The 57,671-nt window shown below is 42.1% G+C and carries 55 protein-coding genes (2 of these 55 cut by a window edge); 35 read left to right on the plus strand and 20 right to left on the minus strand.

Features of this window, described 5'->3' with window-relative positions; genetic code table 11:
• Positions 1 to 711, minus strand: the 5' portion of a protein-coding gene (locus NH153_RS20610; RefSeq protein ID WP_063707424.1) for a lytic murein transglycosylase. Its footprint begins 315 nt before the window's first position; the window shows 711 of its 1,026 coding nt (coding positions 1–711); the start codon lies at positions 709 to 711; its stop codon lies off the left edge, out of view.
• Positions 704 to 985 carry a YcgL domain-containing protein gene (locus tag NH153_RS20615; protein ID WP_063707425.1) on the minus strand — a complete coding sequence of 94 codons (282 nt, stop codon included), beginning with the start codon at positions 983 to 985 and terminating at the stop codon, positions 704 to 706. Before NH153_RS20615 ends, NH153_RS20610 begins: the two co-directional genes overlap by 8 nt.
• Before the next feature lie 156 nt (positions 986 to 1,141).
• Here NH153_RS20615 and minC point away from each other — a divergent pair, with 156 nt between their 5' ends.
• Genes minC through minE form a run of 3 tightly spaced genes read left to right on the plus strand, consistent with a single transcriptional unit; the run spans position 1,142 to position 2,926 of the window.
• Positions 1,142 to 1,846 (plus strand): septum site-determining protein MinC, encoded by a 705-nt coding sequence (gene minC / locus NH153_RS20620; protein ID WP_063707426.1) that lies wholly within the window; start codon positions 1,142 to 1,144, stop codon positions 1,844 to 1,846.
• 5 nt (positions 1,847 to 1,851) lie between these two features.
• On the plus strand, positions 1,852 to 2,661 hold the full coding sequence (gene minD, locus NH153_RS20625) for a septum site-determining protein MinD (RefSeq protein WP_063707427.1): 810 nt from the start codon (positions 1,852 to 1,854) through the stop codon (positions 2,659 to 2,661).
• A 1-nt stretch (position 2,662) separates the two neighbouring features.
• Complete coding sequence (gene minE / locus NH153_RS20630) at positions 2,663 to 2,926, plus strand: cell division topological specificity factor MinE (protein WP_054552047.1); 264 nt, start codon at positions 2,663 to 2,665, stop codon at positions 2,924 to 2,926.
• Between the two features lie 38 nt (positions 2,927 to 2,964).
• Here the strand turns inward: minE and NH153_RS20635 are convergent, their stop codons facing one another.
• Both NH153_RS20635 and NH153_RS20640 read right to left on the minus strand, forming a co-directional pair.
• Positions 2,965 to 3,381, minus strand: a complete 417-nt coding sequence (locus NH153_RS20635; RefSeq protein ID WP_063707428.1) for a GNAT family N-acetyltransferase — start codon at positions 3,379 to 3,381, stop codon at positions 2,965 to 2,967.
• 73 nt (positions 3,382 to 3,454) lie between these two features.
• On the minus strand, positions 3,455 to 6,244 hold the full coding sequence (locus tag NH153_RS20640) for a TonB-dependent receptor (RefSeq protein WP_063707430.1): 2,790 nt from the start codon (positions 6,242 to 6,244) through the stop codon (positions 3,455 to 3,457).
• A gap of 390 nt (positions 6,245 to 6,634) precedes the next feature.
• Between NH153_RS20640 and NH153_RS20645 the strand changes: the two genes are divergently transcribed.
• Complete coding sequence (locus NH153_RS20645) at positions 6,635 to 7,363, plus strand: copper homeostasis protein CutC (protein ID WP_063707433.1); 729 nt, start codon at positions 6,635 to 6,637, stop codon at positions 7,361 to 7,363.
• Positions 7,364 to 7,365: 2 nt separating this feature from the next.
• Entirely contained in the window at positions 7,366 to 8,226 is an 861-nt protein-coding gene (locus tag NH153_RS20650) for a glucosamine kinase nucleotide-binding domain-containing protein (protein WP_063707434.1), read from the plus strand.
• Here NH153_RS20650 and NH153_RS20655 read toward each other — a convergent pair.
• A complete protein-coding gene (locus NH153_RS20655; protein ID WP_063707435.1) occupies positions 8,223 to 8,948 on the minus strand; it encodes an AraC family transcriptional regulator in 726 nt (241 codons plus the stop codon). The two genes, NH153_RS20650 and NH153_RS20655, sit on opposite strands and share 4 nt — an antisense overlap.
• Positions 8,949 to 9,111: 163 nt before the next feature.
• On the opposite strand from NH153_RS20655, the gene NH153_RS20660 reads away from it, so the two are divergent.
• From NH153_RS20660 to NH153_RS20690, 7 genes are all read left to right on the plus strand, one after another.
• Positions 9,112 to 10,272 carry a Gfo/Idh/MocA family protein gene (locus NH153_RS20660; protein ID WP_063707436.1) on the plus strand — a complete coding sequence of 387 codons (1,161 nt, stop codon included), beginning with the start codon at positions 9,112 to 9,114 and terminating at the stop codon, positions 10,270 to 10,272.
• 6 nt (positions 10,273 to 10,278) lie between these two features.
• Positions 10,279 to 11,331: a sugar phosphate isomerase/epimerase family protein gene (locus NH153_RS20665; RefSeq protein ID WP_063707437.1), complete on the plus strand. Its 1,053-nt coding sequence runs from the start codon at positions 10,279 to 10,281 to the stop codon at positions 11,329 to 11,331.
• Between the two features lie 34 nt (positions 11,332 to 11,365).
• A complete protein-coding gene (locus NH153_RS20670) occupies positions 11,366 to 12,586 on the plus strand; it encodes an MFS transporter (protein ID WP_063707441.1) in 1,221 nt (406 codons plus the stop codon).
• Between the two features lie 24 nt (positions 12,587 to 12,610).
• Entirely contained in the window at positions 12,611 to 13,303 is a 693-nt protein-coding gene (locus NH153_RS20675; RefSeq protein WP_054552038.1) for a 3-keto-disaccharide hydrolase, read from the plus strand.
• A 1-nt stretch (position 13,304) separates the two neighbouring features.
• Positions 13,305 to 14,984, plus strand: a complete 1,680-nt coding sequence (locus NH153_RS20680) for a GMC family oxidoreductase (RefSeq protein WP_063707442.1) — start codon at positions 13,305 to 13,307, stop codon at positions 14,982 to 14,984.
• A 2-nt stretch (positions 14,985 to 14,986) separates the two neighbouring features.
• Positions 14,987 to 15,742, plus strand: a complete 756-nt coding sequence (locus tag NH153_RS20685) for a gluconate 2-dehydrogenase subunit 3 family protein (RefSeq protein ID WP_063707444.1) — start codon at positions 14,987 to 14,989, stop codon at positions 15,740 to 15,742.
• A 73-nt stretch (positions 15,743 to 15,815) separates the two neighbouring features.
• Positions 15,816 to 16,646 (plus strand): sugar phosphate isomerase/epimerase family protein, encoded by an 831-nt coding sequence (locus NH153_RS20690; RefSeq protein WP_063707446.1) that lies wholly within the window; start codon positions 15,816 to 15,818, stop codon positions 16,644 to 16,646.
• An 84-nt stretch (positions 16,647 to 16,730) separates the two neighbouring features.
• On the opposite strand, the gene NH153_RS20695 is transcribed toward NH153_RS20690, so the two are convergent.
• On the minus strand, positions 16,731 to 16,982 hold the full coding sequence (locus NH153_RS20695; protein ID WP_063707448.1) for a hypothetical protein: 252 nt from the start codon (positions 16,980 to 16,982) through the stop codon (positions 16,731 to 16,733).
• 831 nt (positions 16,983 to 17,813) lie between these two features.
• On the opposite strand from NH153_RS20695, the gene NH153_RS20705 reads away from it, so the two are divergent.
• Positions 17,814 to 18,260, plus strand: coding sequence for a hypothetical protein (locus NH153_RS20705; RefSeq protein WP_063707452.1), 447 nt, complete (start codon positions 17,814 to 17,816; stop codon positions 18,258 to 18,260).
• A 41-nt stretch (positions 18,261 to 18,301) separates the two neighbouring features.
• On the opposite strand, the gene rnd is transcribed toward NH153_RS20705, so the two are convergent.
• The 3 genes from rnd to NH153_RS20720 all read right to left on the minus strand — a co-directional run bounded on the left by rnd (position 18,302) and on the right by NH153_RS20720 (position 22,111).
• Positions 18,302 to 19,432, minus strand: a complete 1,131-nt coding sequence (rnd, locus tag NH153_RS20710; protein ID WP_063707455.1) for a ribonuclease D — start codon at positions 19,430 to 19,432, stop codon at positions 18,302 to 18,304.
• Between the two features lie 48 nt (positions 19,433 to 19,480).
• The gene (gene fadD / locus NH153_RS20715) at positions 19,481 to 21,142 is read right to left on the minus strand and encodes a long-chain-fatty-acid--CoA ligase FadD (protein ID WP_063707457.1); all 1,662 of its coding nucleotides are present in this window, start codon (positions 21,140 to 21,142) and stop codon (positions 19,481 to 19,483) included.
• 117 nt (positions 21,143 to 21,259) lie between these two features.
• Positions 21,260 to 22,111 (minus strand): alpha/beta fold hydrolase, encoded by an 852-nt coding sequence (locus tag NH153_RS20720; protein WP_063707459.1) that lies wholly within the window; start codon positions 22,109 to 22,111, stop codon positions 21,260 to 21,262.
• Positions 22,112 to 22,221: 110 nt separating this feature from the next.
• Between NH153_RS20720 and NH153_RS20725 the strand changes: the two genes are divergently transcribed.
• Entirely contained in the window at positions 22,222 to 23,511 is a 1,290-nt protein-coding gene (locus tag NH153_RS20725) for an alkaline phosphatase (RefSeq protein WP_063707462.1), read from the plus strand.
• 88 nt (positions 23,512 to 23,599) lie between these two features.
• Here NH153_RS20725 and NH153_RS20730 read toward each other — a convergent pair whose 3' ends face one another.
• The 5 genes from NH153_RS20730 to NH153_RS20750 all read right to left on the minus strand — a co-directional run bounded on the left by NH153_RS20730 (position 23,600) and on the right by NH153_RS20750 (position 30,850).
• On the minus strand, positions 23,600 to 23,923 hold the full coding sequence (locus NH153_RS20730; protein ID WP_062565644.1) for a hypothetical protein: 324 nt from the start codon (positions 23,921 to 23,923) through the stop codon (positions 23,600 to 23,602).
• Between the two features lie 76 nt (positions 23,924 to 23,999).
• On the minus strand, positions 24,000 to 24,692 hold the full coding sequence (gene tsaB, locus NH153_RS20735) for a tRNA (adenosine(37)-N6)-threonylcarbamoyltransferase complex dimerization subunit type 1 TsaB (RefSeq protein ID WP_063707465.1): 693 nt from the start codon (positions 24,690 to 24,692) through the stop codon (positions 24,000 to 24,002).
• Between the two features lie 10 nt (positions 24,693 to 24,702).
• Positions 24,703 to 26,619: a DNA repair helicase YoaA gene (locus NH153_RS20740; protein ID WP_063707466.1), complete on the minus strand. Its 1,917-nt coding sequence runs from the start codon at positions 26,617 to 26,619 to the stop codon at positions 24,703 to 24,705.
• Between the two features lie 104 nt (positions 26,620 to 26,723).
• Positions 26,724 to 28,586 (minus strand): M28 family metallopeptidase, encoded by a 1,863-nt coding sequence (locus NH153_RS20745; protein ID WP_082874127.1) that lies wholly within the window; start codon positions 28,584 to 28,586, stop codon positions 26,724 to 26,726.
• Between the two features lie 68 nt (positions 28,587 to 28,654).
• Positions 28,655 to 30,850 carry a M4 family metallopeptidase gene (locus tag NH153_RS20750; RefSeq protein WP_063707467.1) on the minus strand — a complete coding sequence of 732 codons (2,196 nt, stop codon included), beginning with the start codon at positions 30,848 to 30,850 and terminating at the stop codon, positions 28,655 to 28,657.
• 362 nt (positions 30,851 to 31,212) lie between these two features.
• On the opposite strand from NH153_RS20750, the gene NH153_RS20755 reads away from it, so the two are divergent.
• The 5 genes from NH153_RS20755 to NH153_RS20775 all read left to right on the plus strand — a co-directional run bounded on the left by NH153_RS20755 (position 31,213) and on the right by NH153_RS20775 (position 36,886).
• The gene (locus NH153_RS20755; protein WP_063707468.1) at positions 31,213 to 31,638 is read left to right on the plus strand and encodes a MarR family winged helix-turn-helix transcriptional regulator; all 426 of its coding nucleotides are present in this window, start codon (positions 31,213 to 31,215) and stop codon (positions 31,636 to 31,638) included.
• A gap of 13 nt (positions 31,639 to 31,651) precedes the next feature.
• On the plus strand, positions 31,652 to 32,692 hold the full coding sequence (locus NH153_RS20760) for an HlyD family secretion protein (RefSeq protein ID WP_063707469.1): 1,041 nt from the start codon (positions 31,652 to 31,654) through the stop codon (positions 32,690 to 32,692).
• Positions 32,693 to 32,699: 7 nt separating this feature from the next.
• The gene (locus tag NH153_RS20765) at positions 32,700 to 34,232 is read left to right on the plus strand and encodes a DHA2 family efflux MFS transporter permease subunit (protein ID WP_063707471.1); all 1,533 of its coding nucleotides are present in this window, start codon (positions 32,700 to 32,702) and stop codon (positions 34,230 to 34,232) included.
• Positions 34,233 to 34,297: 65 nt separating this feature from the next.
• Positions 34,298 to 35,377: a mechanosensitive ion channel family protein gene (locus NH153_RS20770; protein ID WP_063707472.1), complete on the plus strand. Its 1,080-nt coding sequence runs from the start codon at positions 34,298 to 34,300 to the stop codon at positions 35,375 to 35,377.
• 225 nt (positions 35,378 to 35,602) lie between these two features.
• Positions 35,603 to 36,886, plus strand: coding sequence for a cation:proton antiporter (locus NH153_RS20775; protein WP_063707473.1), 1,284 nt, complete (start codon positions 35,603 to 35,605; stop codon positions 36,884 to 36,886).
• A gap of 27 nt (positions 36,887 to 36,913) precedes the next feature.
• Here the strand turns inward: NH153_RS20775 and NH153_RS20780 are convergent, their stop codons facing one another.
• Positions 36,914 to 37,879 (minus strand): sensor domain-containing diguanylate cyclase, encoded by a 966-nt coding sequence (locus NH153_RS20780; protein ID WP_063707474.1) that lies wholly within the window; start codon positions 37,877 to 37,879, stop codon positions 36,914 to 36,916.
• Positions 37,880 to 37,969: 90 nt separating this feature from the next.
• Entirely contained in the window at positions 37,970 to 38,203 is a 234-nt protein-coding gene (locus NH153_RS20785; protein ID WP_054563880.1) for a hypothetical protein, read from the minus strand.
• A gap of 344 nt (positions 38,204 to 38,547) precedes the next feature.
• Here NH153_RS20785 and hisG point away from each other — a divergent pair, with 344 nt between their 5' ends.
• The 9 genes from hisG to NH153_RS20830 all read left to right on the plus strand — a co-directional run bounded on the left by hisG (position 38,548) and on the right by NH153_RS20830 (position 46,750).
• Complete coding sequence (hisG, locus tag NH153_RS20790) at positions 38,548 to 39,447, plus strand: ATP phosphoribosyltransferase (RefSeq protein WP_054563881.1); 900 nt, start codon at positions 38,548 to 38,550, stop codon at positions 39,445 to 39,447.
• Positions 39,448 to 39,453: 6 nt separating this feature from the next.
• Positions 39,454 to 40,755: a histidinol dehydrogenase gene (hisD, locus tag NH153_RS20795; protein WP_063707475.1), complete on the plus strand. Its 1,302-nt coding sequence runs from the start codon at positions 39,454 to 39,456 to the stop codon at positions 40,753 to 40,755.
• A complete protein-coding gene (hisC, locus tag NH153_RS20800) occupies positions 40,745 to 41,842 on the plus strand; it encodes a histidinol-phosphate transaminase (RefSeq protein WP_063707476.1) in 1,098 nt (365 codons plus the stop codon). Before hisD ends, hisC begins: the two co-directional genes overlap by 11 nt.
• Positions 41,839 to 42,900 carry a bifunctional histidinol-phosphatase/imidazoleglycerol-phosphate dehydratase HisB gene (gene hisB, locus NH153_RS20805; protein ID WP_063707477.1) on the plus strand — a complete coding sequence of 354 codons (1,062 nt, stop codon included), beginning with the start codon at positions 41,839 to 41,841 and terminating at the stop codon, positions 42,898 to 42,900. The genes hisC and hisB overlap by 4 nt, the downstream gene beginning before the upstream one ends.
• Entirely contained in the window at positions 42,897 to 43,487 is a 591-nt protein-coding gene (hisH, locus tag NH153_RS20810; RefSeq protein WP_063707478.1) for an imidazole glycerol phosphate synthase subunit HisH, read from the plus strand. The genes hisB and hisH overlap by 4 nt, the downstream gene beginning before the upstream one ends.
• Before the next feature lie 27 nt (positions 43,488 to 43,514).
• Positions 43,515 to 44,249, plus strand: coding sequence for a 1-(5-phosphoribosyl)-5-[(5-phosphoribosylamino)methylideneamino] imidazole-4-carboxamide isomerase (locus NH153_RS20815; protein ID WP_063707479.1), 735 nt, complete (start codon positions 43,515 to 43,517; stop codon positions 44,247 to 44,249).
• Entirely contained in the window at positions 44,231 to 45,010 is a 780-nt protein-coding gene (gene hisF / locus NH153_RS20820; RefSeq protein ID WP_054552014.1) for an imidazole glycerol phosphate synthase subunit HisF, read from the plus strand. Before NH153_RS20815 ends, hisF begins: the two co-directional genes overlap by 19 nt.
• Complete coding sequence (hisIE, locus tag NH153_RS20825) at positions 45,001 to 45,615, plus strand: bifunctional phosphoribosyl-AMP cyclohydrolase/phosphoribosyl-ATP diphosphatase HisIE (RefSeq protein ID WP_054552013.1); 615 nt, start codon at positions 45,001 to 45,003, stop codon at positions 45,613 to 45,615. Before hisF ends, hisIE begins: the two co-directional genes overlap by 10 nt.
• 172 nt (positions 45,616 to 45,787) lie before the next feature.
• Complete coding sequence (locus NH153_RS20830) at positions 45,788 to 46,750, plus strand: alpha/beta hydrolase (protein WP_063707480.1); 963 nt, start codon at positions 45,788 to 45,790, stop codon at positions 46,748 to 46,750.
• A 107-nt stretch (positions 46,751 to 46,857) separates the two neighbouring features.
• On the opposite strand, the gene NH153_RS20835 is transcribed toward NH153_RS20830, so the two are convergent.
• Entirely contained in the window at positions 46,858 to 47,772 is a 915-nt protein-coding gene (locus tag NH153_RS20835; RefSeq protein ID WP_063707481.1) for an AraC family transcriptional regulator, read from the minus strand.
• Between the two features lie 176 nt (positions 47,773 to 47,948).
• Here NH153_RS20835 and NH153_RS20840 point away from each other — a divergent pair, with 176 nt between their 5' ends.
• From NH153_RS20840 to lacZ, 3 genes are all read left to right on the plus strand, one after another.
• A complete protein-coding gene (locus NH153_RS20840) occupies positions 47,949 to 48,440 on the plus strand; it encodes a (R)-mandelonitrile lyase (RefSeq protein ID WP_156503660.1) in 492 nt (163 codons plus the stop codon).
• A gap of 14 nt (positions 48,441 to 48,454) precedes the next feature.
• Complete coding sequence (locus tag NH153_RS20845) at positions 48,455 to 48,802, plus strand: cyclophilin-like fold protein (RefSeq protein ID WP_062565934.1); 348 nt, start codon at positions 48,455 to 48,457, stop codon at positions 48,800 to 48,802.
• A gap of 259 nt (positions 48,803 to 49,061) precedes the next feature.
• Positions 49,062 to 52,226 (plus strand): beta-galactosidase, LacZ type, encoded by a 3,165-nt coding sequence (lacZ, locus tag NH153_RS20850; protein ID WP_082874128.1) that lies wholly within the window; start codon positions 49,062 to 49,064, stop codon positions 52,224 to 52,226.
• 13 nt (positions 52,227 to 52,239) lie between these two features.
• Here lacZ and NH153_RS20855 read toward each other — a convergent pair whose 3' ends face one another.
• From NH153_RS20855 to NH153_RS20865, 3 genes are all read right to left on the minus strand, one after another.
• The gene (locus NH153_RS20855) at positions 52,240 to 53,628 is read right to left on the minus strand and encodes a serine hydrolase domain-containing protein (protein ID WP_156503661.1); all 1,389 of its coding nucleotides are present in this window, start codon (positions 53,626 to 53,628) and stop codon (positions 52,240 to 52,242) included.
• Positions 53,629 to 53,793: 165 nt separating this feature from the next.
• Complete coding sequence (locus NH153_RS20860; protein WP_063707483.1) at positions 53,794 to 54,975, minus strand: NAD(P)-dependent alcohol dehydrogenase; 1,182 nt, start codon at positions 54,973 to 54,975, stop codon at positions 53,794 to 53,796.
• Positions 54,976 to 54,986: 11 nt separating this feature from the next.
• Complete coding sequence (locus tag NH153_RS20865) at positions 54,987 to 55,409, minus strand: (R)-mandelonitrile lyase (RefSeq protein ID WP_063707484.1); 423 nt, start codon at positions 55,407 to 55,409, stop codon at positions 54,987 to 54,989.
• A 185-nt stretch (positions 55,410 to 55,594) separates the two neighbouring features.
• Here NH153_RS20865 and NH153_RS20870 point away from each other — a divergent pair, with 185 nt between their 5' ends.
• From NH153_RS20870 to NH153_RS20885, 4 genes are all read left to right on the plus strand, one after another.
• The gene (locus NH153_RS20870; protein WP_063707485.1) at positions 55,595 to 56,332 is read left to right on the plus strand and encodes a DUF4097 family beta strand repeat-containing protein; all 738 of its coding nucleotides are present in this window, start codon (positions 55,595 to 55,597) and stop codon (positions 56,330 to 56,332) included.
• Between the two features lie 151 nt (positions 56,333 to 56,483).
• Positions 56,484 to 56,996, plus strand: a complete 513-nt coding sequence (locus NH153_RS20875) for a hypothetical protein (RefSeq protein ID WP_063707486.1) — start codon at positions 56,484 to 56,486, stop codon at positions 56,994 to 56,996.
• A gap of 42 nt (positions 56,997 to 57,038) precedes the next feature.
• The gene (locus tag NH153_RS20880) at positions 57,039 to 57,224 is read left to right on the plus strand and encodes a DUF1289 domain-containing protein (RefSeq protein WP_063707487.1); all 186 of its coding nucleotides are present in this window, start codon (positions 57,039 to 57,041) and stop codon (positions 57,222 to 57,224) included.
• Positions 57,225 to 57,288: 64 nt separating this feature from the next.
• Positions 57,289 to 57,671, plus strand: partial view of a glycosyltransferase family 25 protein gene (locus NH153_RS20885; protein WP_063707488.1) — the beginning only. Its footprint extends 412 nt past the window's final position; 383 of the gene's 795 nt are visible here — the first part of the coding sequence; its start codon is at positions 57,289 to 57,291; its stop codon lies off the right edge, out of view.

The following is a 57,671-nucleotide window of genomic DNA, read 5'->3' on the forward strand; positions in this document are numbered from 1 at the left end:
AACTTGGCGACCCCAGGTTAAATCATCGTTCCAACCTTCTTGCTTAAGGTAATTAGCAATTGAGGCAAAAGCGTCTTCTTCTGTGGTCCAAATGTCTTTACGACCATCGCCGTTGTAATCTACTGCATATGAGTTAAACGACGTTGGCATGAACTGTGTTTGACCCATTGCACCAGCCCATGAGCCTTTGAACTTATCAAGGGTAATGTGGCCCTCTTTTAAGATATCAAGCGCTGCCCAAAGTTGGTTTTTGTACATGGTTTCGCGGCGACCATCAAAAGCAAGTGTGACTAATGATGCAATTACACTATGACCACCTTGGATTTTACCGAAGTTACTTTCAAGGCCCCAAAGTGCCACAATAAAACGCGCTTGAACGCCGTATTCTTTGGCTACTTTTTCAAGTACGTCTTGGTGTTCTTTGTATAATTTACGGGCGCGGTCAATTTTCCATTGCGGCACACGTTTAGGTAAATAGGTTTCGAGGGTTTCTTTTACTTCTGGCTGATTTTTATCTGCTGAAATAACTTTCTTTTTAAATTTAGCCGTTGCGAATGCTTGGTCGATAAGTGCTTGATCATAGCCCTTTTCAATCGCTTCTTTTTTTAATGCAGCAACGTAAACGTCAAAATCAGCTTGTGTCTTTTCTTCTGCCAATACTGAAGTGCTTAATGAAGCACTGAGTAAAATAACGGCAAGTTTTTTAATCACTCTCAACTCCCTTGTCTTTTTTAAATTGGGTTAACAGATTTTCTTCCGGCGGAGGTAATTGCAAGTAAAAGCCTTTATCAATTAACGCTTGCTTAACCGTTTCTAAATCTGCCACGCCTAACTTTTCACGGCTTGCTAGATTGATGATCATCACATACTTAGGTTGACCGAACGTTTCTAGTAAAGGTTCAGGTACGCGAGAGAAATCATCTCTTTTTTCTACAAAAAGGTATGTATCCGCTTTTTTAATACTTTTATACACCGCAGTTAGCATTATGACCCTATAATATCTTGCTTAACGAAGGCGCACACTATAACATGAGTCATATAATAAGTTAGAAAAAATAGATTAGATTTTTACTGTATATGCCTTGTTCAGCCTGTGTTTATACTTAAATAATGCTAATCCAGACAATTCAATTGAGCGTGTATGTCGGAACAAATTTTTGAATTAAAAGGGAACCTTTTTACGTTATCTGTTTTACATTTATTTTCAGCAGATACAGCCCTTTTAAGTAAGCAGTTAGATGAGAAAATCGCCCAAGCACCTAAGTTCTTTGCCGGTGCGCCTATCGTAATCAACTTAAGCGACGTACAAGATGAAGCGCTTGATTTCTCTTTCTTAAAATCAATGTTAAGTGGTCTTTCGTTAAACCCGGTTGGGGTTTGTAATGGCTCTCAAGAGCAAAACGAAATCGCAAAAGCTGCGGGCCTGTCGGTGTTAAATTATTCACAAGACGTTAAGGGTGCGACCGCTAAACAACAAACAAATACATCTATCGTTGAAAAAACCGTTCACCTGCCTGCGCAAGTTATTCATGGCACTGTACGTTCGGGCCAACAAGTGTATGCTAAAGACCGCGATTTAATCGTGATTGGCGCTGTAAGTCATGGTGCCGAAGTGATTAGCGATGGTAATGTGCATATTTATGGCACCTTACGCGGCCGTGCAATTGCAGGGGCAAAAGGTTACAACGAAGCAAATATATTTTGCCAAAAATTAGAAGCAGAACTTGTTTCAATTAATGGTAGTTATTGGATCAGCGACTCTCTTCAGGGTGAACACTGGGGCAGCGCAGTACAAATCCAACAAAAAAATGATTCATTAGAAATTTCAGCTTTGGTTAAAGGATAAATCTCATGGCAAAAGTGATTGTCGTTACTTCTGGTAAAGGTGGTGTTGGTAAAACCACATCGAGTGCTGCGATTGGCACAGGTTTAGCGCTTAAAGGCTTTAAAACCGTTATTATCGACTTTGATATTGGTCTGCGTAATCTTGACCTTATCATGGGTTGTGAACGCCGTGTTGTTTATGATTTCGTAAACGTAATCAATGGTGAATCAAACCTAAATCAAGCACTTATTAAAGATAAGCGCGTCGATAAATTATACATTTTACCTGCCTCACAAACACGTGATAAAGACGCCCTAACCCGTGACGGTGTTGAGCGCGTACTTAACGAGCTGAAAAAAGATTTTGATTACATTGTATGTGATTCACCAGCGGGTATTGAAGCCGGTGCAATGATGGCAATGTACTTCGCTGATGAAGCGATTGTAACAACGAACCCAGAAGTATCATCAGTACGTGACTCTGACCGTATTCTTGGTATTTTACACAGCAAGTCAAAACGTGCTGAAGAAGGCCTAGAAAGCGTAAAAGAACACCTACTATTAACACGTTATAATCCTGAGCGTGTTGAAAAAGGCGAAATGCTTTCAGTAGAAGACGTACAAGAAATCTTAGCGATTAAATTACTGGGCGTTATTCCAGAATCACAAGCTGTACTTAGTGCATCAAACTCTGGTCAACCGGTTATCTTAGATTCTGAATCGGATGCAGGCCAAGCGTATACAGATGCTATCAATCGTTTATTAGGCGAAACTGTTGATTTTCGTTTCTTAGACGTAGAGAAAAAAGGCTTATTCAAACGGATTTTTGGAGGTTAATGTGTCTTTACTTGACTACTTCCGCTCAGAAAAGAAAAGCAGTGCGTCATTAGCAAAAGAGCGATTGCAGATCATTGTCGCGCACGAACGTTCACAGCGTGGTACACCAGATTACTTACCACAGCTAAAACAAGACATCCTTGATGTTATTCGTAAGTACGTGAATGTAAACACTGATGCAGTTCAGGTTCAGTTTGATCAAAACGAAGATGACTTAGCAGTACTTGAGCTAAACGTCACCTTACCTGACGAAGAAAAGAAATAGTCAAAATTGGGCGCTTAGTTTTTTAACAGCGCCCTTTTTTATTTCTGCCACTGCATATGAAACTCATAGTCGTCTTCGCCTAGCGTTTTAAACCCTGTCCGTTGATATAATCCATACGCTGGATTCGCTTTTAGCACCGTTAAATTAATCTCTGCTGTTTGCGCTTTGAGTGCATCTAACACCTTAGTGCCTAACCCCTTGCCCTGCTCTTTAGGTTCAATTTGTAGCTGTAACAAACTGATAGCTTGGTCACTCACGATGAACTTTGCAGCGCCTACACATTGCCCATCATTTAAAACTAAATGACTGTGCTCAAAATGCTCTGCCACTCTTGCTTGATGTTGCTCAAGTGATAAAAATAACCCTTGATTCTCTAAGTGCTCAACCATGGTATTTAATCTTAAGTCGAGTAAATAGGCTTTGTCTTGCTCCGTTGTTTTTACAAATTCAATCATTATTGTCTTAAAAAAGAAAAAGGTACTTTAATAAAAGTACCTTTTTAGGTTGCAACAAACAACATGTCTTGGGTTAGAAATTATAATTTGCGCCTAAGTAAAAACGGCGGCCTGAATATTGGTTATAGGTAAAGCGATTGCTTTGTTTCCAATATCCTTCTTCTATTTCTTCTGTTAAGTTCACCACTGACGCGGTAAACGAAAGATCCTCTGTTAAGTTATACGAGGCATTCACATCTAGCTGACCATAGTCTTTGGTATATAAGTTGTAGCCTTGGTGAATACCGTTGGCACGGTCATCTTTCCAGTTATATGACGCACGAACACTAAAGTCGTCATTCTCAAAGTACACCGACACATTATATTGGTGCTTAGCGGTGCCTGGTATTTCGGCCTCTGTTTTTTGTCCGTCTGTCGAGACTTCGCTGGTGCTGGTATCTGTGTAGGTATAGTTAGTTAAAATACCAAAACCATTATCAAACGAGTGCTGGAAGAACAGCTCTAAACCTTCTGATTTTGCATCACCCCCACCCACTTTGGTGTTCATTTCGACCTCAATTGGGCCGTTACAACAATCATGTTCACGCTCTACAATTTCTACTGTCGAGATTGGTAAGTTAGAAATATCTTTTGAGAATAACGTGGCACCCAGTGCAGAGCCATCGCCGTAATACCATTCAATACCTAAATCAAATTGGTCAGATAACATAGGTTCAAGCCCTGTGTTTACCGAGGTACCATTACCACGGCCTGTCCATGAATCAGGCGAGTTAATGTTCACTGGAGGACCGTATGACTCTGCTTGGCTTAAGTCTGAATAGCTCACTCTTGCCATAGTGCGTGCTGCGGCAAAGCGCACCACTAGATCTTCAGTTGCATCCCATGCAAGGTTAAAGCTTGGTAATACTTCACTGCCATCACTACTGCGCTCATTTGGATCCGTGTCGTCATCGTCTTGACCTATAACATCATCGTAGGTCAAGGTGCTCAGCTCTGTATTTACATAACGCACACCAACATTACCGCGGAAATCTTGCCATTCAAAATCCGCTTGGGTGTAAACAGACCAAATTTTTTCTTCTAGGGCATAGGTACCCGAAAGTGTTGGCACCACTGTCTGACTAAAGTTTTCTTTTAAGTAATCATCCAGCGCTCTGAAATCGAACGCTAAGAAGTTAAATGCGCCTGTATCACCCGCACTGTTATCAACCACATGGTCGCTTACTAAGGTTGGCGCATCTGGGTGAAAATCTGGATTATGGAACCACTCAGTGCCTGGCAAGTAACCGCGGTAACCGCCGTTATCAGCAATGCCGTCATCCCAACGAAAGTCATTACGAATGCCTTTAATTTCGTGGTCGCGGTATTTACCACCCACATAAACACGAGTGAAAAAACTGCCATCAAGGTCAAATTTCACATCTGTTTGAAAGTAATCTTCTGAGTCTTCATTTTCAGATGAGTATGAGTCAAACCAATCGTAATATTGATATGCTTCTTTATCAGAGGCTAAATCAGTCGACACTTCGTAGCTTGGTTTTCCGTTTTCAATAGACCACAACCAGCTGTTTACTGAGCCTAAACGTGCATCAATATTGGCGTAGGTTTCTTTTGAAGTTCCGCCTTCAGCTTCAGTATGACCAAGTTTTACTGTAATGCTGTAAGTGTCGCCATAATAAGTACCTTCAAAATCATAGGTGTTTGATTTTGACTCGCCAAAACGCTCACGCCCTGTTAATTGCGGCGATAACAAACCACGGCGAACAGCCACACCGTCATTTACATCGGCATCACCCCAGTTATTATCATTAAGTAAACCATTATCGCCATTACCGTAGGCAACCACGGTATCGCCATCAAGTACAATGCCGTAATACGGGTTGTGGTTATCGTTCCACTCGGCAAAAGTAATACTTTGCCCTGTTTGGTCGTAGCCTAACTTGGCACCAAAATAGTTAAAGTTTAAATCAAGTCTGTCACTCGGTGCCCACTGCACAGCGACTTGATAACCATCTCGTGTACGGTCTTGGTTTGAGTTATTAACACTCATCGCACGAGGCGCCCATACATTGTTGTAAACTTCGCCAGTGGCTTGGTCTACCAGCGCTGGGCGCTCTGCCCCTTCAACGGTATCTGAGTGAAAACGCCAGTGTGATGCGTTGTTAGTGATGATTGTTACGGTGCGATCTTGACGAGTAAAACCGGCCAGTACACCAAAGTTTTCGTCGTCATTTTTCCAAGAATACAGCACGTTGACTTGTGGCTTAGTGTCTTCAGACACATCATCGTAAGTCACCTCTGCACTTAACGCCCCTGAATTTGCTTCCATCTCAAGCGGTTTTCGGGTGTGTAAAATAACCGTACCACCAATACCACCTTCATCGATGCGTGCTTCAGCACTTTTGTACACTTCTACACTTTTGATCATGCTTGAAGGCAATAACGTGTAATTAAAACTACGGGTAGGAGTACCAGAACCTGATGAAGCAATATAGTTACCGTTTAATTGGGTGAGAGTCCAATCCGGTGACGTACCACGAATACTCACGCGGCTACCTTCGCCACCGTCGCGGTCAATCAAAACGCCCGATACACGTTGCAATGAGTCAGCGACGTTTTTATCAGGAAACTTACCAATATCCTCTGCGGTGATTGCATCAACTGTCGCCGTTGAAAGTCGTTTTATTGCTAAGTTTTCTGCAGTTGAAGAACGAATACCTCGTACTTCAATCACTTCTACATCATCATTAGCTTGCTCTGCTGCATAGCTTGTATTAATTGCAGCCAGTAGCGATATTAAAATTGCATTACGCTTAAAATGCCTTCCTTGCCCTTTTGTTTTTATTACAGTTTGATTGCCCATGCCTATCTCCAGTTGTGTGTTCTGTTTTTGTTTAAGAGCCTTTAGCCCCTGCAAAAACGATTTATTGTTGTCGGTTTTTAAACTGATTTTCGGTAGTTAACAGCTTGTTAAACTCAAACTCAGAATAGGGTGAGCGGTCAAAAAGTGATAATAAAAATTCGGTGAGAGATATGACAAAATCGGCGTTAGGAATATTTTATATTCATTTTTATATTTTCTGAATTATAGTTAAGCTCAGCGATTTTGAGTTTATCGGCTCAGCAAAACAAACTCAAACTAACATTTAAATTATTGATAATAAATAATAATTTTAAATTCCATGTATTTGTTAATCACTCACAAATTGAGTAACTAAAAAATAGGTGTAATAGATATGGTAAAAACACGCCCATGAATAATGGTAAATTTCTTGAAGTATGCCTAAACGAAGGGTGCTTAAAGCAGCTTGCTAACAACATTTCAATGGCTAGTAACTTAGGCGCGAAACGCTTTGAATTGTGCAGTAATTTACACCTAGGTGGCTTAACACCAAGTGTTAATGCGATTGACTGTGCGGTGAAAAACCTGACTAATAGTGCAGAGTTAGTGGTGATGATACGCCCCGAAGCAGGCAACTTTTTTGTTAGCGCTGAATGTCGCAACCTAATGCAAAAACAAATTACACTGGCAGCGAACGCGGGGGCGCATGGCGTGGTATTTGGTGCAATTAAACACGGCGAACTTGATTTAGAAGTGACCCGCTCTTTAGTTGCCACAGCCAAACAGCATGGCCTGATGGTGACCTTTCACCGTGCATTCGATACCCTTACAAACCCGTTAAGCGCACTTGAGAAACTGATTAGCTTAGGCGTTGACCGCATCTTAACAGCAGGCACGCCATGGCAAAGCGGTCAAAGTGCTGTAGATGGCTACAAGCTGCTCAACACATACTTAGCACACAGCGCTAATCAGATAGAAATTGTTATCGGTGGTGGCGTTACTTTAGAAAACGCGCCAACACTTTGGCAATTAATAAAAAACCATTCAGCAAAGGCAGCTGTGCATGTACACTCATGCGTGCACAACGAAAATGGTGCAATTAATGCTGAGGCTATCAATAAGCTTCTTTCAAAGGATTAAGCATGGCAATGTATTTTTTAGGTATTGATGGCGGTGGCAGTAAGTGTAAAGTCCGTTTAGAAAACGAAAACGGCACTCTACTCAGCGAAGCTATAAGTGGCTCGGCAAACGTGGCCACCAGCTACCAACAAAGCCAAGAGTCAATACTCCACGCGACTGAACATGCTTTTCATGAGGCAGGGCTTGCCTTAAGCGAGCTAAAAAACACTTATGTGCATGCAGGGCTTGCCGGAGCTAATATCGACTCAGCTTACCAAGCTATGACCAAGTGGCAGCACCCTTTTGCCAAGTTTACCCTGTCAACAGATATGCTGATTGCCTGTAAAGGCGCTCATCAACACCATGATGGCGCGGTGATTATTCTTGGTACGGGCTTTTGTGCGGGTTACCAGCTGCAGAACCAATTTAGCGAATTAGGGGGTTATGGTTTATTACTGAGCGATGGTGCCAGTGGTGGTTGGTTAGGTTTACAACTTTGCCGAAAAGCATTTGCAGTACTGGATGGTGTTGCGCAAAGTTCAGCGGCTGTAGATGCCCTGCTCACCCAGCTTAATTGCGACTCAAGCCAAGCGTTAAGTCAGCGTTTAATATCAGCGCGCCCTGCAGAGCTTGCCAAATTTGCGCCGCTTGTTTTTAGTCATTCTGACGATGCTTTTTGTCAGCAATTAATCAATGAAGCATGCGCATACATTAGCCGCTATATCGCTTACTTTGAAAAACAAGGTATTGAAAACGTCACCTTGATGGGCGGCATTGCCAGTGCCATCACCCCTTACTTAACTGATGCCAGTAAAGCGCATTTAACCCCCGCCCTTGCCAGTGCAGAGCAAGGGGCTATTTTAATGGCAAGAGCTGCAATTTAATTACCTAATTGCGAGCGCATTTGTGAGGGAATTTCACCAAACAAACGCCGAAATTGTTTGCTGAAGTAACTCGGCTCCGAAAACCCACACTGGTAGGCCACTTGTGAAATGGGCAGTTGCGTTTCAATCAGTAGCTTGCGGGCATTTTCGAGACGCACTTCGTTAATAAATTGATTAGGTGTTTTTGCTAAATGCTTTTTAAAGCGGCGCTCTAAAGCACTTACCGACAAATGCGCAAGCTCTGCTAATTCATCAATGCTGATCTGACGATGATAATGCTCGCGAATAAATTTTACCGGCTCTTCAATTGCCCTTACATGAGAAAGCGCTTTTGAGGTTTTTTGTAGATGTCGGGTTACTCCGTAAGTGCCAATCACATTGCCATCGTGATCTTTTAAAGCATGCTTTGATGTAGAAAACCAACCAAGCTCACCTTGTTGGGTTTGGTTCAGCTCTAAACGGTCAGTTACTATGTAGCCTTCCATCACCCGTTTATCGTCATTGACGTACTGAAACGCAAGGTGCTTTGGTGAAAAATCGAAGTCTGTTTTTAGCAATATTTGCTCCAGTGTTTTATAACCCTGATGCTCAATAAAATGCTGATTACAATGCAAGATTCTACTATCTGTGTCTTTTACCCAAAAGAGGATATCTGGCAGTAAATCAAATGCAGCAATTAGCTGATTTACGCCAGCTTTTTTTATTATTTCTTGAATATCCATCGCTTAATTTTGTCTCAATAAAGAACAGCCCTATATATTTTAAACGCCGATTTTGTTGCATTGTCAACCGAATTTTTATTAGCGCTTATTGGCTAAGCTTTCCTATTATCAATAACATGACATTAACAGTAGCAGACGCTATTTAAATTTAGGAGCGCTTGAGATGAGCAAAGCTAAGATCCGCATGGCAATGGTAGGCGGTGGCGATGGTGCCTTCATTGGCGCTATTCATCGAATTGCAGCGCGATTAGACGGAATGATAGAGCTTGTTGCAGGCGCATTCAGTTCAGACGCAAACAAATGTAAAGCAACTGGCGAACTACTTGGGCTTGATAGCAGCCGTTGCTACGACAGTTACCAAACGCTTTTTGCCGAAGAAGCAAAATTACCTGCTGATAAGCGTATTGATTTTGTGGCTATTGTCACCCCAAACCACTTACATTTTCCGGTCGCGAAAATGGCGCTTGAACATGGTTTTCATGTGCTCTCAGATAAACCTGCAACGCTTACTCTCGCAGAAGCAGAGCAATTACAAAGCATTATTGCAAAACAGCAGGTTTTATATGGCTTAACCCACACTTACACCGGTTACCCTATGGTCAAAGAAGCCAAGCATCGCGTAAAAGCAGGCGAGCTCGGCACCATACGTAAAGTCATTGTTGAGTACACTCAAGGCTGGTTAGCGCACAGCGAAGACGAAGGTTCAAAACAAGCAAGCTGGCGTTTAGACACCAGTAAGTCTGGCATTAGTTGTTGTATGGGCGACATTGGCGTGCATGCAGCTAACTTAGCCGAGTATGTCTCTGATCTCGAAATCACCGAGCTTTGCGCCGATTTAAATCATGTGGTTGAAGGCCGAGCCCTCGATGATGATGGCACTGTGCTTCTTAGATTCAACAATGGCTGTAAAGGCGTTTTACTGGCAAGCCAAATTGCTATTGGCGATGAAAACAACTTACGCCTGCGTATTTATGGCGATAAAGCCAGTCTTGAGTGGTCGCAACTTGAGCCTAATAGCTTATGGCTAAGAGGCCACAATCAAGCCGCAACATTACTTAGAGCAGGCGTGGGTGAATTACACCCTGACACGCAAAATGCCCTACGCGCCCCTGCCGGTCACCCAGAAGGCTACCTTGAAGCATTTGCCAACATTTACCGCAATTTTGCAGCGCAGATCCATGCATTTAATCAAGGCGATAACGCAACAAATTCAGCATTTGATGTACCTGGCATCAATGAGGCTGTGCGTGGTATGGCGTTTATTGAGCATGTTGTTGCTTCATCGAAGCAAGATACTAAATGGCACAAATTACAGATTGGATAAAAAAGAATGAATAAAATCAAAGGGCCAGCAATATTTTTGGCGCAGTTTATTTCAGATCAAGCCCCCTTCAATAGCTTTCGTGGTTTATGTGAGTGGGCAAGCGGTTTAGGTTACAAAGCGATTCAAGTGCCAACCTCAAACCCGACTATTTTTGATTTAGAAAAAGCAGCTCAAAGCCAGCATTACTGCGATGAAGTCACTGGTATTGCCACAGAGTATGGACTTACAATTTCAGAGTTATCAACACATTTGCAAGGCCAGTTAATTGCTGTTCACCCTGCCTACGATGAAATGTTCGATAACTTTGCCGCAGAGCATGTAAAAGGCAACCCTGCAGCGCGAACAAAGTGGGCAACAGAGCAACTGATGATTGCTGCTAAAGCAAGTAAAAACCTTGGCTTAACAACCCATGCGACATTCTCGGGTTCTTTTTTATGGCATACCTTTTACCCGTGGCCACAGCGTCCACAAGGACTTGTCGAACAAGGCTTTAGTGAACTTGCTAAGCGCTGGTTACCCATTTTAGATTGCTTTGACGAGCATGGCGTGGACGTGTGTTATGAATTACATCCGGGTGAAGACCTGCATGATGGTGTGACATTTGAGCGCTTTTTAGCAGCAACCAATAATCACCCACGCGTTAATATTCTTTATGATCCGAGCCATTTTGTATTGCAACAGCTCGACTATTTAGCGTTTATCGATATTTATCATTCGCGCATTAAGGCGTTTCATGTCAAAGATGCCGAATTTATCGCAAATGGCCGCTCAGGTGTTTATGGCGGATTTCAAAACTGGCAAGACCGACCAGGACGTTTTCGTTCTTTAGGTGATGGCCAAGTAGATTTTAAGCAAATCTTCAGCAAGTTAACTCAATATGGTTTTGATGGTTGGGCTGTACTTGAATGGGAATGCTGTTTAAAGCACCCAGAAGATGGGGCAAGAGAAGGCGCTGAGTTTATTAAAGCACACATAATAAACCCAACAGATAAAGCCTTTGACGATTTTGCCAGTGGCGCAACAAACACTGAGCGTAATAATCGAATTTTAGGTTTATAAAACCGACAACAATAGAACACACAGGACACACAATATGGACAACAATAATTATAACCGCATTGTCTTTCGGCTTTGCTGTATAGCACTGATTGTGACCTCTATGACCTTTGCCATTCGTGCTGGTATTTTGGGTCAACTTGGCAGTGAGTTTGGCTTAACCGACACCGAATTAGGTTGGGTTAATGCCATGGCATTTTTAGGTTTTCCGGTCGCGACTATGGTCGGCGGTATTATTTATAATGCCATTGGCGCGAAAAAATTAGTGGCGTTAGCGTTTATCTGTCATTTACTTGGTCTTGTTTTGACAATAACAGCTGATGGTTTTTGGGGCTTACTAGTTTCTACCTTTTTAATTGGTTTTGCCAACGGCGCTGTTGAAGCTGGCTGTAACCCACTAATTGCAGAAATGTACCCTAAAAACACCACCACTATGCTAAACCGTTTTCATGTTTGGTTCCCAGGTGGCATTGTGATTGGCGCACTTGCGTCGAATTTTATGTCGGGAGCAGGTTTAAACTGGCAATGGCAAGTAGCGTTAATTTTAATTCCTACGGTTATCTATGGCGCTATGCTGATCAAAGCACAATTTCCACGCTTTGATACGCGTACTCACTCTACCAGCAGCAATATTCGCCACTTATTTACGCCGTTATACATCTTTTTAGTTGCCTGTATGACGTTTACCGCAACCACTGAATTTGGCACACAACAATGGATTGAGCGTATTTTAGGTTCATCGGGTGCCTCTCCTATGGTGGTCTTAGCCTTGATCACTGGCCTAATGGCGGTTGGTCGTTTCTTTGCAGGCCCCATTGTGCATAAGCTCAACCCTACTGGTGTATTACTTGGATCTGCCATTTGTGCAAGCTTAGGTATTTTTATGATAAGCCAAGCCGAGGGCAGCATGATTTATCTAGCAGCGATGCTTTTTGCACTTGGCGTCACCTACTTTTGGCCGACCATGCTTGGCTGCGTTGCTGAATACATTCCAAAGTCAGGAGCGCTGGGGATGTCGTTAATGGGCGGTGCAGGCATGTTTGCTATGAGCATCTGGAACCCTGTAATTGGTAGCTGGATAGATACGGCACGCTCATCAGCAGAAGCAAGTGGCGCAAGCGCTGAACAAATTGAAATTTTAGCCGGACAGGCTGTATTACAAAACCTACTGATCTTCCCAATTATTTTAATCGTCGCATTCATTGGGTTGCATTTAGTAATTAATAACAACAAACGCACCGAAAAATGTGCGTCTTAAGCAAGTAAATCGTCGAGGAACACTATGTTTAAATCTCTTAAAGCACTGACTTTAATGCTCACCGTTAGTAGCTGTGCACTCGCTAATGCGGCTGACAATCAGCTAACACAACAAGAAAAGCAAGCTGGCTGGCAGTTGTTGTTTGACGGCAAAGATATGTCGCAGTGGCGTAATTTTAAAAGCGAATCTTTAAATCCTGCATGGGTCGTTGAAGATGGCGCTATGACATTAACCAAAGGTGGTGGCGACCTGCTTACTAAAAAGCAGTACCAAAACTTTGAATTACAGATTGATTGGAAAATCTCTACTAAAGGCAATAGCGGTATTTTTGTATTAGCTGATGAAACCGGACAGATGATTTACTCTCATGCACCTGAAATTCAAATTATCGATAACGAAGAACACCCAGATACCGAAATTGACTCGCACTTAGCAGGGTCAATTTACGATTTATTTGCAGCGCCAGTTGCGGCGCACAAACCAGCAAATAGCTGGAACCATGTACGCATTAAAATGCAAGACAACCACTTACAAGTTTGGCAAAACGGTATTAGCACCACCAGCATTGTGATTGGCAGTACAACATGGAACACCCTTGTAAAAGGCAGTAAGTTTGCAACCTGGAAAAACTTTGCAACGGCTGAACAAGGTCATATCGGGCTTCAAGACCATGGTGACAAAGTGTGGTTTAAAAATATAAAAATCAAGGAGCTATAAGATGTCTGATTTTAAACATAAGGTATTAGTTGTTGGCTCTGGTGCTGGCGGTGCAATGGCCGCATACACGTTAACCAAGCTTGGTCACAAGGTGTTATTACTTGAAGCGGGCCGTAATTATGACCCGAAAACAGAAAGCCCGATGTTTCGTCGTAACAACGAAGCCCCACTTATGGGTGCAGGTAACAAAGACAAAAACTTTGGCTTTTACGACGCAACCGTTGATGGCGGCTGGCAAGTACCTGATGAGCCTTATACCAGCGCCAAAGGAAGCGACTTTTATTGGTGGCGCGCACGTATGTTAGGTGGTCGAACTAACCACTGGGGCCGCTATTCATTACGCTTTAGTGAACACGATTTTAAAGGCAAAAGCCGTGATGGTCATGGTGCCGACTGGCCATTTGAATACGCTGACTTAGCACCTTGGTACGATAAAACCGAAGAACTTGTGGGTGTATGTGGCACCAATACTGGCCATGAAGATATGCCTGATTCGTCACCGGGTATTTTACAGCCACCACCAAAGCCGCGTGTTCCTGAGCTTTTAATTGCCGCTTCTGCAAAGAAAATGGGCATTCAAGCAGTGCCTATGCATCGCGCGGTATTAACTCGCCCTAAAGATGATCGCATGGCCTGTTTTTATGCGACACCTTGTGGCTCTGGTTGTTCAATTGGTGCTGCTTTTCAAACTACGACATCATTACTGCCAATGGCAAAAGCCACCGGCAACTTAAAAGTTATTACCGATGCCATGGTTAAATCAGTCAAGGTTGATGAGCAAGGTAAAGTCACCGGCGTCACCTATGTTGATAAACACACTGTAACTGAGCATGCTATCGATGCCGATGTGGTTATCTTAGCCGCCAGCGCCTGTGAATCAGCGCGTATTTTATTAAATTCAAAGAATAAAAAGCACCCTAAAGGCCTTGCTAACTCAAGTGGCCAAGTAGGTCGAAACTTGATGGATTCGACGGGTGCATGGTTAGGTGCGCAAATTCCGGCACTTAAAGGTCGCCCACGTTATAACGAAGATGGACATACCGCTAATCACTTATTTATTCCTTGGTGGGGTCATCAAGCACAAGCTAACAATGAATTAGATTTCCCACGTGGTTATCACTTTGAAATTGGCGGTGGCTTTAGACAACCAGGCTCGGGTGTATCGGGTGATAAACAAGGCTATGGCCCTGCCCTTAAACAGCAAATTCGTGATGCATATGGCTCTTACGTTGGTTTTGCTCTGCGTGGCGAGATGTTACCGAACAAAGATACCTACATGGAAATTGACGAAAACGTTAAAGACAAATGGGGTATTCCGGTATCAAAGTTCCACTTTAAGTGGTCTGACAAAGAATTAAAGCAAATCGAACATGGTTTAAAAACTGCGAAGCAAATTCTAGAAAACATGGGGGCGACCGTTGGCGAACTCCCACCTGCTGAAAAAGCAATTTCAAAAGGTGGCGAAATCATTCACGAAGTGGGCACCACACGAATGGGCAGCTCAAAGAAAGACTCTGTCACCAATCAATGGGGTCAAACATGGGATTGTAATAACCTATTTGTAATGGATGCGGGTGTATTTGCTTCTAACCCTCATAAAAACTGTACGCTCACCATCATGACACTGGCAATGCGTAATTCAACTTGGCTTGCTCAACAAATTGATAACGGGGTACTTTAATTATGCATCATCGTAACGAACACGACTCATATAACTATGTTTCGAACATGAGCCGCCGTGAGTCTTTAAAATGGCTTGGTCTATTAGCTGCGGGCTCGGCGATTGGTTTAACTGCTGGCTGCACAAAAGCACTAGAAGATGACGTCGTAGTCTCTGCAAAAGAGCATTGGCCTGATTTAGATATCAAGCCTGTAACCGCTAAAGGCTATGGTCAAGATCCTAATTTGGTGATGCCACCAGAATCACCTTGGCCACTGACCTTAACCGCAGACGAACTTACGTTGGTAGCACTATTAGCTGATTACATTGTACCGCGCGAAGGCGCTATTCCTTCAGCGAGTGAGCTACAAGTACCGGCCGTTATTAATGAATGGGTAAGCGCGCCTTATGAAGGCCAACAACGCGATAGAATTAAAATTTTAAATTCATTAGCGTGGCTTAACGATGAGGCACAGCTTCGTTTTAAAAAGCAATTTGTTGCACTTAACGAAAAGCAACATCGCGCGATTTTAGACGATATTGCGTTTTTAAACGAGCAAACACCTCTGCAATTTCAGCGCATTGGTAAAGCCTTTTTACGCTTTAAAGAGTTAGTGCTTGCTGCCTTTTTCTGTACGCCAGAGGGCTGTAAAGACATTGGTTACCTTGGTAATGTGCCTATTGCAGGTGATTACCCTGGTCCTTCTGATGAAGCAAAAGCCCATTTAGATCAGGTTTTAGCTGAGCTTGGTTTAAGCGAGTACGCCTATACCGATTAACTTTCCCCCTTGTGTTGTTTAATAACACAATTTAATGCAGGGGGTCACTCCCCTGCTTTTTTAGGATTTAAGTATGTTTAAAACCCGCATTTTATTGCTCATTATTAGCCTTGTATTTAGTGGTCAATTATTCGCAAAACTGCCAGTGAGTGTGCAATTGTGGTCAGTCAAAGACACCTTAAAAAATGACTTTAATGGTACGCTTAAATCACTTGCCGAAATGGGGTTTGACGGCGTGGAGTTTGCCGGAGACTTTGGCCCATATTCAAATAATCCAGCAGCCTTAAAAGCAAAGCTCAGTGAATTAGGCTTAGTTGCCAGTAGTGCCCATATAGGCTTTGATGCACTCAGTGAAAACACTATTGATAGCACCCTGCTGTTTTACAAGACCCTTGGCGTTACTACACTTTATGTACCTTGGGATGAAAGAGCATGGCACCCTGAAGGAGTTAAATCTCTGGTTAAAGAGCTTACTAAAGTCAGTGATTATGCGACCCGCTTTGATATGAAGATCGGTTTTCACAATCATAATAAAGAGTTTAATGCATTTAATAACGCTACATTTTGGGATTATATTGCCAGTAACACACCCAAGACCATGCCATTGCAGTTAGATATTGGCTGGGTTAATTACGCAGCTAAAGATCCAATTTACTTCATTAAACAGTACCCTAACCGCACGCTTGCTACGCACATTAAAGTACGTACGATTGAGGGAAGCAACATGAGCCCAATTATCGGCGAAAACAACATTGATTGGCCTGCCATCATCGATACTTTAGAGTCGCACGGCAACACAAAATGGTTAGTGCTTGAGCAAGAAGAATATCCAAACGGGTTAACCCCACTACAAAGCGTTGCTAAATCAAAACAAAACTTAGATAAGATCTTACTTGGTTTATAAGGTTATTTAGGAATGAGCTCGCTTTAAACACGTGAGCTCATGGCTTGGATTTAATTTAAATAGTCCTTTACTCATAGCTCTTTATTAGGGTTCATCTTGCCAGGAGCTATTGCCTTCAGAACGTTTTGCAAAGCTTTCTGGTTTCCTGATTGGTTTATCTATACTTTTATAGAATATCAAGATTCCCGCTCCACCTATGACAGGGAGTAACCAAACCAGTACTATTTGTGCTACTTTTTGAAAAGTTTCAAAATCATTTCTTTTATAAATTACTAAACTAATCAATATATTGAACAGTACCAGTAACCCCAAACCAGCTAGTACATAGTTTTCCATATCTTAATCCTATTGATGCCAAAAACACACTGTGGAAACGACCGAATGACGGCTTAAATTGTTTGTTATACGCTTTAAAACAAACAGCTAATCGTCCTTTCTTCGGTGTTTAAAGATAAATCGCCCAAATTGAAAACATAAAACTAAAAAAACAATGAGAAAAATAAGTCCATTTGCCCACTCCGGCAAAAACGGCACAATCTTCGGAGCAATGAGTTTAAGAATACCAAAAACAACAACGATGAGAAGAATGAATGCAGCCCCTTTCACAAAAGCGCTCCTAAATTTCCATTCATAATATCCGTTTATATTTTAAGAATACCAATGTCAAAATAATTTGCGGGAATATTCTTCGATGTACCCCCATCTCGCATAGAGGCAAAAGGAGTGGGCTATATTAACAAGCAAGTTTCTACTAGGTCTACAGCGGTTTGTTATGTGGTCCCCTGCTGATCTTTATATAGTTTTAAAAAATTACTTAAGGCATTGCTATTACAAAGTTTTTTAAGAATGTAATGTAAAGTTAAAAACTATAATATATTCGCATCGTGCATTTCCATGTAAATATACGCAAAGAATAATTCGGGCGTTCTCAATGACTCAGTATCCTTAATGCAGATATATACCTTGAGTTATTACACCACCCTCTTTTACATATATTCTTATATCTTTCATCGTTGAATATCTCATTCAATTTCAATAAGCTAAATAAATTACAATGCAAAAAATAATAATAAAACATTAAAAACAGCGTTTACTTTCATTTGTTCGGCAGATTGTATTATCTAAGTAGCGAAGTACTATATTAAAAAAGCCTCTCAAGGACTGAGAATGAACGTATTGAATTTAAGGAAGAGTTCAGAGAAAAGCACACTTGCGATCCTCGTGACTTTAGCTGTTTTAACATTGTCTATTCTAAAAGCGACATCCCAAAAGCATCCGCTCTATGAGCTACTTTTGCTGGCTTTTATGCTTACATCGTTAGTCATTACTTTTTTGGTATTGAGCAGTAAAAATGAGCTGACTATATGTCGTCACGGTATTTTTTATAGCTCAGCGTTTGGTAATGTTCATATTGAGCCAAACAAAACTAAACAAATTAAACAATTTTCTAAATATGGTTTTAATTGTGTAGTAATCATTGGTCATGGCTACTTTATATTCGCGCCATTTTATTATTTAACGTCGAAACAAAAACAACGATTAAAACGATATGATAATAACTTACTGCATTGGTTAGAGGTTACGCGTAAACGCAGTAAGTTTCAGGGCTTTTAATGCAAGTCAAAGCATAAAAAGCCCTTTAAAAAGTTAGTTACTTAGTTTTGCCACTCTTTAAGTACGTCTTTCACATACTCATAGCGCCATGAGTTAAACAGATCTGGCTTTGATGCAGCTTTACGCTCATCAGCATCGAGCTTCCAATTCCAGCTGATAAGCTGGTTAATCTGTTTTTTAGAGGCCAATACATCTTCAGGAATGCCCTGCTCTTTTGCAGCTTTAGTAATTTTTTGTTTAATATCTTTAGCGGCTTTTTTGTAAGCCGGAAAATCAATTAAACGTTTTAATTGTGCAGGTTGTTCGCTGACAGGAACAGCTTTACCACGCTCAATACATTTTAAAATTTCAACGCCCGAACGGTTCACTTCCATTGGCTCAACACCCGGCACTCTGCGTAACGCATTTAAACTTGCAGGCTTACGCTTAGCAATTTCAACCATGTTGTGCTCTTTTACTACAAAGTTAAGAGCGAGGTTTTTGCGCTCTGCCTTTTCACGGCGCCATGCAGCAAGCTCGCGTAATACAGCTAAGTCGTGCGGTCGTAATTGCCAAGCATTTTTAATGTCTTTGTAAAGCTGCTCTGCAGGTGTTTGGTAAGCACGTTTTTGCGCAACTAACTCGCTTTCGCTGATCACGATGTCAAAAAAGCCAGCTTCATCAATTTGTTTTTTAATAATTTCAAAACAAGGCAGTAAATGATACGTATCGGCAGCGGCGTAATCTAGTTGCTTTTCTGTTAGTGGGCGCTGTAGCCAATTAGTCCGTGATTCGCTTTTATCAATTTCGATATCAAGCAACTCTTTAACCATGTGCGCAAAGCCCATGCAGTTACCATGACCTAATATTTGCAGTGCAAATTGAGTATCAAACAGTGGTGTTGGTACAAAGCCAGCGTATTTTTGAAACACTTCAATATCTTCTGACGGTGAATGCAATACTTTTAACACTTCTGGGTTTTTGAGTACTTGCCAAAAATCAAAAAGCGACAACTCAGCCAGAGGGTCAATTAACGCTAAATGCTCACCATCATATACTTGAATAAGTGCAACTTCAGGGTAAAGCGTACGACGACGCATAAACTCGGTATCAATTGCCAGTACCGGTTTACCTGTAATTTTTTCTACAAAATCATTTAATTGATTTTGTGTTTCGATCAGTTGATATTGCACTTATACCCCTTTCTATACCATAAAAAAGCCGGCTAATGCCGGCTTTAATTATTTCTTTTCGTCCTTTAAGGCTCTTCTTAGAATCTTACCAACGTTTGTTTTTGGTAGTTCATCTCTAAACTCAACGAGTTTAGGCACCTTATAGTTCGTTAAATTATCACGACAGTGTTTTATTATATCTTTTTCAGTTAAAGATTGATCTTTTTTCACGACAAAAACTTTAACTTGTTCGCCACTGACCTCATGAGGGATACCAATAGCTGCCACTTCAAGCACGCCTTCGTGCATAGCTACAACTTCTTCGATCTCATTTGGGAACACGTTGAAGCCAGATACAATAATCATGTCTTTCTTACGATCAACAATATAGAAGAAACCTTCATCATCGTAAGTTGCAATATCACCCGTTGCAAACCAACCGTCTTTTAAGCATTCGGCTGTTGCATCTGGGCGGTTGTAATAACCTTGCATAACTTGTGGGCCTTTAACCCAAAGCTCGCCTGGCTCACCTTTTGCTGCCTCTTCACCATTTTCAAGCATAAGCTTAATATCAGTGCTAGGTGCTGGTAAACCAATTGAACCGTTATAACCTTCTAGGTCGTAAGGGCTGACCGTAACAAGTGGTGCACACTCAGTTAAGCCATAACCTTCCATTAATTTGGTTTTCGTTACAGCTTGCCATTTTTCAGCAACTGGGCGTTGTACCGCCATGCCACCGCCAAGTGACATTTTTAATGTTGAGAAATCAAGCTCAGCAAAACCTGGGGTATTTAGTAAACCATTGAATAGCGTATTTACACCCGTTACCGCGGTAAACTTGTGTTGTGCTAACTCTTTTACAAAGCCAGGCATATCACGAGGGTTGGTAATAAGTACGTTTAAACCACCGTATTTCATAAATGTTAGGCAGTTCGCAGTCAGAGCAAAGATGTGGTAAAGCGGCAGTGCCGTAATAACCACTTCTTTTCCGCGCTCTAATACTTTGTCTAAACAACCTGATACTTGTTCAAGGTTACCAACCATGTTGCCATGCGATAGCATTGCACCTTTAGATACACCCGTTGTACCACCTGTGTATTGCAAGAATGCTAAGTCATTTAAATCAACTGCTGGCTTTTTATAGCTTGCTTCGTTACCAGCAAGCGTATCTGCAAATTTGATTGCATTTGGCAATGTGTAGCTAGGCACCATTTTCTTAACGTGCTTAACCACAAAGTTAACGATGTGCTTTTTAAGGCCGCCCACCATGTCACCCACTTGGGTAACCACAATGTGCTTAACGTTGGTTTTTGGTAATGCTTTTTCTAGGGTATCGGCAAAGTTAGCAAGAATGAAAATTGCTGATGACTCTGAGTCATTTAACTGATGCTCTAATTCACGCACGGTGTAAAGTGGGTTTACGTTTACCACTACACAGCCTGCACGAAGAACACCTAAAATAGTCACAGGCGTTTGCAGTAGATTCGGCATCATAACCGCTACTTTGTCGCCTTTTTTCAGACCAAGATCATTTTGAATGTACGACGCAACACGTTTTGTTGCACTGTCTAACTCACTATAGGTCAACACTTTACCCATGTTGGTAAAGGCTGGAAGGTCACTATAGTCAGCAAAACTTTTTTCAAACAAGTCGAGTAGCGAGTGATAATGCTCAGGGTCGATTGTTTCAGGCATACCTTCTGGGTAGCGTTTAAGCCAGATTTTTTCCACTCTTAGCTCCTGTTTATAATTATATTTTTTAATAACCTTAATCTAACTAAGGCCGTTTCTCAATGGAGTAAATACTCTAATGGTGCAGATAATCCCACATTTGGTGCAATTATACAATTAACTTGCTTTATACTGCCCAATAAATGCATGAATGTGCTCTAAGGTTAATGCAGGACTTTGCATATGGCAATGGTGACCTCCAGGTATCTCATGAATTTTTAACTCCTTGTAATATTTACCATATGCCTCTAGGTTATCCCTAACGAAAGGGTAACCCTTATCTCCTAAGAGAAGCTGACATGGTGCGTTAATTTGTTTGATGGTTGCAATACATTGCGCCTCATCAAAGCGAAATCCTGAGTGATTTTTAAGCTTAGGATCGGTTGTTAAATACCACTTACCTGCTTTTTCGTAACTATTTCGTGTCATTAAAAGCTCTGCTTGTGGGTATTCAAGGTCACCACTTGCAAGCCTTGCACTAATAATGTGCGCTATTGAGTCAAATGCGCGAGGGCCTTTACTGTTTACCCGCGCTCTATTTAATATTGCTTTTCGAAGTTGGCTGCTCACTTCATTGCTGTTAGTTGTAGCGCAGCCGATCCCCTCAATAAAGTTTACCGATGCGACCTTTTCAGGGAAGCAACTAGCAAAAACGCCAGCCACCATGGCGCCCATAGAATGACCAACTAAATGCACTTTCGTTACATCAAGCGACTCAATAAACTTATAGACGTCATCAATGTAGTCAATAAAGTAATAATGGGCGTCACTACTTCGCCAATCAGATAAACCATGGCCAGGAAAATCAAGACAATACCAACGCTGATTTAGCTGCGCATTTTGTAACATAGGTATGTAACTATGTGCGTTATCAAGCCAACCATGTAAGGCAATCACAACCTCTTCGCCATGACCAAAGGTTAGGCCATGCATTGCCTGAGTGCCAGTTTGAAAAGAAAAAGGTTGCACAATTGCTCCTATTTATTAAGCGTTTCAACTTAAAGGCGTTTATTTATCGTCTGGCTAGTATACAATAATCCTCGCAGTATAAATAAGGGCACAATAATAAGGTTACATCAATGAAATTAAAATTAAGTCTTTTAGCATTATTATGCTCAGCAGGCTCAGTAATGGCTGAATCAGCACCAAAAAACATCATTTATATGATTGGTGATGGTATGGGCCCAGCGTACACAACTGCATATCGTTACTTTAAAGATGATCCAAATACTAAAGTTGTTGACCCAACTGTTTTCGATACGATTTTACGTGGTATGGCTCATACCTACCCAGACGATCATACCTATGTAACAGACAGCGCTGCTGGTGCAACAGCACTGAGCAGTGGTCATAAAAGTTATAATGGTGCAATTGCTGTTGATACTGATAAAAAACCAGTAAAAACCATGCTTGAAGTTGCCAAAGAGCGCGGTATGACAACAGCACTCGTAGCTACTTCGCAAATTAACCACGCTACACCAGCAAGCTTTGCTTCACATAACGAATCACGCCGTAACTACGACGAGATTGCTAACGACTATATCGATAACAAAATCGCGGGTAAATTACCGGTTGATTTAATGTTAGGTGGCGGCACGAAATATTACGTTCGTGAAGACCGTAACCTAGTGGAAGAGTTTAAAGCAGCAGGTTATCAGTACAGCGATGACTTTGCAGCAATGAGTGACTTAAAACAGGTTCCAGCACTTGGTTTATTCGCTGAAGTAGGTTTACCGTTTGCGCTTGACGAAAATCCAACGCGCCTTACGCAAATGACAACTAAAGCGCTTGATTTACTTGATGGTCAAAACGACAAAGGTTTCTTTGTGATGATCGAAGGCAGCCAAATTGACTGGTGTGGTCATGCAAACGACATCGCATGTGCTATGGGCGAAATGGACGACTTTGCTAAATCGATTGAACAAGCAAAAGCGTATGTTGATAAAAACCCTGATACTCTGCTTGTTATCACTGCCGACCACTCAACAGGTGGCTTAACACTTGGTGCTCATGGTCAATATAAGTGGGAAACTGACGTAATTAAAGGTGTTAAAGCAACAGCTGGCACTATCACAAAAGATCTACTTGAAAGCGATGACTTAAAAGCAGTATGGCAAAAGTATTCTGATATCGAATTCACTGATGCTAACAGCATTAAGCTAAGCGAAGCTAAGAAAATGGGCGAGAAAGCACTGCTACTTGCTGTAAAAGATATCATCAATCATGCCAGCTTCACGGGTTGGACTACTGGCGGCCACACCGCTATTGATGTGCAAGTGTTTGCCTATGGTAAACGTGCAGAAGATTTCTACGGTTCGCAAAACAATACCGCGATTGCCGACAAGCTGATTGATTTTATTAAGCAGTAATTTATATACCTTAGTAATCCAATCCAATCATAAAAAAAGCCTAAACATTTTGTTTAGGCTTTTTTGTGAATTCAGTATTAGCAATTAGCTAAGCATATACATCAACGCCAATAAGGCTTTGCACTTCGGCGCGACGCTCTAAGTTAGCAAATTCCGTATAGGTTGAAATAGCGCGACTGGTTTTTGGGTTGCTTGGTTTGTCATAAATTGTTTGCTGATAGCTTTGCGACTCAGCTTTAAACTCATCAGCAATAGCAACAGCTTGAGGGCTTGATTTAACATACTCTGTTGACGATTTTTGCTCAGCCGTTTGGTCTGATATCGCTTTAGGCTTATCAGTAACGGTATTTTTACGGCTATATTGACCGGGAATGTCACCAGTATAAAAGCCTGAGCCAATAGGTAAAGTCAAACTCGTAATTCCACATCAAACATGACTAAATTATGTGCCATAACTGACGGGCACGCAAGTCCCGTTACTCTCTCTGTTACTCTCGGCCTGGTAGCTTTTTCCAAGTCACTGTATCACGAACATATTTAGGCTGCGCATTCGCTGCAGTCACTGTATCACCGTGAGCATAGGCAGTTGCAATCGAGGCCAGCATGTACTTTGCATCAGGCAATAAAATGTTCTCATTTAGACTTACATTTGCAAGTTCTATAACAAGTGCAGGATAGGTCTGCCAACCCGTACCCACCGCAGTTGCCGCTATTTCAGGTAGCGTAAGCAACTCAGGTTTAATGACTTGCTCTTCATCAACAAGCAGCATTAAACCATTATCATCAGCTTTATAATGAGCGTAATAAATCTCACCCATACGTGCATCAATGGCAGAAAACACATCGCTGGCTTGGTCTTGTTCAAACGCTTGTTGCGCCATCATCTGCAATGTTGATACGCCAACCAAAGGTAAGCGTGCGGCATACGCTAAACCTTGAGCAATCGCAACACTAATACGCACGCCAGTAAAGCTACCCGGTCCTTGACCAAAGCCAATAACATCTAAGTCGGTTAGTTTACATTGCGCCTTTGCCAGTAACTCATCAATTAAAGGCAAAATCTTTTGGCTGTGCTGCTGTGGGCACTCTTCAAAATGATGAAATGTTTGCCCTTGATAATGTAGCACCAGCGATAACGCTTCAGTTGATGCATCTAAGGCAAGAATATTGTGTTTAATCATCTAAGTTACTCTAATTGATCTGTTCTAAAAACGCGTTTGCCATTGCTAAGTCGCGCGTGCGGCGCATGGGTGGCAAACTTTTTAAAAATACTTGGCCGTAATGGCGTGTTACTAGGCGGTTATCACAAATAACCAACACACCTTTATCTTTACTATCGCGAATAAGTCGCCCTACCCCTTGCTTTAATGCAATCACCGCTTGAGGTAATTGAATATGTGCAAATGGGTCTTTGCCTTGTAACTGGCAATCTTGCATTTTTGCTTGCAATAAAGGGTCATCTGGTGCGGCAAACGGCAATTTGTCAATGATAACACAACTTAATGTACTGCCTCTAACATCTACGCCTTCCCAAAATGAGGCTGTGCCGAGTAAAACGGCATTACCGTGACGGGTAAACTTCTCAAGGATAATGCGTTTAGACATTTGCCCTTGCATATAAACCGGATAATCCATTTGTGTAGTTAACCCTTCCGCCACTAAATGCATCATACGATAGCTAGTAAACAGCACAAAGCAGCGACCTTTTGCTGATTTAATCAACTCAAGGGTCAGCTTGATAATTGCGTGGGGCATATTATTCGCATGAGACTCAGGTAAGTAGCGCGGCAAACAAAGTAGTGCTTGTTGTTGATAATCAAACGGACTTTCAACAATCATGCTTTGCGTTGGTTTTAAGCCAAGGCTAGCGTTAAAGTGCGCTAAGTCGTTATCGACCGATAAAGTCGCCGATGTAAACACAAAACCTGCCCCAGTGTCTTTCATCATTTGTGCGAATTTAGCCGATACATTAAGTGGTGTAATGTTTACCGTTAGGTATCGGCGAGTGGTTTCGTACCAATAACTATAGCCCGTTTGTGCGGTATCAAATACCCGCTCTAACTGACCTTTAAAGGCCAGTGTACGCTCAAACGGATGCTCTATTTTTTCGCTACGGTCTAAGCATAACTTTAAAACTTGGTATAAAAAGTCGAGGTCGCTAATGACCCGGTGCAGTGCAGCACAAATCTCTTTATCGGCCAGTTTTTCACGCCAGTCACCACGGCTACCATCAACCCCGAACTGTAAGCGTAAATCTGCCACGCTGGTTTCTAACTTGTTGAGGGTTTTACCTAATTGCAGCATATCTGGGATATCTGCACGGTATATTGCTCGTAAGTCATTAATTAAATCCACCAGCTTTTTAGTGCTAACACTTTCACCAAAATAGTCACTGGCAATTTCACTAAGCTGATGCGCCTCATCAAAAATATAGGCATCTGCCGTAGGCATTAATTCAGCAAAACCCGTGTCTTTTACAGCCATATCGGCAAAGAATAAATGATGGTTGATCACCACCACATCGGCTTCCATGGCATTTAAGCGGGCTTTACGAATATAGCAATCTTGAAAATCGGGGCACTCTTTACCCAAACAGTTATCAGCGGTTGAGCTAACATAAGGCAGTACCTTGGCATCTTCTTCTATGCCAATACAATCTGCCAAATCGCCGGAACGGGTTTCACTTGCAAACTTTGCTACCATCGCGAGTTGATGCATTACATCAGGATCATCAGTTGGCACATGCGCAACATGCTGACTTAAACGATACGTACACAAATAATTTGCGCGGCCTTTTAAAAGGGCGACTTTTTTAGTGGCGCTCAGTGCTTTGACTAAATTGGGTAAATCACGGTGAAACAACTGCTCTTGTAGTGCTTTTGAACCCGTAGAGATGATGGTTTTGCCTTTTGATTTTAACGCAGGCGCTAAGTAAGCATAGGTTTTACCCGTGCCTGTGCCCGCCTCAACCACTAATTGGTGACGTTTTTTTAAGGCATCGTCAACTGCAACAGCCATATCAATTTGTGGCTGCCGAGGAGTATATCCATCAAGAGAAAGTGCAAGGGGGCCAGTGGCACTGAAAAGTTGTTTGATAAACTTCGCCAATAGATTAAAAGTGATGGGCAGATTTTACGTAACTGACTTGCCAAGGGCAAGACTAAATGAGGAAGCAAGGCTTCCTCATGGTTAAAAGTATGATTGCATTTAAATCATTGTCCTTGAATCGTTAATGTCACGCCTGATGCAGCTCGGTAACCCTGTAAATCTATGTACCAAGTTCCACTTTGTGGGTTATCAAATTGACAACTTTCTTCGTTACCATTTTTGTAAGGCCGACATAGATAATTTGAACTTGTTGACGCTGAGCCATAGTTAACATACAAATCTGAATCGCCACTACCGCCAGTAATCGTCACCGTTAAATTACTAAGGCCTGCCGGTATTTGTTGAGTAAAGCGCTGCCAACTACCGGTAGCGACACTCACGTTTGTCTCAGTTCGATCAACGTTGTCGCCGCCACCTGAGGTGCTATAACTTCCCGTGAGTGACACATTCGAAATCTCATTCCACGCTTCAACCATTACATGATACGTGCCAGTTTGAACTGACGACATCACACAGCTTTCATTACTTGTAGAGGTTGTGCTTTTACAATCAAAGTCCTGTAAGGTCGGCTTACTGCCAAATTTAACGTATAAATCGGCATCACCAGAGCCCCCCTCAGTTACAAACTCAAGGTTACTGCTCATTGCAGGTACTTCAAGCGTAAAGAATAGCTGCTCTTTTGCTGCGCCCGCCAAACCCGTTTTAGCTACGCCATTTTCAAGCTGATTAGTCGGCTCAGTTACCACATCACCAGCGTTCTTTGCCATTTCAGCAACATAGCTCACAGCTAGTTTTGCAAACTTACTCGCGTGAGCCGCATCAAATTGGGCATCATTTGATGTGTGGATCAAAGGGTTAATGTCACTCATTGTTGATTCAAATGGCATTGAGGCGGCAAACCCTTGTTGATACCAAGAGGCATGATCTGAGCAGCCATAACCACATTGATCAAAGCCATAGCTCACTGTGGGCTGATAAGCATCAAGCAACTGCGATAAATACTGATTTTGCGATGAGTTTGTGTAATCCGTCATCATCACAATATCTGTGCTGCTGCCGTTATTACCAGTCATATCAAACTGCACCATGCCTACAACATTCTTACCCAGTGTTTTATAACTTTGAGCAATATCTTTTGAGCCTCTAAGGCCTACTTCTTCAGCGGCAAAACCCATAATTTGTATGGTCCGCTGAGGTTGGTAGTTATTTTCCACTATTGCTTTTAGGGTTTGTGTGAGCACTGCAATACCCGAGGCATTATCATCTGCACCAGGAGCTCGACCATTGCTTGGATTAGACTGATTGATTGAGTCTAAATGACCACCAATAATGACGATTTCATCTGCTTTTTCTGCACCAGGAATGGTCACAATAACTGATGATTGAGAAAAGCTATGGTTAAAATACTCAACAGTTATATCACTGCGGCTACTGGCTATTTGTTGCCAATGGCCCTTTAACCAATCTGCTGCATCAACACCACTTTGCACTGCATAATATCGGTTATGAAAGTTCATCATGCTATTAACCGTATCACTCAGTTCACTACTATCAATCGATGATAGTAGCGCATTAACTGTCGCGGCATTATCAATACTGTAATTAACAAGGCTCGCATTCATTGTACCTTGCGAAACCGCATTTAATTGCTGAGTATAAAGCTCGGCATCTGCTAATGATTCATGGGCGACAAAACCACCGCAGCGATGATAGTTATCGTGCATAAACTCACTTAAACCAGCAATATCCTGCTTGTTAACGCGCATAAAATTAACTTGATTCAAAGCCGATTTTTGCATCGCAAAATTACTGCTTTGTTTACGTTTACTCACTGTATCTTGTTGAAAATGTTGTGCAGCAAGGGCATCAATGGTGACCCAAATTGTTTCGTCTTGCGCTGCATAACTTACTTGGCTCAGTGATAGCGTGGCAAAACCCACGAGGCACTGCGTTAGACGGGTTGTCATAATCAATCCTTTTATGATCTGTATTTTAATAAAATAAAAAAGGGAGCCGAAGCTCCCTAAAAGGGTGGCTAGTTAGCCGAAATGGTGAGAGTTACACCACTTGCAGCGCGATAGCCGCGAAGGTCGATATACCAAGTACCCGCTTGTGGGTTTGTAAATGTACAGGTTTCGCTATTGCCGTTTTTATAAGGACGGCAGTCATAGCTAGATGTTGTCGATTGCGAACCAAAGTTCACATACAAGTCAGCATCACCAGAGCCTCCAGAAATAGTCACATCCAGTGACGAGTAACCCGCATCGAGGTCTTGCGTGAAACGAGTCCAGCTATTTGTACCAACACTTAAGTTAGACTCAGTGCGGTTAATTGGTGTTACACCACCACCGCTGCCCGAATCAAAGCTACCTGTAAGTGATACACCTGAAATTTGATTCCACGCTTCTACCATTACATAGTAAGTACCCGCTTGCACATTACTAATAGCGCAGCTTTCTGTGCTAGTAGATGAAGTGCTTTTACAATCAAAGTTGCTCAGTGTTGGTTTTGCGCCATACATAACGTAAAGGTCTGCATCACCACTTCCACCAGTTGTATTGAATTGTAAATTCGTTGCACCTGCTGGCACTTCAAGAGTAAAGAACATTTGATCTTTCGCTGCACCACTGATCCCTGTGCGCGCAACGCCATTAGTTAGTTCTTCATCACCGCTTGGAGGTGGCTCAGTCGTGCCACAGCTACTACCCGCACTTAAGCTTGAAGTCACACCCACCGCCGCAAGTGCCGCTTGAACATCGGCTGGGTCATAGCTTAAATCACACGCCGCATCCATCACGCCATTACCTGCTAAATCCCAGTTTGTGCTGGCTGTCCAGTAAAGTTGGTTAGCACGCGCCATCACAACAAATGCCTTTTGAGTATCCCAACCTGGTGTGGTCGCAAGGTTATAAAATGCCTTGTTGAATACACCTGAGCTGTAGTGCACATCCATACCAGAGTAGTAATTGTTTTGATGGTCAATCGAGCTGCCATCTTGGGTTGGGTTATTCATGTAACGTAGTGCACCGTTACCTTTAAAGATTTCCTGACCCACTAACCAATCGTTTGAGCCTTTCATATAAAACTCAGCCGCTTCACCTGCCATATCAGAGAACGCTTCGTTCAAACCACCAGATTTACCTGAATAAACGAGGCCTGAGTTTTGTTCGGTAAAACCATGGCTTACTTCATGCGCCGAGACATCAAGACTAACCAGTGGGTAGAAGGTATTTTGACCATCACCAAAGGTCATAGCACTACCATCCCAAAACGCATTTTCGTAATTACTGCCGTAATGAACGCGCATTTGCAATTGGAAAGTTAATGGCGCAGTGCCAACCCAATCGTTATACATATTAAAAATTACGTTACCGAAATAATGCGCATCATTTAAAGGCGAGTACGCACCGTTAATTTCTTTAAAGGTATTTTCTGGGCATGTAAACGAATATGCTGTCGAACCACTTGTACCACCATTTAGGTTAATGGTTTTTACATTGGCGTTGTTCATCGTACAAGTGCTGCCCGACTGAGCAACATCTAGGCTGTCAAAATCAGTACCATAAATGTATTTACCCGTTTTTAAGTTACCACCTGGGCCTGTTGCACTGGCATGTTGTAAGTTATCGAAGCTAAATAAAACTTCACCACTATTGGCATCAATAATTTGATACGGACGAGATGGGTTGTCGCCATACGTCACATAAGACACTTCATACACGAGGTGTGCAACACTGTCCTCATCTAGCCAAATAGCTAAACGTGATTGTTCATTATGCTTTTTTAACCCAACTGATTTAATTGCAGCCGGTGAGTTAGCAAGGCCTTTTGCCATTGCTTTTTTCTTGTTTAGTGCCGGAGACACTGAGTCGATGTCGGCGGCAATGTCATACACCGCTGCACCATGTGCGCGCTTTAATTGGCCATTACCATCAAATGTAAGGCTAACCGTATCGCCGATAACAGGTAGACCTTGATACATCTGCTGATAACGGCGCGTGGTGTTGCCGTTACTGGTTTTGATTTCTTTTAATACAACTAAATCATTCCCTGCACCTAAACCAACTAACTGATTTGGATTTGCACTCAATACTGATGATGCATTGGTTTGCAAAGCTTGGTTAATCCCTGTTTGTTCGTTTAGGTATTTCTTGTTCGCAGCTACTGCACTTGTTGCTTGAGTCAAAGCAAAAGCAGCAAGAGTTGCTAATGTGATTTTAGATAAATTCACGTTTACGCTCCGTTAGATTGTTATGTATTTAATATTTTCCTAGTAACCGGACTGCACTGTTCCCGATTAGTGACCAGCCTAGATTGAATGGAGCGAAATTGAAAATGAAACAAAAAATTTACATTTAAAGTATTCAAAAAACCATAAACATACAAAAAAAACAATAAGTTAAACTTTGAATTGTGATTATTTTGTTAATTAAACAACCCCTAAATGTAAAAATATGATTACAGATCGTTAACAAATTAGACACATTCGTACCTGTTTTATTTTTAGCTACAACAAAATAGATCATCATTAAGTATTGAAAAAAGCAAAGCCAAGCATATAATAAGCAAACGTTACTATATGGTTTGTTTACTATGTCTAATTACAACTGTAGCTTTTTACTCGCGGATGTTACGCGATTAATGCGCCGAAACTTTATCCAGCAATTAGAAGGCTCATCAATAACCCTCGCACAAGCAAAAGCACTCAAGTACGTCGCCCGACAACAAGGTGTTAGACAGGTTGAATTAGCCGACAAACTCGAAGTACAACCTATGACTCTGGCAAGGCTAATAGACCAACTTGAGCAACAACAATTAGTTGAGCGTCGTCCTGATCCGAGTGACCGTCGTGCCTACCTTATTTATTTAACCGAGCACGCTGATGATCATCTAAAAGAAATTGAGCTAGCGGGTAATAAGGTCATCGAACATGCTCTTGGTGATTTGAGCCAACAGCAAGCTGACGAGTTTAAACACGCCCTACAAATTATCCGTAACACTTTGCTAAACAAAGAATAATGCAGGAGTAACTATGCAAGCGTCGAGCAAAAGCAATGGCTTAAAACGTGCCTTTCTGTTAGTTGGAATACCGGCAGTAATGGCTGTTATTGGTGGCTATCTATATTTAGCTGGAGGTCAAACCGTCGAAACTGATAATGCCTATGTAAAGGCTGATATAGTGCGTGTAAGCCCAGAAGTTTCGGGCGTGGTTGATCAAATTTTTGTCAAAGAAAACCAAGTTGTCGAACAAGGCCAACTGTTATTTAGTTTAGATCAAACGCCTTATAAAATGGCTGTTGCACAAGCAGAAGCAAAAGTTGCGCAAGTAAAAACAACCCTAGCTGAGCTTAAAGCGAGTTACCATCAAAAAGAAGCGATTATAGCGTTAGCTAACAGCCACTTAAATTTCACCGAAAAAGAGCAAAAGCGTCAACAAGACCTACTGACAAAACATTATGTTTCAGCCTCTGAATACGATGAAGCAGATCAAAACCGTGATCTAGCCCGCTTAGGTGTCGTAGCACAACAAGCGGATCTTGAGCGTATCGCTCAATCATTAGGTGGCTCAGTCGATGCCCCCGTTGAACAACACCCGGATTACAAAGCCGCGATTGCTCAACTCGATCAAGCTAAGTTAAACCTTGAGCGAACAAACATTTATGCACCATTGACGGGGATTGTTAGCGAGCCGCCTAAGCATGGCCAATACCTTGCGACCGGTAATGCTGCGATGACACAAGTGTCTCGTCAGCATCTTTGGCTAGAGGCTAACTTAACCGAGAAAGAGCTTACTTATGTTCGCCAAGGGCAAGCTGTTGATATTGAGATTGATACCTACCCAGATCTGCATTGGCATGGGGTTGTTGATAGCTTAAGTCCAGCCACCAGCGCAGAGTTTTCAATTTTACCGGCGCAAAATGGTACTGGTAACTGGGTAAAAGTGGCGCAACGTGTTCCTGTTCGCATTAGTATTGAGCAATCGGCTGATTTACCTGAGTTAAGAGCAGGTTTAAGCGCAATTCCACATATTGAAACAGGTCATAAACGCAGCCTTTTCGGTATTACGCTGTAGGCCTACCATGACGCAATCAACCACAGCAGATAGCAACGAGAACGCTGATGGCCACAAAGGACTGATTGCCATCTCAGTAATGCTTGCAACGATTATGCAAGCACTCGATACCACTATTGCCAACGTCGCCTTGCCCCATATGCAAGGTGCCATGGGGGCAAGCCAAGACCAAATTTCTTGGGTTTTAACGTCTTATATTGTTGCAGCCGCAATATGCATGCCTTTAACCGGTATTTTAACAGCTAAATTTGGCCGAAAACGCGTGTTTAGTTGGTCGGTTATTGGTTTTACCGTGGCCTCGATGCTTTGCGGTGCGGCGCAAAATCTTGACCAAATAATTTTATTTCGATTATTACAGGGTGTCTTTGGCGCCAGTTTAGTCCCGCTTTCTCAATCAGTGTTACTCGACACCTACCCTGTAGAAAAACATGGTTCAGCCATGGCAATGTGGGGTGTCGGTGTGATGCTTGGGCCAATTTTAGGCCCTTCATTAGGTGGCTGGTTGACTGAGTACTATAACTGGCGCTGGGTGTTTTATATCAATTTACCATTTGGTATTTTGGCGTGGTTAGGTATCTCAAGTTTTGTTAAAGAAACTGCGATTGATAATTCAAGGCGCTTTGATTACCTGGGCTTTGCCTTTTTAGCTATCGCGATTGGTGCTTTACAAATGATGCTAGACAGAGGTCAATCAGAAGATTGGTTTGCGAGTTCAGAAATCGTCGTTGAAGCCATTTTAGCAATAGGTGCATTTTATTTGTTTGTTGCACATATTTTTACTAAATCACACCCGTTTATAGACCCGGCCATTTTTCAAGACCGTAATTTTACCATTGGTATTATCTTCATTTTTATCATCGGTATTATACTGCTTGCGACTATGGCGTTACTCCCCCCGTTTATGCAATCGCTCATGGGATACCCAGTAATCGATGTTGGGCTATTGCTTGCTCCACGCGGTATGGGCACCATGGTTGCGATGATCATCGTAGGTAAGCTTTCGGGTAAAGTCGACATTCGTTACAAACTTTTACTCGGGCTTGGCTTAACCGTGTTTTCGCTATGGCAAATGACGTTATTTACCCGTGATAGTAGTTCATTCGATATTATTAGTACTGGGGTGATACAAGGCATGGGATTAGGCTTTTTATTTGTGCCTCTATCAACTATTAGCTTTGCGACATTAGAGCCAAAATACCGCAATGAAGGGACCGCTTTATTTAGTCTGATGCGTAACATTGGCAGTAGTATTGGTATTTCGATTGTGATGACTTACTTAGCGCAGCGAATGCAGATCAATCATGCATTTTTCAGCGAGTTTATAACGCCATTTAATCAATCTTTACAACAGGCTGCGAATGCTGGTCTGGTCAATACTGATTCTGCAAAAGGACTTAGCCAACTCAACGCCATGGTTAATCAAGAAGCAGCAACACTAGCCTACCTGCAAGACTTTAGATTAATGATGTGGATCACCTTAGCTGCCACGCCGTTAATCTTATTATTCAGCAGTAAAAAACCAAGTTTACAACCCGCATAGCCTTATATTTTCCCTAGGTACATAACTTGCAGCAAAGCTAAGTACCTAGGGTTTAAGGACTAAACATGATTACTGAACTGATACAAAGCGAGTGGCTAAATGAGCCTTGGTTAATCGTTATTGGCGGCACAATTTTAGCTGCCATAACTTTGTTTTTATTAAAGTTTGTAATCATCTACTGCCTAAAAAAGTGGACGCAACGTACTGACTTTGTGTTCGACTCGTTACTGGTTGACTCACTCTCTACACCATTAACCTTATGCACAATGATGGTGCTTGTGATCGTTTTTGGTCAGTTATTAAACACCACCGGCTTTATGGCCGAACACCCCTTACCTATTGCGGCCACCGCTAAAGCCATTTGTATTTTTGCCTTAGTGTTATTTTTAGACCATTTCTTATTTGGTACCGTTGATTATTACAGTGCTCGCTCAGTGGTGGTTTCGAATAGTCATAGCATTATTAAGGGCTTGATCCGTTGTGCAATTGTGTGTGTTGGCTTATTGGTGTTATTAGGCACGTTAGGCATATCAATCACTCCAATTATTGCCTCTTTGGGCATTACCTCTCTTGCCGTCGCTTTGGCTTTGCAACCGACACTCGAAAACTTCTTTTCTGGCGTGCAGTTGGTCATTGATAAACCGATTCGGGTCGGCGACTTTATAGAACTTGAAAGTGGCGACCAAGGGTTTGTTGAAAAAATTGGTTGGCGCTCAACCTGGGTAAAAATGTTGCCGAACAACATGATAGTGATCCCCAATAGTCAGCTGTCTAAATCACGCATCATTAACTACTTTTATCCCGAAAAAGAGCTCAGCGTTCCCGTTGAGGTGGGTGTTCATTATGGCTCAGACCTTGAAAAAGTTGAGCAAGTGACTTTGGATGTAGCAAGACAGATTTTAAAAAGCCATGAATGGGGCATCGACGATTACGAAACCTTTGTGGTCTTTCATACCTTTGATCAATCAAGTATCAACTTTACAGTCATGTTAAGAGTAAAAGAGTATTTTAATCGCTTTTGGGTGAAATCTGCGTTTATCAAAGCATTACATCAACGTTACGCAGAAGAAGGAATTGTGATCCCTTATCCAATTAGGGCAATTAATACCAGCCAAGAATCAGCTCAATTTAAACAGGCTGATTGACCTAACTGAGGTTATCACTATTGCGCTTTTATCAGGTTTATTTTGTCTCTTTTGAGACATTATTAACAGCGATTATACATATGCAATCAACCCCTTGAATTTTTACTCTAAAATGTCATAAAAATCGCATAAACACTGTGACATACCTATATTAGAGGCGTACTATATGCGGCCAGAAAGTGACAGCTTTCTGCGTCTTGTTATACAAATATTTAAGGTCAAACAATGAATGCTTGGTACCTCATTTGTTTTCTTTCAGCATTAGCTATTTTTATTGCTTTTGCTAACCAATATATCCTCAAAATGCAAACCACGATTGCTATAACAACAGGCTCTGTTGTTATTTCTTTACTTCTTATACTTGCGGTTAAAATGCTCGGTGATAGCACGGCCCTCGAAACGACTCAAATTGTCTCAAGTATCAACTTTAATCAGTTGCTATTAAAAGGCATGCTCGGGTTTTTACTGTTCGCAGGTGCGCTGGAAATCAACTTAGCAGCCCTTCGTAAGCAACGCTGGGAAATTACCGCATTAGTGTTATTTTCAACCATAACCTCAACGGTCATTGTTGGTTACTTAAGCTATTATTTGTTTGCTTTTGTAGGCTGGCCTGTACCGTTTATTTACTGCTTGTTGTTTGGTGCTTTAATCAGCCCAACCGACCCGATTGCAGTGTTAGCCATTATTAAACAAATGCGAGCCCCAGAAGGTATTTCTGTGCAAGTTGAAGGTGAGTCTTTGTTTAATGATGGTATTGGTTTGGTGATTTTCACAACGATATTTTCAGTGGCCTTTTATGGCACCGAAGCCACCTTTACTGACGTTGCTGAATTGTTCTTAGTTGATGCAATTGGCGGTATCGTGTTTGGTCTCGTGATTGCGTTAGTCGGGCATTTTTTAATTATTAATAGCCGCGATGTGAACATTCGTTTGCTACTAACCTTGACCATTCCAACAGCCGGCTTTGCAGCAGCGAATATTTGGGAAATCTCAGGTGCGCTTGCTATGGTCACCAGTGGTATTTTACTTGGCAATATTACTCGTTCAAAAGCAACAGAGCGTACGGGGCCTGAAGATACTCGCTACGTGAAAGACTTTTGGCATGCCACCGATAGTTTTTTAAACGCCTTGCTGTTTTTGATTATCGGTATGCTCATCGTCACCATGCCTATTACTCTTGAAGAAATTGGCTTAGGTTTACTGATGGTACCTGTGGTGTTGCTAGCGCGATTCATAAGTGTAGGTGCGCCATTTGTATTCTTTAAAAAGTATCGCCAATACGATAAGCACTCAGTGAAAATACTCACTTGGGGTGGCTTGCGGGGTGGTTTAGCGCTGGCAATGGCAGCTGCCATCCCACGCGATCAAGTAATGATTGCAGGCTCTGATCTTCACAACCTAATTGTTATTGTCACCTACGTAGTAGTGATCTTCTCGATTATCGTACAAGGTTTAACAATTTCGCCGCTGATCCAAAGTAGTATTCAATCAGCAGAAGCGAAAAATTAAGCAGTACTTTTTACTTTAAAGGCTCGATTATCGAGCCTTTTTTTGTGCTTTATCGGCATACATTCGCGCGTCTGCAACAGCGAGTAACTTCGTCAGTGAACAAGGTTGCTGATCAGAAAAATCGGCAATACCATAAGAAAAGCCAAGTTCAACTTGGTTATTAAAGCTATTAGGTAAGTCACTGAATGACAACAACAAGCGTTGCATTATGGTGTCGCATTCGCTGGTATTTAAATCTGTAAATAAAATCACAAACTCATCACCGCTCAAACGTGCATATAAATCAGCCTTGCGACAACAGTTTTCTAGTAATCCTGCAAAATCTCTCAGTACTCTATCCCCGGCTGCATGACCAAATTTATCGTTAATTGCTTTAAAGTTATCTAAATCAATAAACACTAATTTTGCTTTTAAATGCTGGCGAATACACAAATCAAGATAATGCTCTGCGGTGCTAATAAAACCGCGACGATTAGGCAATAAAGTAAGCTCATCGGTAGTTGCTAACTGCATGATTGCAAACTCTCGTTCAACGATTGCAGCAAAGTCTATTAACGATTTAATTTCTTGTTTGTTAAAACTGCGCGGTTGATGATCGATAAGGCACAAAGTGCCAATTCTATTTCCTGATTTAAGTGTAATTGGGCAGCCCGCATAAAAGCGAATATTTGGGTCACCCATTACCAGTGGGTTATCAGCAAAACGCTTATCGTTTAAGGCATTTTCAACCACAAGCGGGTCTTTGTATAAAATTGCATGGGCGCAAAATGAAATGTCTCTTGCGGTCTCTGTTACATCGAGCCCCACACATGACTTAAACCATTGTCTATGCTCGTCAATTAAACTGATAACACAAATTGGTACAGAGAAAAATTGCTGAGCCAGGCGAGTGATTCGGTCAAAGGCGGGTTCACTTTGAGAGTCTAAAACATCTAATGAGCGAAGCTCTTCAAGCCTAGCTTGCTCATTTAATGGCACTGAGGGTCGTTCCATTGAATTGCCTTGTAAGTTACAACACAAGTGTTTCTTAACGTTAGCAGAAAAAACCGCACAATTGCATAAAAACAAATTTTATATTGAGTATTAAGCCCATGTATCTAGGTGTTTATTACCCTCTTCATCTTCTTCTATGGCACTTTTGTTGCCTTTATCTTCTTTTTTTGCGGCTTTTTTACGGCGTTCTATTTCACGTTTTTGACGCTTTTCAAGCTCAATTCGCTGCACGTTCGCATCTTTTACACCCGCAATATGAAACGCACCTTTACTTTCCAATTGCAAGCGCGTAATTCGACCTAAAAAGGGGATCATGATATCCATTTGTACCTCCTATCTATCCATTTATTATCGGCAGTTATAGCATATACTTTAATTTCGCAAAAAAATGCTTGCCAAAGATTAGCAAAGCATGTTTATCTATATACGTAACTTATTTAAACAGATTTACGCACTGGTTTACACAAACGAGTGCAATACAGGAAAAATTATGCGCTTCAATCTGACAACTATCCATCATCACCATCATTCACCGGAATAGCCTGTCAGGTTTTTCGCTGAGAGGTTATTCCTAAAAGGAACCTCTGGCGAGCAATCAACCAAATTATTTATTTTCGCCCTGAGGTTCCCTCGGGGTTTTTAGTTTTTGAATTAAAGGAAAATGAATAATGAGCAATACCAACCGTTTACGAATCGCCATCCAAAAAGGCGGCCGCTTATCAAAAGACTGCCAAGAGTTACTAAAACAACTTGGTGTTAAATTAAATCTTCGTGAACAACGTTTAATCGCACACTCTACCAACATGCCAATTGATGTACTTCGTGTACGCGATGACGATATTCCGGGTCTTGTAATGGACGGTGTGTGTGACTTAGGTATCGTTGGTGAAAACGTACTTGTCGAAGTACAAGCCGAGCGCGAACGCCAAGGTGTGGCATTTGAAGTAAATAAACTGTCTAAACTTGATTTTGGTTACTGCCGCCTAGCACTTGCATGGCCACAAGAACTTGGCCCGCAAGATAAAAGCTGGTTCGAAGGTAAACGCATTGCCACTACTTACCCAGAAATCTTAAGCCAATATCTAAAACGCGAAGGCATTAACGCAAGCACAGTCATGTTAACGGGCTCTGTTGAAGTCGCACCGCGTGCTGGTTTAGCTGATGCAATTTGTGACTTAGTGTCTACTGGTGCAACGTTAGAAGCAAACGGCTTAATGCAAGGCGACACCATCTTAGAATCAAATGCATGTTTAATTCAAAACAAAGACCTTACTGATCAAAGCAAACTTGATTTAATCAACACGTTAATGCCGCGTCTACGTGGTGTACGCCAAGCAAAAGAAAGTAAATACATCATGTTACACGCACCAAAAGCAAAGCTTGATGAAGTGTGCGACTTACTACCGGGTACTGGCCAACCTACTTTACTATCGCTTGCTGGTAGCGACGATTATGTTGCACTACACATGGTCAGCAGCGAAACCCTTTTCTGGGAAACTATGGAACAGTTAAAAGCACTGGGTGCCAACTCAATTCTTGTTATGCCTATTGAAAAAATGATGGAGTAAATATCCATGTTTCGCTGGAATGAGGAAAATCAACAAGCACAGCAGGCGGTACTTACCCGCCCTGCTGTTACGGCAAGTAAAGAGGTTGAAGCAATTTGCATCGACATCTTAAATGCAGTTAAAACACAAGGTGACGCAGCGTTATTAAAGATGGCAACAGAGTTTGATAAGCGCGAAACACCTCGCTTATTAGTGCCAGTTGAAGAAATAAACCAAGCTGAGCAGTTATTATCAAACGAGTTAAAAGCCGCCATCGAAACGGCCTACGCCAATGTAAAACGTTTTCACCAAGCACAATTACCTAAAGACATTAAGTTAACAACACAACCAGGCGTATTGTGTGAACTTAAATATCAAGCCATTGAAGCGGTAGGTATTTACGTGCCAGGTGGCAGTGCGCCATTGCCATCGTCAGTGATTATGCAAGGGGTGCTTGCACAATTAAGTGGTGCACAAACCGTTGTGCTTACTACACCTGTGAAAGCCGATGAAACTATCAACCCTGCCATTTTATATGCGGCAAAACTATGTGGTATTAAAACCATTATAGAAAGTGGCGGCGCCGGAGCGATTGCAGCTATGGCTTACGGTACAGAGTCAGTGCCTAAAGTGAACAAGATTTTTGGCCCGGGAAATAGCTTTGTCACCATGGCTAAACAACTTGTTGCGCAAACTATTCCGGGCATGGCGATTGATATGCCAGCGGGCCCTTCTGAAGTGCTAGTGATTGCTGATGAGCGTGCAAACCCAGAGTTTATTGCGGCAGATTTATTATCGCAAGCGGAGCACGGTGCAGATTCACAGGTTATTTTACTGTGTAACAGCGAGCGCATTATCGAAAAAACACAGCAAGCATTAACACAGCAGCTAGCAAAATTAAGTCGTAAAGACACTGCCGAGCAAGCCCTTGCTAACTCAAGCTTGATATTAGTCGACTCGGTTGAGCAAGCCTTTGCTGTGTCTGCTCAATATGGTCCTGAGCACCTTATTCTACAGCTTGCTGATGCGCAGCCTTATTTAAGCTTAGTGAAAAATGCCGGTTCAGTATTTGTGGGTGATTACACTCCGGAGTCTGCCGGAGACTATGCATCTGGTACGAACCACGTACTACCAACGTATGGTTACAGTGCGACTTATTCGAGCTTAAACTTACTGGACTTCTTTAGAACTTACACAGTGCAAACCATCAGTAAAAATGGCTTACGTGAATTATCTAAAGCAATTTTACCTTTAGCTGCAGCAGAGGGGCTTGATGCTCACGCTAATGCTGTTTCAATTCGTCTTGAGGCTATGAACAATGAGCGATAATTCAAAAATAACGACACTGTTGCCAGATAACATTGCAGCGCTTACAGCCTATAGTTCGGCGAAAAGTGAAAAGCTGACTGGCACAACGTGGTTAAATGCCAATGAAAGCCCGTATTCACGTACGCCAAATATCAATTTAGCTGATTTAAATCGCTACCCAGATCCGCAGCCTCTGCAAGTGATCACTCGTTACGCTTGCTATGCTAATTTAGAGCCTGAGCAAGTACTGATGACTCGTGGCGCTGACGAAGGTATTGAACTATTAGTACGTACTTTTTGTAGCCCTGCTAAAGATAGCATTGCACTCTTTTTGCCAACTTACGGCATGTACAAAGTCACTGCTGATACCCACAACATTGCGATTAACGGTTTAACTCAAGAGCTGTTATTAAAAGGCACCGTTGATGAGATTGTCACTGCGGTTGCTGATTCAAAGCTGGTGTTTATTTGTAATCCAAATAACCCTACCGGCAGCATGACAAGCCTAGACAAAATCAGAAAAATCACCCAGCAACTTGCGGGTAAAGCGATTGTAGTGGTGGATGAAGCTTATATAGAATTTTGCCCAGAACAAACAGCGGCAAGCCTGATCAACGAGTTTAGTAACCTTGTGGTATTAAGAACCTTATCAAAAGCATTTGCACTTGCGGGTTTAAGAACAGGCTTCACGCTAGCCAACAGCGAGCTACTTGCACCTATTCGTAAAGTGATTGCGCCTTACCCTGTATCAACGGTGGTGGCGAGCATTGCCGCAGATGCATTAAGTAGCGACAACATCGCTTCAATGCGCCGTCAGGTGACTATTCTAAATAGCTTAAAAGCCAAACTGAAAAGCTGGCTTGAGCAATCACCTGCTGTTATCAAAGTACTGAGCGGTGAAGGTAACTTCGTCACCTTAAAATTAAAAGACAAACAATCATTTAATATCGCACTTGAGCAAGGACTCGTGATGCGTGCCTTCACTTTATATGGCGAAAATGATTGGTTACGAATTTCTATCGGTAACGAGCAAGAACTAGAACAAGTAAAAATTTGGTTAGATGGCTTATCACTGACCAGCAATACAGTAGAACAGGAATTATCATGAGCAACCCGTATTTATTTATTGACCGCGATGGCACGATTATCGAAGAGCCTATCACCGACAAACAGGTTGATAGCCTAGAAAAATTAGTGTTCTTGCCGAATGTGATCCCTGCTCTATTGCAACTTCAAGCGGCAGGTTACCGCCTTGTGATGGTTTCAAACCAAGATGGTTTAGGCACTGATAGCTTCCCAACCGCTGATTTTGATATTGCCCAAGACAAGATGATGGATATCTTAAACAGCCAAGGGATTAAATTTGATGACGTTCTGATCTGCCCGCACTTTGATGAACAAAATTGTGACTGCCGTAAACCAAAAACCGGCTTACTTACTGAGCTGATGCGCTCAGGTAAAGTCGATTTAGCACGCTCATTTGTGATTGGCGACCGCCAAACAGATATCGGACTTGCTAATAACTTATGCTGCGAAGGTATTTTGTATGACGGCAGCTGGGATACCATTGTCACTAAGCTGACAACCGCGAACCGTGAAGGCCGTGTCACTCGCAATACCAAAGAAACGCAAATCGATGTGCAAGTTAATTTAGACCAAACAAAAAATGGCGAAATTAGCACTGGCCTTGGCTTTTTCGACCACATGCTTGACCAAATTCGTACACACGCCAATATCGGACTTAATATTCAAGCCACTGGCGACTTACACATTGATGAACACCACCTAGTTGAAGATATCGGCATTGCACTTGGCCTTGCCCTTAAACAAGCGCTAGGAACAAAAACGCAAATTGGTCGCTATGGCTTTGCACTCCCTATGGATGAATGTAAAGCAGAAGCGCAAATTGACTTATCGGGCCGCGCCTCGTTTGTATTAAATGCCGATTTTAGCCGTGAAAAAGTGGGCGACTTAGACGTGCAAATGGTTGAACACTTCTTTAAAAGCTTAAGTGATAATGCCGCCATGAGCCTTATTTTGTCGGTTAGCGATGGTAATTGTCATCACCAAGTTGAAGGCCTTTTTAAAGCGTTTGCAAGAGCACTTCGCGCTGCGATTGCAAAAGATGCCTCACAACAAACTGCCAGCTCTAAGGGGTGTTTATGATTGCCATAATTAATACCGGTTGTGCCAACATTAACTCAGTTCGTTTTGCCTTTGAGCGCTTAGGGAAAACGCCTGAGGTGATCACCTCACCTGAGCAACTAAAAGGCTTTGAACGTGCCATTTTACCTGGCGTAGGTCATGCATCTGTTGCGATGAAACGCTTAAAAGACGGTGGTTGGCAGCAAGCAATTGATGAATATCAGCGCCCGCTAATGGGCATTTGTTTAGGCATGCAATTACTTTGCGACAGCACAGAAGAAGGTAATGTTGATTGCCTTGGCAAAATTCCGGGTGTTGTTAAGCACTTAGAAGTGGGCACATTAACCTCACCACATATGGGGTGGAATGACCTAAGCGTGCTAAAAGAGCATGCCCTTACCAAAGGGTTATCTGCGCAAGATCAAGTGTACTTTGTGCATAGCTTTGCGCACACAGTAAACGATGCCACCCTAGTTAGCGGTGAATACGGGCAAGCTTTTTCAGCGATAGTTGCCAAAGATAACTACGCAGGCATGCAGTTCCACCCTGAGCGAAGCGCCAAAGTAGGCACGCGACTTTTACAAAACTTTTTAGATTGGCAGCTGTAAGCGCAGCAAAAAATAAGAGAAATAAACGTGATTATTCCAGCACTCGATGTATTACAAAACCAAATTGTGCGCTTATACCAAGGTAAGTATGATACAGCACAATTTTACCCTTACGAACTTGGCGCACGCTTACAAGAGTACGCAAACAGCGGCGCAGGCAAACTGCACCTAGTGGATTTAGAAGGCGCGCGCGATCCAAATAAAAAACAGTGGCAGCATATTCAAGCTGCGACTAAAGCGCTTAATGTGCCTTATCAAGTGGGCGGTGGTATTCGCTCTGAGCAAGATGTTGCTGACTGGCTTGAAGCCGGTGCTAATCAAGTCGTGATTGGCTCAATGGCCGTTGAAAAGCGCGAACAAGTAAAGGCGTGGATTGAAAAATTTGGCAGCTCTCACTTTGTTATCGCATTAGATGTTAATAAAACTGACAACGGCTGGGCACCCGCAACACATGGTTGGTTAAGTGAATCTGAGTTTGGTTTGTTCGAACTTGTTGATTTTTACGTGGCACTTGGCGTGGTTGATTTTCTGTGTACTGACATCAGTAAAGACGGCACCATGACTGGTCCTTCGTTTGCACTTTATGAAGATTTAACCAACCACAACAGCGAGATTAAAGTTCAAGCTTCAGGCGGTGTAAGCTCACTGGATGATATTGCAAAGCTGAAAAAACTGGGCGTTGGCGGTGTTATCTTAGGTAAATCATTGCTTGATGGTGCCTTTAATGTTGAGGAGGCGCTAGCATGTTATCAAAACGCATAATCCCTTGTTTAGATGTAAAAGACGGCCAAGTCGTTAAAGGTGTTAAATTTAAAGGCCATGAAGTGGTTGGTGATATTTTAACGCTTGCCAAAGCTTACAGCGATGCCGGTGCGGATGAACTGGTGTTTTATGAAATCAGTGCCAGCGTCGAAAAACGCCTACTTGATGTCAATTGGGTAGAGAACATTGCGCGCCACATTGATATTCCATTTTGTGTGGCAGGCGGCATTAAATCTGTTGCCGATGCAGCACGTGTTTTAGAACGTGGTGCAGATAAAATCAGTATTAACAGCCCCGCTATTGCTCGCCCAGAGCTTATCAAAGAATTACACGATGAGTTTGGTAAACAATGCGTGGTTGTGGGTATTGATAGCTTTTATGATGAAAACACTGGCGAGTATTTAGTGTATCAGCTGACTGGCGACCCAAATGCATCAAGCCGTACTCGCTACAAAACCGAAGAATGGGTTAAGCGCGTGCAAGACCTAGGCGCTGGTGAAATCGTACTAAATTGCATGAATCAAGATGGCGTGCGTAAAGGCTACGACAATGTTCAGCTATCAAAAATGCGTGCACTGTGTGATATTCCTCTGATTGCTTCAGGTGGCGCAGGGACGATGCAAGACTTTGTTGATGTATTTCAACAAAGCCAAGTTGATGGCGCGCTCGCTGCAAGCGTATTTCACAAGAACGTCATTGATATTGGCGAACTAAAACAATTTTTAACTGATAATAATGTAGCGGCAAGACTATGCAATTAACCAAAGATACTCTTTCTCAAGTCGATTTTGCCAAAAGCGAATTGATCCCAGCTATCGTGCAAGACGCACGCTCTGGGGTAATTTTAATGCAAGGCTTTATGAATCAAGATGCATTAGCTGCCACTTTCGACAAGCAAAAAGTAACCTTTTACTCGCGTTCTAAAGAGCGCTTATGGACCAAAGGCGAAACATCAGAAAACTACCTTGAAGTAGTTTCTGTGCACACCGACTGTGATTACGACTCACTATTAGTACTGGCAAACCCACTTGGGCCAACATGCCACCTAGGTACACAAAGCTGCTTTGGCGATGATGCTAAACCTAGCTTGTCGTTTTTAGCTGAGCTTGAACAAGTGATTGTTTCGCGTAAAGACGATGATCCAAGCAAAAGCTACACAGCGTCTTTGTTTGCAAAAGACTTAAGCCGTAGTTGCCAAAAAGTGGGTGAAGAAGGTGTTGAAGTTGCCCTTGCAGCCATGAAACATGATAACGATGAATTAACCAATGAATCGGCAGACTTACTGTATCATTTAACTGTGTTATTGCAGCGCCAAGGCCTATCGCTGGCTGATGTGGTGAGCTGTTTACAAGGCCGCCACAAGTAAATGAATAAGCTGCAGCGCTTGCTGCAGCTTTTTATACATTCGACACTTTTAGGCAATAAATCGACTGTTCTAATATAACGCCAAACTGCATAAATATCCGACAATAACCTCATCAAAGCTGCATTGTGAAAACAAATTGCAGTCCCTGTTAATCACAAAATAGGAGAGTGTTATGACTACCTCAACGGATAATTTTTACCAAAGCGATGCTGTTAACTTTGAAAAAGTAATTTTCAAAAACCAATCACAGATGAATGTAGTCGGTAATCTTTTTACACCAAAAAATGCTGAGAAAGGCGCGAACCATCCGGCACTTGTAATTGGTCATCCTATGGGTGCGGTAAAAGAGCAAAGTGCTACTTTATATGCAACTAAACTTGCAGAGCTAGGCTTTGTAACTTTGGCAATTGATCTTAGCTTCTGGGGCGAAAGTGACGGCGAACCACGTAATACTGTGCTGCCTGATTTATACGCAGAGTCATTCAGTGCTGGTGTCGATTACCTTGCTAGCCGTTCATACGTCAACAAAGAAAGCATTGGTGGTTTAGGTGTATGTGGTAGTGGTGGTTTCATCATTAGTGCAGCTAAAATTGACCCACGTATCAAAGCTGTAGCAACAGTGAGTATGTATGACATGGGTGGCGCGACGCGCAATGGTTTAGGTAACTCTATCGATCTTGATATGCGTAAAGGTATGCTTGATGAAGCCGCTGAGCAACGTAATGTTGAGTACCTAGGTGGCGAAGTGCAGTACACAGGTGGCTGTCCGCATCACATTGATGAAAGCTCACACCCAATTGCAAAAGAGTTTTATGACTTTTATCGCACTGAGCGTGGCGAATATACACCAGAGCGCTCATCAGCAGATTTAACTACACACCCAACATTAAGCAGCAATGTGCGTTTTATGAACTTTTATCCATTTAACGATATTGAAACTATTTCACCACGTCCATTACTGTTTGTTGCTGGTGAACAAGCTCACTCATTTGAGTTTAGCCAACAAGCCTATGATTTAGCTGCTGAGCCTAAGCAATTATTGGTTGTGCCAAATGCAGGTCATGTTGATTTATATGATGATGTGGCTTTAATTCCATTCACTAAGATTGCTGAGTTTTTCACAGCAAGTCTTTAAGTAAAGCGTGTCATGGTAACGAATGGGACATAGGGATATGCCCATTCGTTTTTTATACCAATTCGTTTAACTAACTATTATTGCCCATTGGTATTATAAGTAACGGGCTATTTAGCCGTTGCTAAAAACGCCTCAACATCTCGTTTTGGTGATAAACCAAAAAACCGAGAATACTCACGAGAAAATTGTGAGGGGCTTTCGTAGCCAACCTTAAAAGCAGCACCTGACGCATCCATACTCTCGCCAACCATCAACCTTCTTGCTTCCATTAACCTTAAACGCTTTTGATATTGTAACGGACTCATTGAAGTTAGATCTCGAAAATGATGGTGAAAAGTCGATTTACTCATTTTCGCAAGACCCGCTAAGTCCTCTACACTCAAGGGTTGATCATAGTTTTCTTTTAACCATTTAACACTACGTGCAATTCTCAGCCCTTGGCTACCTGTCGATACTATATGGCGAAGCTCCGCCCCATGCTCACTATTAAGTACACGCCAAAAAATTTCGCGCTTTATTAATGGTGCCAGCACAGGCATAGACTCAGGATCATCAACCAGCTCAATTAATCGCGTAAAAGCGTTAAGTAGCGGCTCTGTCATTTTGCCTAAGGTCATCCCCTTGTTCAGTGATTGCTTGTTTAATTTGTCGAGCGGTATTTGCGAAATCAGTTCACCTAACATAGCCAAATCAAGCTTTAACACTAAGCCTAAATAAGGTGCGTCGTCTTTTGCTTCAAGAACTTGCATTTTTGCAGGCAAATCAATAGAGGTAATCAAATATTTGTGTGGGTCATACTTGAAAACATCTTCGCCCAAGGTCATGCTTTTTGCCCCTTGTAGCACCAGTGCAATACTTGGTTCAACCACACACATTGAACAAGAGGTGGCGGCCTGTGTTTGTCGATAAAAAAACAAATCCTCAATCACGCTATCAGCGGTTTCTTGCTGCCCAATAAGCGGCGCAATCTTATCTGCTAAAGCAGCGCTCATTTTAGCAATAGCATCATAATCTGAATGCATAACCAACCCAATTAAATTCAAGATACTTAACTATACGCTCGGTTATACAATATTGACCAGTGGTAAATTTGCCGCCTCGGACTAATAGGCAATAACTTGCGTGCATTGTACTTTTTAAAGGCACAGTTTTTAGCCAAAATGAAGATTCGTTCGGTTACAAACACATGGAGAAAAGTATGAAGTATATTATCGGTACCCTTATCTTAACGATGAGTGCATTTAGTCATGCAGAAAACGCCTCTTCACAACGTTTAGAATTACCGCAAATCACAGTGCAAAAAAATGGCACTCAGTACCCAATGACTGGGCTCGACAAGTATTTCACGGGCAAAGTACGCGTCGAGCCTAGTTTCCAAGCTCATGGCGAAGCGAAAGCCGCTGGTGCCATGGTAACGTTTGAGCCCGGCGCTCGCACAAACTGGCACACCCACCCTGTTGGCCAAACCTTAATTGTTACATCAGGTATGGGCTGGGTTAATCAGTGGCATGGACAACCTCAGGTTATAAAACCAGGTGACGTTGTACATATTCCTGCTAATGTTAAACATTGGCACGGTGCTACAGATAAAACAGCCATGATGCACTCAGCTATTCAAGAATCAAAAGGCGGTAAGGTTGTTGATTGGTTAGAGCCAGTAACAGATAAGCAATATTTAAAAAAGCAGTAAAGATGGTAAGTGAAATGCAAATAAAGTTCACCAGTAACGGCAAAACTATGCAAGCGACTCTAGAAAGTAACAATGCCGCTAAGCATTTTTATCAACTTCTACCACTGACTCTAAAAGTAGAAGACTTTGCCAATGCTGAGAAAATTGCCACTTTACCAGAGAAATTAAATCTACAAGGCTTACCTGCTGGCACCGATGCTAACGCAGGAGACATTACTTATTACGCACCTTGGGGTAACCTTGCGCTCTTTTATAAGCAGCAAAGTTATGCAAATGGTCTGATAAAACTTGGTAAAATAACGGGCGATAGTCAGTTTTTTAAAAGTTTAGGCCAAGCGGATGTCACTATAGAGCCCTTGTAGTAGATACTAACTCTCCAGTTAGCAAAGCTGCTTTTTATGCATTCTAAAAGCAGCTTTTATCTTGCCTAATACTCTCATTTTCTTGCCTGTTTGTCCGAGCTCTCTTCATACAGCATCCTACACAACCATAACCAACTGAATTTTATGAATAAAAAGCAAAAGCCAATCAGTCTTGGAATTTTTGCTTCATCTTTACAAATCACGCCAAAAGGTAATATTGTATTAACAATAAAAAGAACACACAATTAAAGGACTTACAATGAACCGCTCTCTTTTTGGCAAGTTTAAACTTCCGCTACTTTTATTAAGCAGCTCATTCCTACTCACTGCATGTCAGCAGAACTCAACCAAAGTAAATAAAAGTAATGTATCAAGCAGTCCTAAAAACGATTGGGAAAACCCGGCTGTTTTTTCTGTCGGGACACTCGCAGATCGTGCGTATTTTGCAAGTTACAATTCAGAGAATGCTGCGGTACTTGCTGATGACAAAGCATCATCACAATACCATACGCTCAATGGAGACTGGCACTTCAATTTTGCTGAGAAACCAAGTTTACGTCCTATGGATTTCTTTAAACCGAGTGTTGACGTTTCTGATTGGCCTACCACACCAGTTCCTTCGAACTGGCAATTACAAGGTTACGACTACCCTATTTATGTTAATCATGGTTATGGCTTTAAAAAAAATAAGCCTTATGCGCCTGACTATAACCCTGTCGGTTCGTACCGACGAGATTTCACGATAGCTGACGATTGGCAAGATAAGCGTATTATCCTTCATTTTGGTGCAGTTCGCTCTGCTTTTTATGTTTGGGTGAACGGTAAAAAACTAGGTTATAGCCAAGACGGTAAACTCCCCGCCGAGTTTGATATAACAGAGGTTGTTTCGCCTGGTAAGAACACACTTGCTGTTGAAGTATTCCGTTGGAGTGACGGCAGTTATTTAGAAGATCAAGATATGTGGCGAATTAGTGGTATTCAACGTGACGTTTTCTTGCAAGTCGTGCCAAAAACTCAATTATGGGATTTCCATGCTGCAACATCGCTAATTAACAATTTTAAAGATGGTTTGCTTAATTTAGACGTCACTGTAGAAAATACGAACGATGATGCTAGCAGCTCAACATTACATAGTGCTATTTTCGATGGTGACACCCTACTTTGGCAAAACACACAAAAACTAAAAAGCGAAGCTGGAGAAAAACACACGATTAGCTTCAATACAACATTGAAAGACATCACAGCTTGGTCGGCTGAAGTCCCTAAGCTGTATGACTTACAGCTTACTTTGACACAAGATGGGCAAGAGCAACAAGTCGTTCGCGAAGCTATTGGTTTTAAAAATGTTGAAATAAAAGATGGCTTATTGTTAGTAAATGGCCAACCAATTGTGATTAAAGGTGTTAACCGTCATGAGCATGAGCCTGAAAATGGCCAAGCAATTGGTCGTGAAAGCATGCGTAAAGATATTGAGTTAATGAAGCTTAATAACATCAACACCGTAAGAGCATCACATTACCCCAATGATCCTTACTGGTACCGTTTATGCGACAAATATGGTCTATATGTCATCGATGAAGCAAATGTTGAATCTCATGGTTATGGCTTTGAAGAAGATAGCCTAGGTAATGATCCACAATTTAAAGAAGCCATTTTAGATCGCGTAAATGGCATGATTGAACGAGATAAAAATCACCCTTCTATTATTTCGTGGTCTTTAGGAAATGAGATAGGCCCAGGCCCGAGTATTCGTGAGGCTTATCTTCTTGCCAAATCAAAAGACAGCAATCGCATTGTACAATACGAAACCCGAGCTAACTGGTATAAAGAAACCATGACTGATGTTGTTGGATGGATGTATGCTGACCGAAATGAAATTACCAGCCAATACTTAGGTAATTACCCTGATAAACCTTTCATTTGGGTTGAATACGCCCACACCATGGGAAATAGCGGTGGCAATCTAAAAGAATTATGGGATTTCGTTTACCAGCATTCGCAAGTTCAAGGTGGTAGCATTTGGGATTGGGTGGATCAAGGTCTCTATAAAACGGATGAGCAAGGCAAACGTATACTCGCTTATGGTGGTGATTTTGAACCTGAAGGTACACGAAATGCTAATAATTATCTGGCAAATGGTCTAATTGGTGCAGACCGAGTACCTCACCCAGTCTTATTTGAAGTTAAAAAGCTTTATCAGAATGTCGCTGTAAAAATGGTTTCAGCAAGCCAATTTAAGATCAGCAATCGAAACTTTTTCCGTGATTTAAGCTATCTAGATACACACTGGCAGCTACTTGAAAATGGCTTAGTTGTTAAGCAAGGTTCATTAAAGCAATTAAGTACACCCGCTCAACAAAGTGAGTTGATTACTCTTAGTGAACTCAATGACTACACGCGATTAAAAAATGCAGAATATACTCTCAATATTCAATTCAAACTAAAACAAGAAGAAGGCGTTAGAAATAAAGGGCTGGTCGTCGCAAGCGAGCAATTTATTTTACAAAGTAGTTTGTCTCTTGCCCACTTAAAAGCTGATGACAGCCTAAGAGTTGCAGAATCTGACCTTCAGGTCACAGTTAGTACAGCTAAAACTAAGCTGATATTTAATAAAGAGACAGGGCGACTTTCGAGCTATCGTTCAAACGAAGTAGAGCTAATCAAGCAAGGTGTATTTCCAAATTTTTGGCGAGCGATGACCGACAAAGATAATGGCAACCGGTTATGGGAAAAATCTGCTGCAGCTTATAAAAATGCATCGCAACTTGCTGAGGTTACGCATGTAGATGTTGTCTCATCAGCAGGTAAAGCAAAGGTGACATTCACGCTTCATTTTCCAAGTTTAAATAGTGATGCCCAAATAAGTTACACTGTTGGCGAATTTGGCCAAGTCGACATTGATTACCAAGCAACCCTTGATAAAGGGCTACCTGAAATGCCTCGCTTTGGGTTACAGTTACAAATGCCTGACGGCTTTGATTTTGTAAAGTGGTATGGTCGAGGACCATGGGAAAACTATCAAGACCGTAAATATGCAGCGGATTTAGGTATATACTCAAGCTCAGTAGCCGATTTATACACCCAGTATATTCGTCCACAAGAAAATGGAAATCGCAGCGATACCCGCTGGCTTGAAATTCGTAATTCGCAAGGGGTTGGTTTAAAAGTTCAGGGAGAGCCAAAATTCGACTTTACTGCACACCATAATACGGTTGCCGACTTTGACTATCCTAAAACTGGCACAAACCGTCATGCTACCGATATCACTCCAAGACCATTGACTGAGCTAAATATTGATTTACGCCAACGTGGTGTCGGTGGTGATAACAGTTGGGGAGCTAAGCCTTATGACAATTACCGTTTAGAGCCAAGTGTTCAGCAACACTACCGCTTGCAATTGAGGTTAACGCCACTTAGCCATTAACCTCAAATCTAAATTAGTGACTGACTTTACCCAGTGCTTTTAAAACATCACGGGTAAAGTCATGTTCACTAAAGCCTTTAAGTCCTGCAAGGTCGTACCCTCGCCTAACAATCACTAACTGCTCGCTTGGAATAATAACCAAATATTGACCACGGTTGCCTCGCGCTGCGATGGTGTCGTTTGGTAATTCAGGGAAACGTTCGTTATAAAGCCACCACTGTGCGCCATACCCTGGTGCTGTTTCTGGGGGTTGAGCTGGGGCAGGTTTACTAATATAACTTAACCAGTCTTTTGGTAATATTTGCTCCCCTTGCCAGCGGCCATTATTGAGGTGTAATAGCCCTAAGCGAGCAAGATCCCTTGAGGTAGTCCACACTTGCGATGACAAAATAAAGTCACTTTGCCAATCTGACTCTAAAAATGTGTGCTGCATACCGATTTTATCGAGTAAATTGTCATACGGATAACGCAAATAGCTCGCCTCATCGTTGAACGTTTCTCGTAAGGCACGTAGCGCTAACATGGTGTCATTATTGGCGTATTTCCAGCGGCTACCTGGCTTTACTTCTAATGCGGTATGCGTTGCAGTATCAGACACTAAACCGCCGCCCATATACACACGGTCTGTCCGGTTGCCCGCTTTATTACTGTCTAAGCCTGATGCCATGTGAAGCAAATTTTCAAGGGTAATTTCGCCACGAGGGTCAAGCGGGTGAGACCAGCTTTCAAGCCCCGCAGGCTTTGTAACATCAAGTCGTTTTTGTGCTACCGCCACACCAATGATGCTCGCGCCAATACTTTTTGCAACAGACCAAGTACGCTGTGCGGTTTCTGGGGTAAAGCCTGCTTTATATTGCTCTGCTAAAATCGCCTCAGGGCTTGCTATTAAAATTGCTGAAGTGCGTGCGCCTTCACCATAATGACGAGTAAAAGCCTGAGCAATAACCTCATCAAGCGCCTTATTACCCGTTGCTTTATTAACACCATTTAACGTTTGCCAAGGCTTACCATCATCCTTTTGGTAGGCTAAATTTTCTTTAAACGGTGCTTGCACGAGTGTTGCAGCTTTAAGGCTTGCCCCTACGGGTAAATCAACACAGCCTAAACGAGGACGCCACACCGATATGCGCTGTTTATCTTTATCGTAATCAACAATGACTCGCTTGTGCTCAGTATCAATGTTCGCTTGCATTGTTTTTACGGTGTCTGCGATTAAAGGGTAAATACCGGTAAGTTCATCAATATCGATTTGATCTTTGCTTTTACCAGCGTTAAACGTGGCACTACAGGTAAAATTGGCGACGTACCCAGCGGCATAGGCTTTTAAGGTTGTATCTGTTTCTTCGCTACAAACAAAAAAGCTGGTGCACAACAACGTACTTAGGAAGGTTATTCTTTTCATTATTACTCCTTGGGGGCCAAAGAGTTTAAATTAGCAAAAGAAAAAAATAATGATATGTTTTTACGTCAGTATTCGCTCTGTAAGCGACAAATCACCGAATAAAAAAGGGACAACAAAAAACGCCATACTGGGTATGGCGTTTGGCTTACTCAATCTAAAAATTATTTAAAATGTTGAGGCATCAATGACATAACGATAGCGCGCTTTTTTATCCACCACGCTTTGCCATGCATTATTGATTTCAGAGGCTTTGATTAACTGGGTTGCTGGCAGAATATTATTCTTAGCACAGTAATCAACAACGTCTTGCGTTTCTTGCATATCACCAATTAACGAAGCATTAAAGTTTACGCGGCTTGCAGCCAATGCTAATGCATTCATGTTTAATGAAAATTCTTCTGGCATCCCCACTTGGGTGTAGGTGCCAAATGGTTTTACTAATGAAGCATATTTAGCGACATCATATTTCACTGGCAAGGTATTAATTAAATAATCAAGCTGTGACTTATGTTCGTTGTAAGCGTCTTCACCGTCCACAACAACCACTTTAGCGCCAAAGGCTTTAATATCGGCTACTTTGTCTTTAGAGCTAGTGAACGCGTAGACATCAGCACCTTGCGACACAGCTAATTTAACAGCTAAGTGTCCAAGCCCACCAATACCAACAACACCTACTTTATCGCCTTTTTTCAAGTTGAATTTAAGCAGCGGAGAATACGTTGTAATGCCGGCACATAATAAAGGAGCAGCATGCTCTAAGCTCATGTTTTCAGGAATATGCACTGCAAAATGATCGCGAACAACAATGTTATTCGAGTAACCACCTTGTGTGATACCCGTCGGTGAGCGCTCATCAGGGTAGCCATAAGTGAATTTTGTTTCTGGGCAATATTGCTCGCCTTGATCTTTACAGCTATTGCAGTCAAGACAGCTATCAACCATACAACCTACACCAGCACGGTCGCCCACTTTAAACTTAGTCACATTCTTACCGACCGCAGTTACGATACCTGCAACTTCATGACCCGGTACTTGAGGGTATTGCTGTGCGCCCCAATGGCCTTTCATCTGATGAATATCTGAGTGGCAAATACTGGCGAATTTAATTTCGATTAAAATATCGTTATCACCAACTGGGCGTCTTTCAAACTCCCATGGTTTTAGTAAGCCTGAATTATCAAAAGCCGCATAGCCTCGAGATTTTATATTGCCATTTGCAAGCTGCTCAGATGATGCTGCAAACGAAGGCGCCGCAAAGCCACCTAATAACAGGCCTGCGCCTAAAGCTGAACTCGTTTTAATAAAATTACGACGTGATAAGTCTTGCGTTTCATGTTTGTCACACATTCCAATGTACCTTATGCTAAATAATCTTCATCAGAAACAGCTTCGAACCAATCAACAGGTTTACCATCCAGTGCTTCTTGAATTGCTACGTGCTTCATTGCACTATCAGCTGTTGCACCATGCCAGTGCCTTTTTCCGCAGTTACACCAAATTAAATCACCTGGATTGATGACTGTTTTCTCACCACCCTCGCACTGTGTCCAACCTTGACCTTCTGTAACTAATAAAACTTGGCCGAGTGGATGAGAATGCCAATTGGTGCGAGCACCTTTTGAAAACTCCACCACAGCAACACCAACGCGTGCAGGTGCAGGGGCATTAAATAAAGTACTAATTTGCACTTTACCTGTGAAACATTCGGCTGGCCCTGCAATTGGATCTTGAGAACCTGACTTAATCACTTGCATATCGTTTGTTTGCGCTGAATCACTCATGTGTTTCTCCTTGGCTTGCTTAGGTTATGGTCTACTATTTCAGTCTAAAGCATCGCGAAAAACCATAAATGCCTGAAGCTCGCGCATTCTTGCCTATTTGTGTAAAGAATTTTTAAACCCTTTAAACCTTTTTATCAGCACCTGCGACTAAGCTAATAACACCACACATTTGAAAGGGAAGAACCATGTTAAGTACAGTAAAAACACTCTCACTCATTGCCGCAGGCTTATTATCAGCACAGACATTTGCTTGGGGTGAAATGCCTCTACAAGCAACTAAAAACCTAACGCTAGATGCAGCATCATTAAGTGCTTTAAAAGTAGAGGCAGGCTCAGGTTTTTTACACATTACCGGTAGTGACAGTGATCAAGTGACCGTTAAAGCCGAGATTTATCAAGAAAAGCCACATGATGAGTATTGCTTAACGCTTGAAGCTAAAGATAAGCGTGCTGCGCTAAGTGCAGGCCAATGTGAATATCAAAACAACAAACAAACTCGCATTGATTTAACTGTTTCGATCCCTCGTTCATTTAATGTTGATGTGCACGATGGGTCGGGTGAAATTATTATCAGCAAAGTCGCTAATACAGTGATCAACGATGGTTCAGGGTCGATTACAGCGAATGACATTACAGGCACATTAGAAATCAATGATGGTTCGGGTAGCATTGATGTCCGTAATGTAAGCCATGATATTAAAATTCATGACGGCTCTGGCAATATTAATGTTGCTAAAGCACAGGGCAATATTGAAGTACACGATGGCTCAGGCGGTATCGACTTAAATGATATTTCGGGTGATGTTGTCGTTTCAGATGGTTCGGGCAGCATTCGCGTTGATACCGCAGCAAACTTTGAGTTACTAAGTGATGGTTCTGGCTCAGTAAAAGTGACCAACATTGCTGGTAAAACTAAGATTTAAGCCCACGCTTCACCGTTATCAGCAACTAAAATGCCTTCCTTTGCGAAGGCATTTTAAATTGTAATCACCAATCTTTATTAGCATTTTTACAAGGGCTTAGGTATCCTTTAGGAAACGTTTAAGGAACTGCTATTTAAAAGGATAGCCTGATATGAAAAAGCCACTCGCCGCCTTACTAACTGGCCTTGTTTTAACTGGTTGTACAGGACTGACAACTGAACAACAAGCGGCCATTGATAACCTAACCCCTTGCGAGAAAATCAATGCCCTATTAGGTGCTTACGACAACCGCTTTGAAGGCTTAAAACGTAGCCGTGTAAATACTAAATACATGGAAACATGGACAGCAAAATACAACCTTATTGCCGATAACTGTCAAATCACAGCGCTTGATAAAGACAATGTCACCTACCGCTGTGTAGGCAACTATGAGCAACAACAGCAAGCTGTCGCTGATCACACCCGTGCGGTTAATTTTACCCAAGCGTGTTTAGCAGGTAATAACTGGCATCAAACACAAAAAGAGTCTGCTGAATCGTTACGCACCACGTTTGTACTTGACGAAAACAACCCTGTTATTTCAATTCACTCGGGTAAAACCCTGTCGCGGAAACAGCCTTGGTCTACCACCCTTGAAATTGGTAAGCCAGTTGAAGGTAAGTAATACACTTTGGAAGGCTAATAGACATTAGCCTTCACATTAACTATGACAAAATCAAAAATACCAACCAGCCACTTTAAAACAGATTGCATCGGTCAATGTCATCGCCTAAACGGCTTTTGTACTGGCTGTGGTCGCAGTAATGATGAAATTTTTGATTGGATCATTTTATCCGAGCAAGAAAAACAAGCGATTTTAAACACTCCCCGTCCTGACATAAAAGCGAAATAGTTCTGACACCCAAGCGTCATTAAAGCTTGTTAGCCTGATTAAAACTGACCATCAGGTAACGATAATGACCGCTATTTTTGTAATCAACTTAGCAAGCTCTACTGAACGATTAAACCGTGTAAGCCATGAGCTCAACGCACAAAATTTGGCATTTGAACGCCTTGATGCAATTGATGGCAGGACACTGTCGGATTCAGCGATTGCCCAGTATTACAGTGCTGATTTAAACCTGAAAAAATATCATAAGCCCTTGAGTAAGGGTGAAATTGGCTGCTACCTGAGTCACAGAAAAGCATGGCAAACTATTGTCGATAGGCAGTTAGAATACGCGATTATTTTAGAAGATGACTTTGTTCTCGACCGCTCAATTCACAGTGCAATTGAAAACATAAATACTTTGAAACAGCCTTGGCAACTAATAAAGTTGGCAGCTTATAAAGACCGTAA

Origin of the sequence: Pseudoalteromonas gelatinilytica (assembly GCF_001641615.1) — a bacterium.
GTDB lineage: Bacteria > Pseudomonadota > Gammaproteobacteria > Enterobacterales > Alteromonadaceae > Pseudoalteromonas > Pseudoalteromonas gelatinilytica.

What these genes read in the sequence shown, in the direction of transcription:
- NH153_RS20615 (WP_063707425.1), bottom strand. Translation starts at nt 985, where the DNA reads ATGCTAACTGCGGTGTATAAAAGTATTAAAAAAGCGGATACATACCTT.
- minC (WP_063707426.1), top strand. Translation starts at nt 1,142, where the DNA reads ATGTCGGAACAAATTTTTGAATTAAAAGGGAACCTTTTTACGTTATCT.
- minD (WP_063707427.1), top strand. Translation starts at nt 1,852, where the DNA reads ATGGCAAAAGTGATTGTCGTTACTTCTGGTAAAGGTGGTGTTGGTAAA.
- NH153_RS20635 (WP_063707428.1), bottom strand. Translation starts at nt 3,381, where the DNA reads ATGATTGAATTTGTAAAAACAACGGAGCAAGACAAAGCCTATTTACTC.
- NH153_RS20640 (WP_063707430.1), bottom strand. Translation starts at nt 6,244, where the DNA reads ATGGGCAATCAAACTGTAATAAAAACAAAAGGGCAAGGAAGGCATTTT.
- NH153_RS20645 (WP_063707433.1), top strand. Translation starts at nt 6,635, where the DNA reads ATGAATAATGGTAAATTTCTTGAAGTATGCCTAAACGAAGGGTGCTTA.
- NH153_RS20650 (WP_063707434.1), top strand. Translation starts at nt 7,366, where the DNA reads ATGGCAATGTATTTTTTAGGTATTGATGGCGGTGGCAGTAAGTGTAAA.
- NH153_RS20655 (WP_063707435.1), bottom strand. Translation starts at nt 8,948, where the DNA reads ATGGATATTCAAGAAATAATAAAAAAAGCTGGCGTAAATCAGCTAATT.
- NH153_RS20660 (WP_063707436.1), top strand. Translation starts at nt 9,112, where the DNA reads ATGAGCAAAGCTAAGATCCGCATGGCAATGGTAGGCGGTGGCGATGGT.
- NH153_RS20665 (WP_063707437.1), top strand. Translation starts at nt 10,279, where the DNA reads ATGAATAAAATCAAAGGGCCAGCAATATTTTTGGCGCAGTTTATTTCA.
- NH153_RS20670 (WP_063707441.1), top strand. Translation starts at nt 11,366, where the DNA reads ATGGACAACAATAATTATAACCGCATTGTCTTTCGGCTTTGCTGTATA.
- NH153_RS20675 (WP_054552038.1), top strand. Translation starts at nt 12,611, where the DNA reads ATGTTTAAATCTCTTAAAGCACTGACTTTAATGCTCACCGTTAGTAGC.
- NH153_RS20680 (WP_063707442.1), top strand. Translation starts at nt 13,305, where the DNA reads ATGTCTGATTTTAAACATAAGGTATTAGTTGTTGGCTCTGGTGCTGGC.
- NH153_RS20685 (WP_063707444.1), top strand. Translation starts at nt 14,987, where the DNA reads ATGCATCATCGTAACGAACACGACTCATATAACTATGTTTCGAACATG.
- NH153_RS20690 (WP_063707446.1), top strand. Translation starts at nt 15,816, where the DNA reads ATGTTTAAAACCCGCATTTTATTGCTCATTATTAGCCTTGTATTTAGT.
- NH153_RS20695 (WP_063707448.1), bottom strand. Translation starts at nt 16,982, where the DNA reads ATGGAAAACTATGTACTAGCTGGTTTGGGGTTACTGGTACTGTTCAAT.
- NH153_RS20705 (WP_063707452.1), top strand. Translation starts at nt 17,814, where the DNA reads ATGAACGTATTGAATTTAAGGAAGAGTTCAGAGAAAAGCACACTTGCG.
- NH153_RS20725 (WP_063707462.1), top strand. Translation starts at nt 22,222, where the DNA reads ATGAAATTAAAATTAAGTCTTTTAGCATTATTATGCTCAGCAGGCTCA.
- tsaB (WP_063707465.1), bottom strand. Translation starts at nt 24,692, where the DNA reads ATGATTAAACACAATATTCTTGCCTTAGATGCATCAACTGAAGCGTTA.
- NH153_RS20745 (WP_082874127.1), bottom strand. Translation starts at nt 28,586, where the DNA reads ATGACAACCCGTCTAACGCAGTGCCTCGTGGGTTTTGCCACGCTATCA.
- NH153_RS20755 (WP_063707468.1), top strand. Translation starts at nt 31,213, where the DNA reads ATGTCTAATTACAACTGTAGCTTTTTACTCGCGGATGTTACGCGATTA.
- NH153_RS20760 (WP_063707469.1), top strand. Translation starts at nt 31,652, where the DNA reads ATGCAAGCGTCGAGCAAAAGCAATGGCTTAAAACGTGCCTTTCTGTTA.
- NH153_RS20765 (WP_063707471.1), top strand. Translation starts at nt 32,700, where the DNA reads ATGACGCAATCAACCACAGCAGATAGCAACGAGAACGCTGATGGCCAC.
- NH153_RS20770 (WP_063707472.1), top strand. Translation starts at nt 34,298, where the DNA reads ATGATTACTGAACTGATACAAAGCGAGTGGCTAAATGAGCCTTGGTTA.
- NH153_RS20775 (WP_063707473.1), top strand. Translation starts at nt 35,603, where the DNA reads ATGAATGCTTGGTACCTCATTTGTTTTCTTTCAGCATTAGCTATTTTT.
- NH153_RS20780 (WP_063707474.1), bottom strand. Translation starts at nt 37,879, where the DNA reads ATGGAACGACCCTCAGTGCCATTAAATGAGCAAGCTAGGCTTGAAGAG.
- NH153_RS20785 (WP_054563880.1), bottom strand. Translation starts at nt 38,203, where the DNA reads ATGGATATCATGATCCCCTTTTTAGGTCGAATTACGCGCTTGCAATTG.
- hisG (WP_054563881.1), top strand. Translation starts at nt 38,548, where the DNA reads ATGAGCAATACCAACCGTTTACGAATCGCCATCCAAAAAGGCGGCCGC.
- hisD (WP_063707475.1), top strand. Translation starts at nt 39,454, where the DNA reads ATGTTTCGCTGGAATGAGGAAAATCAACAAGCACAGCAGGCGGTACTT.
- hisC (WP_063707476.1), top strand. Translation starts at nt 40,745, where the DNA reads ATGAGCGATAATTCAAAAATAACGACACTGTTGCCAGATAACATTGCA.
- hisB (WP_063707477.1), top strand. Translation starts at nt 41,839, where the DNA reads ATGAGCAACCCGTATTTATTTATTGACCGCGATGGCACGATTATCGAA.
- hisH (WP_063707478.1), top strand. Translation starts at nt 42,897, where the DNA reads ATGATTGCCATAATTAATACCGGTTGTGCCAACATTAACTCAGTTCGT.
- hisF (WP_054552014.1), top strand. Translation starts at nt 44,231, where the DNA reads ATGTTATCAAAACGCATAATCCCTTGTTTAGATGTAAAAGACGGCCAA.
- hisIE (WP_054552013.1), top strand. Translation starts at nt 45,001, where the DNA reads ATGCAATTAACCAAAGATACTCTTTCTCAAGTCGATTTTGCCAAAAGC.
- NH153_RS20830 (WP_063707480.1), top strand. Translation starts at nt 45,788, where the DNA reads ATGACTACCTCAACGGATAATTTTTACCAAAGCGATGCTGTTAACTTT.
- NH153_RS20835 (WP_063707481.1), bottom strand. Translation starts at nt 47,772, where the DNA reads ATGCATTCAGATTATGATGCTATTGCTAAAATGAGCGCTGCTTTAGCA.
- NH153_RS20840 (WP_156503660.1), top strand. Translation starts at nt 47,949, where the DNA reads ATGAAGTATATTATCGGTACCCTTATCTTAACGATGAGTGCATTTAGT.
- NH153_RS20845 (WP_062565934.1), top strand. Translation starts at nt 48,455, where the DNA reads ATGCAAATAAAGTTCACCAGTAACGGCAAAACTATGCAAGCGACTCTA.
- lacZ (WP_082874128.1), top strand. Translation starts at nt 49,062, where the DNA reads ATGAACCGCTCTCTTTTTGGCAAGTTTAAACTTCCGCTACTTTTATTA.
- NH153_RS20855 (WP_156503661.1), bottom strand. Translation starts at nt 53,628, where the DNA reads ATGAAAAGAATAACCTTCCTAAGTACGTTGTTGTGCACCAGCTTTTTT.
- NH153_RS20860 (WP_063707483.1), bottom strand. Translation starts at nt 54,975, where the DNA reads ATGTGTGACAAACATGAAACGCAAGACTTATCACGTCGTAATTTTATT.
- NH153_RS20865 (WP_063707484.1), bottom strand. Translation starts at nt 55,409, where the DNA reads ATGAGTGATTCAGCGCAAACAAACGATATGCAAGTGATTAAGTCAGGT.
- NH153_RS20870 (WP_063707485.1), top strand. Translation starts at nt 55,595, where the DNA reads ATGTTAAGTACAGTAAAAACACTCTCACTCATTGCCGCAGGCTTATTA.
- NH153_RS20875 (WP_063707486.1), top strand. Translation starts at nt 56,484, where the DNA reads ATGAAAAAGCCACTCGCCGCCTTACTAACTGGCCTTGTTTTAACTGGT.
- NH153_RS20880 (WP_063707487.1), top strand. Translation starts at nt 57,039, where the DNA reads ATGACAAAATCAAAAATACCAACCAGCCACTTTAAAACAGATTGCATC.